Origin of the sequence: Labrenzia sp. C1B70 (genome assembly GCF_000475395.1) — a bacterium.
GTDB classification, from domain to species: Bacteria; Pseudomonadota; Alphaproteobacteria; order Rhizobiales; family Stappiaceae; genus Roseibium; species Roseibium algicola.
In genome coordinates this window covers 225799-283469 of record NZ_AXCE01000034.1, presented here as the reverse complement: position 1 = coordinate 283469, position 57671 = coordinate 225799, and the positions used below count along the sequence as shown (strand labels likewise).

At 57.2% G+C, this 57671-nt stretch carries 51 protein-coding genes and 1 pseudogene (1 of these 52 running past the window's edge); 14 read left to right on the top strand and 38 right to left on the bottom strand.

Going from position 1 to position 57671, the window contains the following annotated elements; translation table 11 throughout:
- The first annotated feature begins 41 nt into the window (after positions 1-41).
- The 4 genes from Q666_RS55910 (at position 42) to Q666_RS55895 (ending at position 2642) form a co-directional block, all read left to right on the top strand.
- Positions 42-299 (top strand): hypothetical protein, encoded by a 258-nt coding sequence (locus Q666_RS55910; protein WP_022998483.1) that lies wholly within the window; start codon positions 42-44, stop codon positions 297-299.
- Between the two features lie 10 nt (positions 300-309).
- Positions 310-1263, top strand: a complete 954-nt coding sequence (locus Q666_RS55905) for an IS1595 family transposase (RefSeq protein ID WP_022998482.1) — start codon at positions 310-312, stop codon at positions 1261-1263.
- A 231-nt stretch (positions 1264-1494) separates the two neighbouring features.
- The gene (locus Q666_RS55900) at positions 1495-1773 is read left to right on the top strand and encodes a hypothetical protein (protein ID WP_152533422.1); all 279 of its coding nucleotides are present in this window, start codon (positions 1495-1497) and stop codon (positions 1771-1773) included.
- 107 nt (positions 1774-1880) lie between these two features.
- A complete protein-coding gene (locus Q666_RS55895; protein WP_022998480.1) occupies positions 1881-2642 on the top strand; it encodes a DUF3800 domain-containing protein in 762 nt (253 codons plus the stop codon).
- Positions 2643-2716: 74 nt separating this feature from the next.
- Here the strand turns inward: Q666_RS55895 and Q666_RS66275 are convergent, their stop codons facing one another.
- Positions 2717-3001, bottom strand: coding sequence for a hypothetical protein (locus Q666_RS66275; RefSeq protein WP_161633202.1), 285 nt, complete (start codon positions 2999-3001; stop codon positions 2717-2719).
- Between the two features lie 422 nt (positions 3002-3423).
- On the opposite strand from Q666_RS66275, the gene gltX reads away from it, so the two are divergent.
- From gltX to Q666_RS55860, 7 genes are all read left to right on the top strand, one after another.
- Positions 3424-4848, top strand: coding sequence for a glutamate--tRNA ligase (gene gltX, locus Q666_RS55885; protein WP_022998478.1), 1425 nt, complete (start codon positions 3424-3426; stop codon positions 4846-4848).
- Positions 4849-5084: 236 nt separating this feature from the next.
- Positions 5085-6377, top strand: a complete 1293-nt coding sequence (gene gltA, locus Q666_RS55880) for a citrate synthase (RefSeq protein ID WP_022998477.1) — start codon at positions 5085-5087, stop codon at positions 6375-6377.
- A gap of 436 nt (positions 6378-6813) precedes the next feature.
- A complete protein-coding gene (locus Q666_RS65695; protein WP_022998475.1) occupies positions 6814-9240 on the top strand; it encodes a methyl-accepting chemotaxis protein in 2427 nt (808 codons plus the stop codon).
- A 400-nt stretch (positions 9241-9640) separates the two neighbouring features.
- Positions 9641-10057, top strand: coding sequence for a hypothetical protein (locus Q666_RS65145; RefSeq protein WP_152533420.1), 417 nt, complete (start codon positions 9641-9643; stop codon positions 10055-10057).
- Positions 10058-10125: 68 nt separating this feature from the next.
- The gene (locus Q666_RS66270; protein WP_022998473.1) at positions 10126-10287 is read left to right on the top strand and encodes a hypothetical protein; all 162 of its coding nucleotides are present in this window, start codon (positions 10126-10128) and stop codon (positions 10285-10287) included.
- Positions 10288-10373: 86 nt separating this feature from the next.
- On the top strand, positions 10374-10706 hold the full coding sequence (locus Q666_RS55865) for a hypothetical protein (RefSeq protein ID WP_139314080.1): 333 nt from the start codon (positions 10374-10376) through the stop codon (positions 10704-10706).
- A complete protein-coding gene (locus Q666_RS55860) occupies positions 10681-11730 on the top strand; it encodes an aminotransferase class I/II-fold pyridoxal phosphate-dependent enzyme (RefSeq protein ID WP_022998471.1) in 1050 nt (349 codons plus the stop codon). Before Q666_RS55865 ends, Q666_RS55860 begins: the two co-directional genes overlap by 26 nt.
- Here the strand turns inward: Q666_RS55860 and lpxB are convergent.
- From lpxB to rpsB, 14 genes are all read right to left on the bottom strand, one after another.
- Positions 11711-12883 carry a lipid-A-disaccharide synthase gene (lpxB, locus tag Q666_RS55855; RefSeq protein ID WP_286133740.1) on the bottom strand — a complete coding sequence of 391 codons (1173 nt, stop codon included), beginning with the start codon at positions 12881-12883 and terminating at the stop codon, positions 11711-11713. The two genes, Q666_RS55860 and lpxB, sit on opposite strands and share 20 nt — an antisense overlap.
- Before the next feature lie 11 nt (positions 12884-12894).
- Positions 12895-13800 carry a UDP-2,3-diacylglucosamine diphosphatase LpxI gene (gene lpxI, locus Q666_RS55850; RefSeq protein WP_022998469.1) on the bottom strand — a complete coding sequence of 302 codons (906 nt, stop codon included), beginning with the start codon at positions 13798-13800 and terminating at the stop codon, positions 12895-12897.
- 3 nt (positions 13801-13803) lie between these two features.
- Positions 13804-14601 carry an acyl-ACP--UDP-N-acetylglucosamine O-acyltransferase gene (gene lpxA / locus Q666_RS55845; RefSeq protein WP_031268426.1) on the bottom strand — a complete coding sequence of 266 codons (798 nt, stop codon included), beginning with the start codon at positions 14599-14601 and terminating at the stop codon, positions 13804-13806.
- A gap of 6 nt (positions 14602-14607) precedes the next feature.
- Entirely contained in the window at positions 14608-15072 is a 465-nt protein-coding gene (gene fabZ, locus Q666_RS55840; protein WP_022998467.1) for a 3-hydroxyacyl-ACP dehydratase FabZ, read from the bottom strand.
- Between the two features lie 49 nt (positions 15073-15121).
- Positions 15122-16159 carry a UDP-3-O-(3-hydroxymyristoyl)glucosamine N-acyltransferase gene (gene lpxD, locus Q666_RS55835; RefSeq protein WP_031268424.1) on the bottom strand — a complete coding sequence of 346 codons (1038 nt, stop codon included), beginning with the start codon at positions 16157-16159 and terminating at the stop codon, positions 15122-15124.
- A 79-nt stretch (positions 16160-16238) separates the two neighbouring features.
- Positions 16239-18620: an outer membrane protein assembly factor BamA gene (bamA, locus tag Q666_RS55830; RefSeq protein ID WP_031268423.1), complete on the bottom strand. Its 2382-nt coding sequence runs from the start codon at positions 18618-18620 to the stop codon at positions 16239-16241.
- 164 nt (positions 18621-18784) lie between these two features.
- Positions 18785-19927 (bottom strand): RIP metalloprotease RseP, encoded by a 1143-nt coding sequence (gene rseP / locus Q666_RS55825; protein ID WP_022998464.1) that lies wholly within the window; start codon positions 19925-19927, stop codon positions 18785-18787.
- 112 nt (positions 19928-20039) lie between these two features.
- Positions 20040-21239, bottom strand: coding sequence for a 1-deoxy-D-xylulose-5-phosphate reductoisomerase (locus Q666_RS55820; RefSeq protein ID WP_022998463.1), 1200 nt, complete (start codon positions 21237-21239; stop codon positions 20040-20042).
- A 16-nt stretch (positions 21240-21255) separates the two neighbouring features.
- A complete protein-coding gene (locus Q666_RS55815; RefSeq protein ID WP_022998462.1) occupies positions 21256-22098 on the bottom strand; it encodes a phosphatidate cytidylyltransferase in 843 nt (280 codons plus the stop codon).
- Positions 22099-22113: 15 nt separating this feature from the next.
- Positions 22114-22881 (bottom strand): isoprenyl transferase, encoded by a 768-nt coding sequence (locus Q666_RS55810; protein WP_022998461.1) that lies wholly within the window; start codon positions 22879-22881, stop codon positions 22114-22116.
- Positions 22882-22912: 31 nt separating this feature from the next.
- A complete protein-coding gene (gene frr, locus Q666_RS55805) occupies positions 22913-23476 on the bottom strand; it encodes a ribosome recycling factor (RefSeq protein WP_022998460.1) in 564 nt (187 codons plus the stop codon).
- 111 nt (positions 23477-23587) lie between these two features.
- Positions 23588-24307 carry a UMP kinase gene (pyrH, locus tag Q666_RS55800; RefSeq protein ID WP_022998459.1) on the bottom strand — a complete coding sequence of 240 codons (720 nt, stop codon included), beginning with the start codon at positions 24305-24307 and terminating at the stop codon, positions 23588-23590.
- Between the two features lie 69 nt (positions 24308-24376).
- On the bottom strand, positions 24377-25294 hold the full coding sequence (gene tsf, locus Q666_RS55795) for a translation elongation factor Ts (RefSeq protein WP_022998458.1): 918 nt from the start codon (positions 25292-25294) through the stop codon (positions 24377-24379).
- A gap of 144 nt (positions 25295-25438) precedes the next feature.
- On the bottom strand, positions 25439-26239 hold the full coding sequence (gene rpsB, locus Q666_RS55790; RefSeq protein WP_031268422.1) for a 30S ribosomal protein S2: 801 nt from the start codon (positions 26237-26239) through the stop codon (positions 25439-25441).
- Positions 26240-26560: 321 nt separating this feature from the next.
- Here rpsB and Q666_RS55785 point away from each other — a divergent pair, with 321 nt between their 5' ends.
- Positions 26561-26962, top strand: a complete 402-nt coding sequence (locus tag Q666_RS55785) for a VOC family protein (RefSeq protein WP_022998455.1) — start codon at positions 26561-26563, stop codon at positions 26960-26962.
- Positions 26963-27029: 67 nt separating this feature from the next.
- Here the strand turns inward: Q666_RS55785 and Q666_RS55780 are convergent.
- Positions 27030-27392, bottom strand: a pseudogene (locus Q666_RS55780) (cupin domain-containing protein).
- 105 nt (positions 27393-27497) lie between these two features.
- Here Q666_RS55780 and Q666_RS55775 point away from each other — a divergent pair.
- The gene (locus Q666_RS55775) at positions 27498-28967 is read left to right on the top strand and encodes a PLP-dependent aminotransferase family protein (protein WP_022998452.1); all 1470 of its coding nucleotides are present in this window, start codon (positions 27498-27500) and stop codon (positions 28965-28967) included.
- Between the two features lie 19 nt (positions 28968-28986).
- Here Q666_RS55775 and atzF read toward each other — a convergent pair whose 3' ends face one another.
- From atzF to Q666_RS55750, 5 genes are read right to left on the bottom strand one after another with little or no spacing between them, the layout of a single operon-like run.
- Positions 28987-30825 (bottom strand): allophanate hydrolase, encoded by a 1839-nt coding sequence (atzF, locus tag Q666_RS55770; protein WP_022998451.1) that lies wholly within the window; start codon positions 30823-30825, stop codon positions 28987-28989.
- Positions 30826-30846: 21 nt separating this feature from the next.
- Positions 30847-32478, bottom strand: coding sequence for an ABC transporter ATP-binding protein (locus tag Q666_RS55765; protein WP_022998450.1), 1632 nt, complete (start codon positions 32476-32478; stop codon positions 30847-30849).
- A gap of 11 nt (positions 32479-32489) precedes the next feature.
- Positions 32490-33380 (bottom strand): ABC transporter permease, encoded by an 891-nt coding sequence (locus Q666_RS55760; RefSeq protein ID WP_022998449.1) that lies wholly within the window; start codon positions 33378-33380, stop codon positions 32490-32492.
- On the bottom strand, positions 33377-34402 hold the full coding sequence (locus Q666_RS55755) for an ABC transporter permease (protein ID WP_022998448.1): 1026 nt from the start codon (positions 34400-34402) through the stop codon (positions 33377-33379). The genes Q666_RS55760 and Q666_RS55755 overlap by 4 nt, the downstream gene beginning before the upstream one ends.
- Before the next feature lie 3 nt (positions 34403-34405).
- Complete coding sequence (locus tag Q666_RS55750) at positions 34406-36010, bottom strand: ABC transporter substrate-binding protein (protein ID WP_022998447.1); 1605 nt, start codon at positions 36008-36010, stop codon at positions 34406-34408.
- Between the two features lie 123 nt (positions 36011-36133).
- Between Q666_RS55750 and Q666_RS55745 the strand changes: the two genes are divergently transcribed.
- Positions 36134-37048 (top strand): LysR family transcriptional regulator, encoded by a 915-nt coding sequence (locus Q666_RS55745; protein ID WP_022998446.1) that lies wholly within the window; start codon positions 36134-36136, stop codon positions 37046-37048.
- Positions 37049-37132: 84 nt separating this feature from the next.
- Here the strand turns inward: Q666_RS55745 and dnaE are convergent, their stop codons facing one another.
- From dnaE to nuoG, 17 genes are all read right to left on the bottom strand, one after another.
- Positions 37133-40609 carry a DNA polymerase III subunit alpha gene (gene dnaE / locus Q666_RS55740; protein ID WP_031268418.1) on the bottom strand — a complete coding sequence of 1159 codons (3477 nt, stop codon included), beginning with the start codon at positions 40607-40609 and terminating at the stop codon, positions 37133-37135.
- 536 nt (positions 40610-41145) lie between these two features.
- The gene (locus tag Q666_RS55735) at positions 41146-41862 is read right to left on the bottom strand and encodes an ABC transporter ATP-binding protein (RefSeq protein ID WP_022998443.1); all 717 of its coding nucleotides are present in this window, start codon (positions 41860-41862) and stop codon (positions 41146-41148) included.
- An 11-nt stretch (positions 41863-41873) separates the two neighbouring features.
- The gene (locus Q666_RS55730) at positions 41874-43178 is read right to left on the bottom strand and encodes a lipoprotein-releasing ABC transporter permease subunit (protein WP_022998442.1); all 1305 of its coding nucleotides are present in this window, start codon (positions 43176-43178) and stop codon (positions 41874-41876) included.
- A gap of 124 nt (positions 43179-43302) precedes the next feature.
- The gene (gene proS / locus Q666_RS55725) at positions 43303-44631 is read right to left on the bottom strand and encodes a proline--tRNA ligase (protein WP_031268416.1); all 1329 of its coding nucleotides are present in this window, start codon (positions 44629-44631) and stop codon (positions 43303-43305) included.
- Between the two features lie 561 nt (positions 44632-45192).
- The gene (locus Q666_RS55720) at positions 45193-45483 is read right to left on the bottom strand and encodes a DUF1467 family protein (protein ID WP_022998440.1); all 291 of its coding nucleotides are present in this window, start codon (positions 45481-45483) and stop codon (positions 45193-45195) included.
- A 3-nt stretch (positions 45484-45486) separates the two neighbouring features.
- Positions 45487-45891: a methylmalonyl-CoA epimerase gene (mce, locus tag Q666_RS55715; protein WP_006934701.1), complete on the bottom strand. Its 405-nt coding sequence runs from the start codon at positions 45889-45891 to the stop codon at positions 45487-45489.
- A gap of 44 nt (positions 45892-45935) precedes the next feature.
- Positions 45936-47621, bottom strand: a complete 1686-nt coding sequence (locus tag Q666_RS55710) for a ribonuclease J (RefSeq protein ID WP_022998439.1) — start codon at positions 47619-47621, stop codon at positions 45936-45938.
- Between the two features lie 42 nt (positions 47622-47663).
- Positions 47664-48437: a biotin--[acetyl-CoA-carboxylase] ligase gene (locus tag Q666_RS55705; RefSeq protein ID WP_022998438.1), complete on the bottom strand. Its 774-nt coding sequence runs from the start codon at positions 48435-48437 to the stop codon at positions 47664-47666.
- Between the two features lie 8 nt (positions 48438-48445).
- Positions 48446-49885: an NADH-quinone oxidoreductase subunit NuoN gene (gene nuoN / locus Q666_RS55700; RefSeq protein ID WP_022998437.1), complete on the bottom strand. Its 1440-nt coding sequence runs from the start codon at positions 49883-49885 to the stop codon at positions 48446-48448.
- 22 nt (positions 49886-49907) lie between these two features.
- Entirely contained in the window at positions 49908-51434 is a 1527-nt protein-coding gene (locus Q666_RS55695) for an NADH-quinone oxidoreductase subunit M (protein ID WP_022998436.1), read from the bottom strand.
- A complete protein-coding gene (gene nuoL, locus Q666_RS55690; RefSeq protein WP_022998435.1) occupies positions 51434-53437 on the bottom strand; it encodes an NADH-quinone oxidoreductase subunit L in 2004 nt (667 codons plus the stop codon). The genes Q666_RS55695 and nuoL overlap by 1 nt, the downstream gene beginning before the upstream one ends.
- 6 nt (positions 53438-53443) lie before the next feature.
- Complete coding sequence (gene nuoK, locus Q666_RS55685) at positions 53444-53752, bottom strand: NADH-quinone oxidoreductase subunit NuoK (protein WP_006934707.1); 309 nt, start codon at positions 53750-53752, stop codon at positions 53444-53446.
- 97 nt (positions 53753-53849) lie between these two features.
- On the bottom strand, positions 53850-54464 hold the full coding sequence (locus Q666_RS55680; protein WP_031268414.1) for an NADH-quinone oxidoreductase subunit J: 615 nt from the start codon (positions 54462-54464) through the stop codon (positions 53850-53852).
- 89 nt (positions 54465-54553) lie between these two features.
- Positions 54554-55042, bottom strand: a complete 489-nt coding sequence (gene nuoI, locus Q666_RS55675) for an NADH-quinone oxidoreductase subunit NuoI (RefSeq protein WP_006934709.1) — start codon at positions 55040-55042, stop codon at positions 54554-54556.
- A gap of 20 nt (positions 55043-55062) precedes the next feature.
- On the bottom strand, positions 55063-55299 hold the full coding sequence (locus Q666_RS55670) for a hypothetical protein (RefSeq protein WP_006934710.1): 237 nt from the start codon (positions 55297-55299) through the stop codon (positions 55063-55065).
- Positions 55296-56354: an NADH-quinone oxidoreductase subunit NuoH gene (gene nuoH / locus Q666_RS55665; protein WP_031268412.1), complete on the bottom strand. Its 1059-nt coding sequence runs from the start codon at positions 56352-56354 to the stop codon at positions 55296-55298. The genes Q666_RS55670 and nuoH overlap by 4 nt, the downstream gene beginning before the upstream one ends.
- A gap of 16 nt (positions 56355-56370) precedes the next feature.
- Positions 56371-57671 carry the 3' portion of an NADH-quinone oxidoreductase subunit NuoG gene (nuoG, locus tag Q666_RS55660; RefSeq protein WP_022998432.1) on the bottom strand. It continues 763 nt past the right edge of the window, so the window shows 1301 of its 2064 coding nt (coding positions 764-2064); its start codon lies off the right edge, out of view; its stop codon occupies positions 56371-56373.

Genomic DNA, 57671 nt, shown 5'->3' with positions numbered 1-57671 from the left:
CTAAACTTGATTTCCTATATTGGAATCAAGGAGATACCGTCATGGATGAGAATACTGCAAATGCACTAGCCCAAGCACGCGGAGCCCAAGCCGTCCTGATGGGGCTTCTTCACGTCCTCAAGGCGAATGGTCAGATTGAACTCATCGAAAAAACTTTTGAGATCGCTGGGGAAACTTTCGTCGTTGCAAGCATGAGCAAAGACGAAGCCCTCCGCGCTCAGGCAACCGCAGTCCTTCAGGTGATTGACCACATGCGGCAAACGCTGGTCGGCCATCAATCGCCTAAACAGGACATCTAAGGTTTCAGCCATGTTTGATCTCACAAACCCTATTTACCACGACGCCGACAAGGCCCGCGAACATCTGGAAGCCATCCATTGGCCCGATGGTCCGACCTGTCCGCACTGCGGTAACTTCGACCAGAAGCGCATCAAAAAGCTTCAGGGCAAGTCAACGCGCCCTGGCGTCTTCAAGTGCAACGAATGCCGCAAGCCCTTCTCCGTGACCGTTGGCACCGTCTTCGAACGCTCCAAGATCCCGCTCAACAAGTGGGTTCTGGCAACGCATCTGATGGCAGCATCCAAGAAGGGCATGTCAGCCCACCAGCTGCATCGCATGCTTGGCGTGACCTACAAAACTGCTTGGTTCATGGCCCATCGCATCCGTGAGGCAATGGCACCGTCACCCAAGGACAAAGGCCCACTCGGCGGCGAAGGCAAGACCGTTGAAGCCGACACCACCTATGTCGGAGGCAAGGAGTACAACAAGCACAATTCCAAGCGTAACCCGAAGAACCTTGGCGGTCTGGGCAAGCAGATCGTCCATGTCCTCGTTGAACGTGGTGGCCGTGCCAAGTCCGACCACATCGCTTCAGTATCCGGCAAGACCCTGCGTCCGATCTTGGTCAAACAGGTAGACCGCAAGTCCGCGCTGATGACCGATACCGGCGGCGGCTACCATCGAGTAGGCAAGGAGTTTGCCCGTCACGAAATGGTTGACCACGGCGCTAAGGAATACGTGCGCGGCGATGCCTATTCCAATACCGCAGAAGGCTACTTCGCCATTCTCAAGCGCGGCATTATTGGTGTTTACCACCACGTTTCGGAAGCTCACCTGAAGCGCTATCTGGCGGAGTTTGATTTCCGTTACAACTACCGTGCTTCGCTCAAGATTTCCGACAAGGAACGCGCCGATAAGCTTTTAGAAGGTGCACGCGGCAAACGTCTTACCTATCGGCGGATTGACGAAAGCGCGCACGCTTAAGCAGAAATCGCGCAAATTATTCCGAAAACGAGCGAAAACAACGGGGACAACCTGCCGGCTAGGTTGTCCTAACGTAAAGAATCGTCTGAACGTGAAAAAGGTGAGCGTGGACTAGACGCTCACCTTTACTTGAAACCAAGCCTTGGAGGGCTTGTTGTGATCACGATCAGACAGTTCCATTTTACGCGATTCACGTCAAGTCTCCTGTGGCAAATATACAGGAAACATAAAATGTCGAATTATATCCTCAGCTACGATCTGAACGGGGACAACCCGTCTCATGAACAGATGGATGAGCATCTTCAGAAATTGGGCGTGGCGGTAGGACGTGTTCTCGAGACCGTCTGGTATGTCGGATATTCCGGCACTCTTGCCCAGCTTCGCGATTATGTGAAGAAAATCCTTTCTTCGGATGATCTTCTGCTTGTTGTGGAGGCTGACGAGGCGACATGGACTAAGCTCCTAGTGTCTTCTGACTCGTTGAAGACTGCTTGGTCCGGGAATCGCTAACATCCTCGGAGGCACGCCTCCCGGCCTTTGGATCGGGAGGCGTGTTGAGCATCCGTTTTAGGATCTCGTCGCCCTTTTCTTGATCTGGTTTCTTATCGGTGTCTGACATGGCAGTACTTTACGTTGACGAATGCGGAGAGGAAGGGTTTAGCGATACTAGCACCGAATGGCTAATCATCGGCGGTGCACTTCATCCTAATTCAGACGGCTGCGTTCAAAAGGTCATATCTGAGTACGACCAATTCAAATCAAAACACTACGCCGAAAATTGGTACTTCCATTTCAGAAATCGAAAACATGACGAACGCTTAGGCTTCATCAACGCCATTCGAAATACCGGCATTCGCGCAATGTGTGTAGCGATCCACAAGCCTTCTCTGCAAAAGCCGGAGAACTTCAAAAAGAAGTACTACCTCTACTTTTATGCCCTGCGCTTTCTGCTCGAAAGGGCGACGATTTGGTCCCGCGACCACCATCAGCAACAACTGCGCGTAATCCTATCAACCAGGAAAGGGCTCAAACTCGAAAATTTGACCGAGTACCTGGGACGCATCATCAACAGCCCGTTTGTCACCAATGACCGTATGGTTTGGGACTTCCTCAACCCAAACGATATTGAACTCGCACCTAATCAAGAATTTCGCGGGCTACAAATCGCCGATTGCATCGCAAGCGCTCTTGGAAAGGTGCTTGAGCTTTCCAAGTACGGCACAACAGAGCCGCGCTACCTTGCTGATCTATACCCATGCTTCCACGCGGACAGCCTTGAGTACAGCAAGGCTATAAAAGTTTGGCCGTCCATGCCGAATAACCAATGGCATGAAAGGCTCTTTCCCGCGTACAAAATGGGCCGAGCAAGCAATAGCTGAATTTGCACCCATAGGGCTCAGTCCATCACCGCTCGGCCACAACCCTAGCATCGGCCTGTCACGCTAAGGAATCGTTAACTTCTCGATCTTGGTACGTCAAGTATATAACTCCCCTCGACAGGACGCCCATTGACCGAGGATACGGCCAGTACGATCCGGTGACCGGCTGCCCCGCTGTCAATCTCTTCTATGTAGCCAGCCAGATCCGCGTTCATCTGTTCGGCAAGGCGCGGCGCCGAAACATATGCCGTGCGAAGACTGGAGGCTGCCAGTCCGGCAAAGAATGCCAGGAAGAGAACGACGGAAACCGCCACAGTGCCGCGCTGCTTCACACGCCAGAGAACCGCGCTTACCAGCACGACCAGAACTCCCAACAGAACCCAGGAAGGTTCTTCGGGCAACCAAACGTAGACACCAATTCCCCCGGCAAACGCGAAGGCACACCACAACAGCCCTTGCGAATCCCAAAGACGATCTGCTGACGCATTGTGAGCAAAATAAGTGTGACCAGCGCCCGCTAGCCTTGAACGCCGTTTCTCACGTACTTTAGGCTTGAGCACGGCAGGTGATAAATCCTCGCGCTCAACGTCAAGGGTTGCCGTTTGCGACCGGCCGGCAGAAATATCGAGCGGACCGGACCGTGACGTCACTTCAGCTCCTCGTTTTGGTCCAAGAAATGGCCGGAGCCCCTATTTAGCCTCGCCAAAGCCTGTGCTAAGACCGCGCCACCAATCCGGCGCGCTCCGCGCCGTCATACTGACAGAGACTTTCATAAAGCACCATGGCACAGAACATCGTCACGCGCTTCGCCCCGTCCCCGACCGGGTTCCTGCATATCGGCGGCGCCCGCACCGCGCTCTTCAACTGGCTCTTCGCGCGTCATCACGGCGGCAAGATGCTGCTGCGGATCGAAGATACGGACCGGGCTCGCTCCACGCAGGAAGCGGTGGACGCATTGATTGACGGCCTGTCCTGGCTTGGGCTCGATTGGGACGGAGATCCGATCTCCCAGTTTTCCCGTGTTGAGCGCCACAAGGAAGTGGTCGAGGAAATGCTGGCCAACGGCACGGCCTATCGCTGCTACTGCACCCCGGAAGAGCTTGACGCCATGCGCGAGAAAGCCCGCGCCGAGGGCAAGCCACCCCGCTATGACGGGACATGGCGCGAGCGAGACGCCTCCGAAGTCCCGGCCGGCGTTGACCCAGTCATCCGCATCAAGGCCCCTCAGGAAGGCGAGACGGTGGTCGACGATCTCGTTCAGGGTCGCGTTGTGATCCCGAACAAGGACCTTGATGACTTCGTACTGATGCGCTCCGACGGGACGCCGACTTATATGCACGCTGTTGTGGTGGACGATCACGACATGGGCATCACACACATCATCCGCGGCGTCGATCACTTGACGAATGCGGCCCGCCAGACGCTCATCTTCAAGGCTCTGGGATGGGATGTACCGGCAATGGCGCATATTCCGCTCATTCACGGGCCGGACGGCGCAAAACTTTCCAAACGTCACGGTGCGACCGGCGCCGAAGCCTATCGCGAGATGGGCTATCTGCCGCAGGCCATGCGGAATTATCTGGCACGTCTCGGCTGGAGCCATGGTGATGAGGAGATCATTTCGCTCGAAGACATGATCAAGTGGTTCGGTTTCGACGCTGTCGGTCAGTCGGCTGCGCGTTTCGATTTCAAGAAACTTGAGAACCTCAACGGTCATTACATGCGCGCGACCGATGACGGCGAATTGCTGGGCCATTGGAAGGTCTATCTCGCACATGCCGAAGGCGGCGACCAGATTCTCGCCTGGCTTGCCGATGGTGACAACGAGAACACCGCACTTGCAGCACTTCCCGGACTGAAGGAACGGGCCAAGACCCTGGTCGAACTGACGGAAAGCGCCTCCTATCTGTGGCGTCAGCGCCCGCTCGACACCGACGAAAAGGCCCAGAAGATCCTGGACGACGACGCCCGGGCGATCCTGAAGGATCTTCACGAAGTTCTTTCCAGCGCTTCTGACTGGAGCGCGGACCCGCTGGAAACTGCTGTAAAGGCCTACGCGGAAGACAAGGAATTGAAACTGGGCAAGGTGGCGCAACCGCTACGGGCCGCGCTGACGGGCCGAGGCACGTCACCCGGCATTTATGACGTCCTGATCGCTCTTGGCCGGGAAGAATCCCTTGCCAGAATTCAGGATCAGGCAACCTGAGACAAAGCACTGCCGGATGCATTTTTAGGCAAAAGCCAAGCTTCCGGCAGTCGCTCTGGTTGGCGAAATCCGTCTTTGACCAAAGCGTTATATCGGCCAGCTTGCGGCAGTGCAGTAAATGGGCTACGCAAGACGCGAAAAAGTCTCCAGTGCTGGTCCGGCAACCGGAAACGGGACCCATCGCCTGAAGGGTCAAACCAGGACAGCACATCCGTTTAACGTAAAGGGGTTTCTGAATGGCCGACAACAACGCCAAGCTCAATGTCGGTGGTAACGACCACGCATTCGACGTTCTTGACGGATCCATCGGACCGTCGGTTGTGAACATCTCGTCCTTGTACAAGGACACCGGCATGTTCACCTACGACCCGGGCTTCACCTCCACCGCCTCCTGCGAGTCCAAGATCACCTATATTGATGGTGACGAAGGCACCCTGCTCTACCGCGGGTACCCGATCGAGCAACTCGCCGATCACGGCGACTTCCTGGAGTCCTGCTATCTTCTGCTCTACGGCGAACTGCCGACAAAGACCCAGAAGGACGACTTCGTCAATCGTGTGACCTACCACACGATGATCCACGAACAGATGAACCGTTTCTTCTCCGGTTTCCGTCGCGACGCCCACCCGATGGCAGTCATGGTCGGAACGGTTGGGGCGCTGTCCGCCTTCTATCACGACTCGACCGACATCACCGATCCGCACCAACGCATGGTTGCCTCCCTGCGCATGATCGCGAAGATGCCGACCATCGCTGCAATGGCTTACAAGTACCACGTTGGTCAGCCATTCGTTTATCCGCGCAACGACCTGAGCTATGCGGCAAACTTCCTGCATATGTGCTTTGCGGTCCCTTGCGAGGAATACAAGGTGAACCCGGTTCTGGCCCGCGCCATGGATCGCATCTTCATTCTTCACGCCGACCATGAGCAGAATGCATCGACCTCCACGGTTCGTCTGGCAGGTTCTTCCGGTGCAAATCCGTTTGCCTGTATCGCAGCCGGTATCGCTTGCCTCTGGGGGCCGGCACATGGCGGCGCCAACGAAGCAGCGCTCAACATGCTGTCGGAAATCGGCTCCGTAGACCGCATTCCGGAATATGTCGCTCGTGCCAAGGACAAGAACGACCCATTCCGTCTGATGGGCTTTGGTCACCGCGTCTACAAGAACTACGACCCGCGTGCGCGCATCATGCAGAAGACCACGCACGAAGTTCTCGGCGAGCTTGGCATCAAGGACGATCCGCTGCTGGACGTTGCCATGGAGCTGGAAAAAATCGCGCTCAACGACGAATATTTCGTCGAGAAGAAGCTGTACCCGAATATCGACTTCTATTCCGGTATCACGCTTCGCGCGCTTGGCTTCCCGACCACGATGTTTACCGTTCTGTTCGCTCTGGCCCGTACCGTCGGCTGGATCGCCCAGTGGAAGGAAATGGTGGAAGATCCGTCCCAGCGCATCGGCCGTCCGCGTCAGCTCTACACTGGTGAGAAACTGCGCGACTACACGCCGATCGACCAGCGCCGCTAAGGCCGCACACAGACAAGCACCTGAAATTTGCAGCAGCATTTCAGCTGAATGCATATCAAAACGGAAGACGCTCGGCTTTATTGCCGGGCGTCTTCTTTATTTTATTACCCAGCGGAAACAAAACAAATTCAAGAAATATTTTTCCTTCTCAATCGAGGTAAGAAAAAAAGCATTCACCTGCCATTACTCAAGAGAATAGAAAATGTCGAATATTTTCCGAAAAATAAAATGAAACAAAAAAATAGAAAGCACGCCTTTAAAAATCGAAATGATATTTCTCTAATTTTCCTCATTTACATATGAGATAAAGAATTAATCGTTGTAATTACACCATAAATTCCCGTAATAGAGAATTTTCACGAATAATAAGGAATCTTTGCTTACCCTTTCAAACAAATAGCGCGCATTGAACACGCTGGGGTTTCGAGGGGTTAACATGAGTTTCCTGAAGTTCGCTTCTGACTTGAAGTTTGGGGTAAAAGTCGGCGGTAGTTTTGCTGCCGTTGTTGCCCTTACGGGCATTGTGGGTGGTGTTGGCGCATACAGCGTCTTGACCCTCTCGGAGCGCATGGAGGTTGCCAAACAGTCAACTTCCGCCATTGCACAGTTGCAAAACCTGGCAAGCAAGAAGGAAAGCTTCCTGTCCTCACAGGACCTTCAGACAGCTGAGGCAACAATCTCCGACATCGGTGTGTTGAGTGCCGAACTTGAAACGCTCCAGAACCAGCTCAAGACTGATCCCGAAGCTCAGGTTCCCGTCGCTGAAGCAGCTACCGCTGTAAAGCAATTCCGTGAGGCTTTCGAAGAGGTCGTCGGCCTGACGCAGACACAGACCGCAAAGCAACAGCAACTTGATGGCGCTGTGCAAAATCTTGAGAAGATCTCTTCGGAGATCCTCGGCAAGGCCCTGATGGCGCGAGACGGCGTCAGTCAGGACGAGACAAACGCACGCAAGACGCTGGTGCTCGCCAACAAGGTCGGCCAGGCTGCCGCCGGTTTCCAGGAAGAGGCGCTTACCCTTCAAAATCTTTTCAACGCTGCAGCCAACAACGCCAAGCAGCTTTCGGATATCAAGGATCGGGTTGCCCTGCTTGTTCCTTCTGCCAAGCAGATGGCAGCAAACAGTTTTGACGGCGTCGACCCGGGCAAGTTCCAGCAGCTTGCTGCCAAAACGGCCGAACTGGAGCAGACACTCGGCAAACTGACCGAGACGAAGGACTACATCGCGATCTTCGACCTGACTGATGCCGCAAAGGCGGGGTTCGAGCAGCTTGTTTCCGATGTGAAGGAAATCCGTTCACAGGCAAATGTGGCCATCGACAATGTCTATGCACAGGCTGACCAGATCAACCAGCGTTTCTATGTCGTCGACAGTGTCGCGGACACGGTTATGCAGATCGAGGCAGACGCAAACGCAGTAAAGGCCGCCGCGTTCTACTTCATGCTGTCGCCGAGCGACACGTCTCAGCAGACCGTGACGACCGGTATCGAGGGCCTCGACAAACTGGCGTCCCGGCTCGAATCGAGCGCCAAGGACTTCCCGGCGATCTCCGACATCGTCCCGGCTGTGAAGAGCTCTATCGACAGCTTCGCTGCGAGTTTTTCCGAACTGGCTTCAAACCAGCTCCAACTTGCTGAACAGATCGACACCATGACGGAACTGTCTCAGACAGTGCAGACGCAAATCACCACCATCTCCACCAATCAGAGCGCTGCTGCACAAGCCTCCAGCACCAGCGCACTTGGCGTTATCAGCCTCGCCCTTCTGACAGCCATCCTGGCGGGCGTTGGGATGGCTATCGCACTCAACTTCGCGGTAACACGCCCTCTCCGCCGGACCACCGAAACCATGTCCCGCCTGGCGGAAGGTGACACGGATGTCGAGATCGACGGTATCGGGCGTGGTGACGAGATTGGCGACATGAGCCGAACCATGCAGGTCTTCCGCGACAACGCTGTTGAGCGACTGCGCCTGCAGTCGGAAACAGAGCAAGACCAGCACCTGCGTGCAGAGCGGCAAGCCCGCATTGAGGCTCTGATTTCCGGTTTCCGTGAGAAGGCGACAGAAGTCCTGGGCTCCGTTGCAGAAACAGCACAGACACTTGATGGCACCGCTCAGGATCTCAGCGCTATCGCCAGCCAGAACTCCAGCCTTGCCGATAGCACCTATGGTGTAACCGACGAAGCGACACAGAACGTTCAGACGGTTGCAAGCGCCGCAGAGGAGCTTGCCGCTTCTATTCAGGAAATCTCCCGTCAGGTGAACCAGACCACGCAGGTTGTCGATCGGGCAACCGAAGGCACACAGGTCACCAACGAAAAGGTTCAAAGCCTTTCGACAGCAGCCACCAAGATCGGCGAAGTCGTCAACCTGATCCAGGCGATCGCAGAGCAGACCAATCTCCTGGCCCTCAATGCAACGATCGAAGCCGCACGCGCCGGCGAGGCCGGCAAGGGTTTTGCAGTCGTTGCCGCCGAAGTGAAGGAACTGGCAACCCAGACGTCCAAGGCCACCGAGGAAATCAGCTCGCAGATCTCCGAAATCCAGAATGCAACCAAGGACGCCGTTGTCGCAATTGAGGCGATCACACAGACTATGGAAGAGGTCAACGAATACACCTCAACCATTGCAGCGGCAGTCGAACAGCAAGGTGCTGCAACGAGCGAAATCTCGGTCAACGTTCAGCGGGCTGCCGAGGGCACAGGTTCCGTAAAGACCAACATGTCGGATCTATCGCAGGCAGTCGCCCAGACCAGTCAGAACGCCAATCTGGTTCTCGGCGCTTCAAGCGAATTGTCGCAGAAAACCGATATTCTGAAGAATGAAGTCGGGCATTTCCTGGACAACGTAGCCAACGCCTGAACGAAGCAACCTGATCCCACGAGACTTGGAAAAACCGGGGGCGAACTGCACCCGGTTTTTTTGTCTGTCTGGCCTGCACCGGTTCATCGGAGCTTCCAAAAGCGTGCCCCAAACAGGGGCGCGATTGCTTCATGTCTTAATTTTCAGCATGAAAATGTCGTCGCGACAGAGTTGCCATTTCAGCGAAAGCTGAGTTTTTCTCGCGTAAAAACAATCACTTGAAGAAGACAAGAATATTCACAATATTCCAATCAATATTCGTTAAAATACCATCGATTAAGCAGAAATTCACCTAAAGTTAGTTTGTATAACTTCATCAACCTTATTCGGTTAGCACTTAAAAAATTTGCTGATACGCTCCTCTAGTCATTTCGTTTCTTTAAAATGAAGGGAGAAGTTGATGAGTGCTCGTAGTATTAAATCACTTACAGTTGCGGCAACAATTAGCCTCTTCGGGTTGCCAGCAATCGCAGCCGACGTAAGTCTTTCCTTTGACAAGATAACAACTGTCGATGCTGACGGTGACATGTCGGTGTGCACCAAAAGGTATGGATCCGGTTACAAGACAAGCGCATCTGACAAAGGCGCCGAGCACCGTGTGACGGACAACGGACACTCCTTCAAAGTAGTCAGCAACGATGTTTCTCAGAACATGGGGGTCGTTTCGTTTCACAATACCTACCTGATGTCCTTTGATGGTGAAACGGACCCTGTTTCAGCTGAGCTGTGGGCGACAGGTCTGGTCGGCGAACCGGTGTTCCGTGGAACTTTCTCGGATGGCACCTGCCGCGGCCACGTTGATATGTCAGCGTCCTGAACCGGCGAAGCCGCAACTTCCATAATTTCCTTCTTGTTTCCGCTTTCATTGAATTGGGAGAAAATCACATGAAAAATCTCTTGAAACTCTACCAGCAAGCAAATCGTTTTCCGCACGACATCAACCAGGCCGACAGCAAGGCTCTCTGCTACGGCGGTCATTGCGTTGTACACATTGATCCCTCTGCCGAGCTCGAAACGGCCGCCCGTAAAACGTCAGAAAAGAAGTAACCCTTCCAACATTAAACCGTTTCCCGGGCGAAAAGGTGAGCCTTCGTTCGCCCCGGGAATCGGTCATCAAGGAGAAAGGGAATGCGATGCCGTCAGCTGAATTTGCCTTGCCCTTCGATACTGTCGATGAGCTTGATCTGGAATGCATCATCACCAAGTTGACTGCCTCGGATACCGCCGGCGGATACAACTGGCCTGTCTCCTCGGCCCGCAAGGTTGAAGAGGCCTACAGGTCGTTCCTCAAATCTGCAAGAGACCAGATGCAATGTGGCGCCGACACGAGTGTGCACCTGCAGCCAACCCACGTCGTCGATATCTTCTGGCACACCCACATCCTCTTCACGCGAAAATACTTCAAGGACTGCGAAGCGGTCTTCGGACAATATCTGCACCATGAACCAGTTTTGCCCGGCCAGTAACCGTCTCAAACACCCGAGAACTGCTGCTCCCTTCAGGCTGGATCATCTTCTGAAGGAGCGCCAGGACCTTTTCAGGTGGCCCAAAACCTTCGAAGCTGACATTCATGCAATAACTGCCCACATTGGCGAAGCTGCCAGCGCGGGCGTACTGGCCGGGATTGAAACGGACCTTCAGGAAAAAGCCGAGAGAGCAGCGCGCACTGCCTTGGGACTTTCGGATGGTGTCTCGGCTGTCTTCGGCCACAGTATTATCCAGCTCCTGGAGCAGGTTCTGATCACCCGATCCGAGAACCATCCAGTGTCGACCTTGAACAGGGATTTCTTCTTGTTCGACAAGACCTTGATGAAACTCGGTATCGCACAGGAGAAGTTCCCGACACTGGACGAGCTGATCAGGAAATCTCCTTCGCATCACACTGTCCTGCTAAGTGCCCCAAACAATCCGACCACGCAGGATCTTTCACCCTGTGAACTGGAGAGCCTGGTGAGTGCCAGAGAAGGACTGGTGCTCCTGGACGAGGCTTACGTGCTTTTCTCAAAAGCCCCAGAACACCGCCTCGCCTTTTTGAAGAAGCATCCCAACCTGGTTCTTTTGCGCGGCACCTCAAAGAGCGGTCTCGCGGGCATAGGACTTGGCTACATGCTTTGTTGCGAGACAACTGCGATGGAGTTCCTCCAGTCGCGTGTGAGCAGTATGATAAGTGCCATTCAAGCCGCCATGGCGATACGCTTGTTCGGCAAATACGATGAGCTCCGGCGCATGGCAGCCCGTCTCGCAGGCATGCGCGACGACACTGGACGCAGGATCGCGCAGGAGACCCGATGCCATCCGGTTTCTGGCAGTTGTGACTTTCTTCTGATACGCACCGGACGCAGCGATTGCAGCGAAATCGTCAGCACGATGAATGACAGTGGAATACCCGCACTCGCCTATCAACGGCTGCCCGGCTATGAAGACGCGGTGAAACTGTTCCCCGCCGCTTTTGAGCGAGGCGACGACATCGTCAGGATTCTGTCTTCATAGCAGCAAGCACGACATCGGCCGCAGCCCCGCGCTGGCTATGCCCATCCGGCAAGCGCATAACATCATCAAGCTTTTGCAGATGCTCGATCTGTTTCTGGCGTTCAGGACCGCTATTCAGAAGCTCAACGAGATGGTTCGCCAGCACCTTTGGCTGCACTTCCTCATCAAGGAACTCCGGGATGGCTTTTGTTCCCAGGATGATGTTTGGCAGGACAAAAGAATCAACGCTCGAGAATTTGAAGACCCGATTGAGTTCCTTCATCCGTCTGAAAAACCAGTCGACCTTGTAGGCAACGACCATCGGAACGCCTGATAGAGCTAACTCAAGTGAAACAGTGCCGGACGCGGCCAAGGCTGCGTGCGCCTTTCGGAAGGCCGCCCGCTTGGCGTCCAGGCCGGTCACAATCTCGACCGGAACAGGCCAATGGGCCGTATCCTGCCGGATCTTGTCTTCAAGGTGCGCGACTGCCGGCAGAATAACCTTGAGCCCGGGCAACTTTTCTTTGACGATCGCAACAGTCTTAGCGAAGTCGCCTAGCAACCTGTCAATTTCGCTTCGCCGGCTCCCCGGCAGCACAAGCAGGATCTTCTCGTTTGCCTCTACAGGTGCTCTTTCGCCAACCGAGGGGCGCAGTTCGGATGCGATTTCACTCAAGGGATGGCCAACGTAATGGGTGCGTGGGCCACCGAGCTTGCGGTGCACATCAGGTTCAAACGGCAACAAGGCCAGAAGGTCGTCGACGTAGACGCTCATCTTGCGGGCCCGGCCTGGACGCCAAGCCCAGACAGAAGGCGAAACATAACCGACGATGGGTATGTGCGGCGCGCGCTTGCGCACGCGCTTGGCAACGTTATGCGTGAAGTCCGGACTGTCGACGATAACCAGAATATCCGGATTGGCCGCAACCACGGCATCCACGGTCTGGTAGACCCGCTTGATGATCAACGGCAATCTGGCGAGGACTGCCGTCAATCCCATGACGGAAACATCAGACATGTCAAAGAAGCTTTTGAGGCCCAGAGACATCATCCGTTCGCCGCCGACACCGCAGTAACGAACACCTACGCCCAACCGTTCGTTGAGCGCCTTCATCAATTCCGACCCGAGCTGGTCACCAGATTCTTCGCCTGCAACCAGGCAAATCGTGGGCATTTTTCCTGTCATCACGAACGCTCGTCCGATTGTCCCTTTGAGGTGACCCCGAAACTGGTGCCGTGCTCTATACCGATGACAAAAAGGCCGGCATTATCCGCCTTCTTGAGCGTCTCTTCCTTTTCCGCGATCAGTGCGCCACTCGCCTCAACTGCAATGCCGGCAAGGCCTGCTGCAGCTGCGAGGTCAATAGTCATGGGGCCGACGGTTGGAAGATCCACCCGCAAATCCTGGTTCGGCTTTGCTGTCTTAACCAAGACACCCGCGCGGCCTTTGGAACGGATCCTGCCAATGCGCTTGAGCTCCGCGCAGCGCTGAAGCATGGCGTCGGTCCCTTCTGCCCCCTCAAGCGCAACGACCCGCCCACCAACAGCAATCGCCGCCTGACCGATATCGAGTTCACCGAGCTTTTCCGTCGCCCGCAAGGCCAGCTCAGCGTCCCGCCAGTCTCCCTGGTTCGGCTGAATTTTGCCAAGCACACCACTTGAGGCAAGCAGTTGCGGCGCCACATCCTTGATCCCCACAACGCGATACCCCTCAACTTCAAACAGCCGGATCACCTTGGTCAACAGACTGTCATCACCGCCGGCCAGTGCCCGGATAATCGTCGGCAATCGCTTCAAGGTACCCAAATCGCCAAGTATGGACGTGAAATCAGGGCGCTTGGAGACACCTCCGATCAGAAGCACGTCCCGGCACCCGGTCTTTTTCAGAAATTTGTAAAGCCGGCCGATTTCACCCCAGCCAAGTTCAGTATCGGCCTGCGCCCGCGTGCGTTCATCAGCCTCGCCCTTGATGGCGATAATCCTGAATTCACGTCCGGCGCTGTTGAGCGCTTCAGCGATCTGACAGGGCAGACTGCCATTGCCCGCGATCAGGGCAAGGCGTGGCTTCAGTCCCGTATCTGCCCCGTTCATCCGTCAGTCTTCGCTGCGCGGTGTGCAGAACCGGCGGTCTTCCTTTTCAAGGATGAAGTCGGTAACCGTCTTGACCAGGGGCTGATCGGCACCTTCTGCAGCAACAGCTTCCGCCCGGCTGCGCAAGGTTCCTTCGGTGCTCTCAAACAGCGCGCGATAAGCTGCCCGCAAAGCGTGGATCTGCTCCCGAGGCAAGCCCTTGCGCTTGAGACCGACCAGATTGAGACCGGCAAGACGTGCGCGGTCACCAATCACGGAACCATAGGGAATGACGTCGAATTCGACCCCGGTCATTCCGCCGACGATCGCACCGGTACCAACGCGAGACCATTGCCGGACCGCACTCAAGCCGCCCAGAATGACGAAGTCGTCAAGCTCGACGTGACCTGCAAGCGTGGCGTTGTTCGCCAGAATTGCGTGATTGCCGACCTGACAATCGTGGCCGACATGCGAGCTCATCATGAACAGGCAATTGTCACCGACCCTAGTATAGCCACCGCCACCTTCCGTACCGGGGCTCATGGTGACATGTTCACGAATCTGATTGTTGGCGCCGATTTCCAGAAAGCTCACTTCACCCGCGAACTTGAGATCTTGTGGCTTGTGACCAATGCTGGCGAAGGGAAAGATATGCGTTTTGGCACCCACACTCGTGTGGCCCGTGACGACGACATGCGACTCCAGGATAACTCCGTCAGCAAGTTTCACGTTCGGGCCAACTGTAGAATAAGGCCCGATTCGAACGCCCTCGCCGATTACGGCCCCGTCTTCGACTATGGCCGTTGGATGTATGTCAGTCATATTTCCTCACGCATCTACCAGCATGGCGCTGACTTCAGCTTCTGCGACCTTGTTGCCATCTACCTTGGCAACGGCGTCGAACTTCCAGATGTTGGAGCGTTGCTTGATCTTCTTGACGTGGAAATGAACCTGATCACCAGGCTCAACAGGCCGGCGGAACTTCGCCTTGTCGATGGTCATGAAATAGACAAGCTGCGGCGGCGCATCGTCACCACGGGCATGAACGCAAAGGGCCCCGGCGGTCTGTGCCATGGCTTCGATCAGCAGAACACCCGGGAAAACGGGCCGCTCCGGAAAATGTCCGGTGAAGTGCGGTTCGTTGATGGTGACGTTCTTGATGCCGATGCAGCTGTTGTCGCCATCCATCTCGATGATTTTGTCGATCAGAAGAAAAGGATACCTGTGCGGCAGCAGCTTCATGATCCGCATGATGTCTGCGCTGGCAAGTGTTTTGTTTTCTGCGTCTTCCATATAATACCCCTTGGCGAATTACCGCCGCAAAGTCCTGTTTGTATTCCGTTTACGATCCGCCGCCACGCTCTGCAAGCTTTCTGACGGCAGCGACTTCACGGAACCACTGTTTGACCGGCTTTGCGGGCGTGCCGCCGTAGCGTCCCCCGGCAGGCAAATCATCGTTGACTACGCTTACCGCGGCCACCTGCGACCCCATGCCGATCGTTACGTGACCGCGCACACCGGTTTGCCCGCCAATGGCGACGAAATCCTCGAGCGTGCAGCTTCCGGAAAGACCGACCTGAGAAACGATCACGCAGTGACGTCCGACCACGACATTGTGGCCAATCTGAACCTGGTTATCGATCTTCGTGCCTTCGCCGATGATGGTATCCCGGTTTGCGCCACGATCGATGGTCGTGTTGGCGCCGATTTCAACGTCATCCTGAATGATCACGCGGCCAACCTGGGGCACCTTGAGATGACCCATCGGCCCCATCGCATAGCCAAAGCCATCCTGACCGCAGCAAACGCCAGGATGCATATAGACGCGGTTGCCAAGCACGGTGTGCTGAACCGTGCAATTCGAACCGATCACACAGTCCCGGCCAATCTTGACGCCTTGTCCGATGACAGCGTTGGCCCGGATCACAGTGCCCGCACCGATCTCCGCCCCCGCACCGATCACGACACCAGGTTCGACCGTGACATTGTCTTCCAGCGACGCAGCCGAATCGATTACAGCCCGTTCTGAAATGACTGCGGCGCCAGGTTCTACCGGCACCATAGCTGCAGGATAAAGTTTGGCGAGAACCTTCGCCCAGGAGCGATAGGCATCTGAACATACAAGAACAGCAACGCCCTCCGGCACCTTGTCCTTGTGTTTCCGGTTGACCAGGCATGCAGCTGCCGTGGTCCCGTCCAGTTGCTTCAGGTAAGCGGTGTTGTCGAAGAACACCAGAGCACCGGGCGTGGCATCTTCCAATGGCGCTACACCTGTTATTTCCAGGGTAGGTTCGCCGCGAGCGATCTCAGCTTCCGCCCACGTTGCGATGTCTGAAAGAGAGACCGGAGCCGGAGACTCAAAAAATTTTGGCTCGGACATGATGTTATCCTTCTTGCCAGCCAACAAAAACGGCCGCCGAACGTGTCGGCGGCCGTTTTTTATCCTATGTGACCGCAGTTTAGAAGCGCGTACCGCCGCTCAACCGGAAAATCTGCGTTTTGTCGGAGTCGTCTTTGACGATCGGGTAAGCAAAGTCTGCCCGCAGAGGTCCGAACGGAGAGTTCCAGCGGATACCTGCACCAACCGACGCACGAACGTTGAAGTCGTTCGAGTCGATCTGGCCACCGTTGGTTTCCACCAGGTTCACCAGGCTGCTGTCTGCATCCCACAGCGAACCGGCATCGGCAAACACTGCACCACTCAGGCCGAATTCCTTCGGGATGACCGGGAACGGGAACCGGGTTTCGGCAGTTGCCGCGAAGTAGAACCGACCACCGATAGCGTCTTCGGTCGTTGCGTCACGCGGGCCGATACCCTGGTTCTCAAAGCCACGAACGAGAGTGCCACCAAGCATGAACTGTTCGGACACACGCAGACGCTCATCACCAAGGGCCATGATGTTACCACCACGCACCGACAGGCTACCGATCAGACCGTAGTCAGCCAGGATTTCCTTGTAGGCGCGAGCCTGAGCTTCGGTCTTGATGTAGAAGCTGTCGCCACCCAGACCAGCAATTTCCTGACCGAAGGAAGCATAGATGCCGTCGGAGGGATCCAGGATCCGGTCGAGCGTATTGTAACGCAGCTCGTAGCCAACCAGAGACGTCAGGTAGGTGCCGAGGGAGTCACAGACCGCCAGGGAAAGGCTTGCGGTGTCACAGTTGTTGATGTTGGTCGAGTTGTTGTCCGGATCGGAGTTCTTCTCCTGGAAGATGTTGTAGAACAGACGGACAGTCAGCTCATCTTCCCGAAGCGGCAGAGTGAAACCGAACCCGCCACCGGTCTTCTTCTGATCGAAGGAACGGTAGTCGTTGGCATCATCCACCTTGCGATAGAGGTCCAGATCAAGGGCAACACGGCGTCCCATGAAGAACGGTTCAACGAAACGGAACTCGTAGGACTGGGTGTCCGTACCGCCGCCAACAGCGAGCTTCACGAACTGGCCACGGCCAAGGAAGTTCTTCTCGGTCAGCGAAATGTCACCAATGACACCGTCAACCGTCGAATAACCGACACCGAAGGAGATTTCACCAGTCGGCTTTTCTTCGACGCGAACGTTCACGACCACGCGATCAGGTGCACTGCCCTGCTGCGTCGTGATGGAAACCTTCTCGAAGAAACCGAGATTGCGCAGACGGCGTTCCGCCTTGTCGACAAGCGCACGGTTGAACGCATCGCCTTCAGCAATGTCGAACTCGCGGCGAATGACATACTCACGGGTACGGTCGTTGCCGATCACGTTGATCCGCTCGATGTAGGCGCGAGGACCTTCTTCGATGTAGTAGATCAGGGAGATCGTGTTGTTGTCGTAGTCACGAGCACCACGCGGACGGACACGAGCAAAGGCATAACCCTCTTCCGACACGCGAAGCGTGATGTCTTCGACAGACTGTTCGACGCGCAGCGAGTTGAAGGTCTGACCACTCTTGGTACGGATCAGGCGGCGAAGATCTTCCGGATCAACGTCGGCAATCGTGGAAACGATCTCAACATCGCCAATCTCGTACTTTTCACCCTCTTCCACCGTGAAGGTCACGTAGAAGATGTTCTGCTCGCGATCGAGGTCTGCGCTGGTTGAGACGATACGGAAGTCCGCATAGCCCTTCTTGTTGTAGTACTGACGCAGCAACTCCTCGTCCGCAGCCAAACGGTCCGGATCGTAGGTGTCGGTGCTGCGCAGCCAGCTCAGAAGGCCGCTTTCGCGTGTACGGATGACATCGCGCAGGCGGCCGTCGCTGAATGCGGAGTTGCCGATGAAGCTGATCCGCTCGACGCCGGTCTTCGCACCTTCGTTGATCTCGAAAACGAGATCGACACGGTTCTGACCACGATCGATGATCTGCGGCTCGACGGACGCGCCATAGCGACCGGAGCGACGATAAGCTTCAAGAATATTCTGGACGTCAGCCTGAACCTTGGCACGGGACAGCATCGAGCGCGGCTGAGACCGTACGGCGGTTTCCAGCGCGCTGTCCTTGATCTTGCGGTTACCTTCGAAAGAGACCCTGTTGATGATCGGGTTCTCGGTAACCGTCACAACGACAACGCTGCCACGCGGGGTGATGTCGACCGTTGCAAAAAGGCCGGTTGCGTAGAGCGCCTTCAGTGACTCGTCGACATCGAACGCGCTGTAGGAGCGTCCGGGAACGATGGTCATGTAACTGACAACGGTTTCATCCTCGACACGGGTATTGCCACGCACGTCAATGCTTCTGGCCACCGCTGCCTGTGCCTGTGAAACCAGGGACACCGGCCCGAAAGCTTTCGGCAAAACCGTCCCGATCGAAAATACGGCAACCGCCAACAGTACGGCCCGTGTAAGTCTCTGCAATCGCTGCATTATTGCGCTATGCCTTTGTTTTTAATACCCCTCCCGAGAATCCGCACTCACCCCAGCAGATTCTCGGAACCGACGAGTGTTTTATAGGTTTTTACCGATAACGCAACCGCCCTTCCGGGCGGAAAGCGATTTAGTCTGAAGACGTTGCGTCAATGTCACGGGTGTCATGAATTGGTTCCCACGAGCCGCATGATATCCTTCCATGTGACGAACACCATCAGCATGAGAACAAGTCCCAGACCGATCCGGAAACCAACGTCCTGCACCCTTTCGCTGAGCGGTTTGCCACGCAGGGCTTCTGCAGCGAAGTAAACGAGGTGTCCACCATCGAGAATCGGCACCGGCGCCAGGTTGATCAGACCGATGCTGACAGAAAGTACGGCCGCCAGAGAAATGAGTGGAAGGAACCCGAGATCTGCGACCTGCCCGGAGATCTGGGCCACGCGGATCGGACCACCAAGCTGGTCCGCCGACTGCCGCTGGGAAATGATGCCCCAGATATAGCTGACCGTGCTTTCGATGATGCGCCAGGTTTCCGCAGTCCCTTCAAGAGCCGCTTCGCCAAGCCCGTATTTGATGTGAATGAGATGAGACGGATCCGACACGCCGCGAAGACTGATATCGCCGGCCACCTGCCTCTCACCGAAAAAGACTTCTTTCTCCTTCGCGTCGGGCGTAACGGTCAAAGTGACGTCTTGCCCGCCCCGTTCGACTTCGAAAACGAGAGGCGTGTTGGCGTTCATCAGGACGATCTGACGCATCTCGCCGAACGTCTGGATAGGCCTGCCGTCAATTTCCCTTACGATATCGCCAGCCAGAAGCCCGTCGCGCTCAGCTGCACCGCCCGCAAAAACCTGTTCGACGACAGGCTCGAAACCCTGTTTGCCGGAGGTTACGAAGAGAGCGGTAAAGATCACGATCGCGAGAAGGAAGTTGGCGATTGGCCCCGCGGCCACAACGGCCATGCGTTGCCAGACCGGTTTGGCGATAAAAGCCGTTTTCCGGTCCTCTTCGCTCATCTGCGCAATCGCCTCACGGCTTGGTACGCTTGCCGCATTTTCATCGCCGGCGAACTTGACGTAGCCACCAAGCGGAATCCAGCAGAGTTTCCAACGAGTTCCCTTCCGGTCATTAAAACCGAGAAGCTCACGCCCGAAGCCGACGGAAAAAGCATCCACCTTTACGTTGCACCAACGAGCCACAGCGAAATGGCCGAGCTCATGGAAGAAGACGACGATTGTAAGCACAAAAAGAAAGGGAATGATTGTGCCGACTATCAGGGAATAGGCGGAAACGAGAAGGTCCATGAACTGTGTCCGATCCTGCGCAGCTAGGATTGTTTTGAAGGATTGTACTAAAAAGAAAATTACGGCGTGTTAATGGTGGGAGACCAAAAATTCAGGGCCTTCAACACCCCGATTACCGTGTTCTTATCCATTCACCAGTCTTCTGCCGTGCTTCTGCGTCGATGGCAAGAACATCCTCGACGCCGGCAGCGTCCGTCAGCTTGCCGCCTGCCCCCATCGCATCCAGCACCTCTTCAATGGCAGCCGGAATGTCCATGAAGCCGATCCGGCCCTTCAGAAAAGCGTCCACGGCAACCTCATCTGCAGCGTTAAGCACAGCCGGTGCCATTCCCCCTGCCCGCATGGCTTCCAGTGCAAGACGGAGCGCCGGGAACCGGTCGAGATCCGGGGCTTCAAAAGTGAGTGTGCCGAGTTCGGCCAGATCCAGACGTTTCACCGGAACGTTCATCCGGCGGGGAAAGGCAAGGCAGTGGGCGATTGGTGTGCGCATGTCCGGACTGCCGAGTTGAGCCAGCAGAGATCCGTCCTTGTATTGCACAAGTCCGTGAACCGTCGATTGCGGATGGACCAGCACGCCAAGCTGATCGTGGGCAACCGGAAAAAGATGAGACGCTTCGATAACCTCGAAGCCCTTGTTCATCATCGTTGCGCTGTCGATCGTAATGCGTGCGCCCATGTCCCAGTTGGGATGCTTGAGCGCCTGCTGTGGTGTTACCCGTGCCATGTCGGCTTTCGAGACACTCCTGAACGGTCCGCCTGACGCCGTCAGAATAACCTTCTCGACCATGTCGGCCTTGTCGGTTTCAAAGACCTGAAAGATGGCATTGTGCTCGCTGTCGACGGGCAGGAGTTCCGCCCCGGTCGCGCGGATCTTGGCCATGAACAGATCACCTGCACAAACCAGGCATTCCTTGTTGGCAAGTGCAATGCGGCGTCCTGGCCGGATCGCGGCCATGGTCGGCTTCAATCCCGCTGACCCTACAATGGCACCGACGACGATATCCGTATCCTGCGTGACTGCTTCCAGAACGGCAGACTCACCGGCTCCCGTTGCAATGCCGCTGCCGGCAAGCCGCTCCTTGAGCTCCGGATAACAGGTTGCCTCGGCAAGGATAGCGGAACCGGTCTTTAGCGCTTTTGCCATGTCGGCGAGGCCCGCGGCGTTCCGGTTCGCAACCAGCGCGACGACTTCATAGCTGTCCGGATTTCTTTGAATGAGATCCGCCAAGCTCTGGCCGATGGACCCAGTGGCCCCTAGAACGGTTATCCGGGTTTTCGCGCCAGGGTCGCGGGCTGCAGAGGCAGCTGCCATGCCTGTTACTCCAAATTCAAATCAGACCGAGGCCGGCAATAGGGTCTGCAAGGCTGCCGCCAGCGACTAGGCCAATCAGCACGGCGAAAATGGCTGCGGCCACCAGACCGTCGATCCGGTCCATGATGCCACCATGCCCGGGGATCAGCTTGCTGGAATCCTTGACGTCAAACCGCCGCTTGATGGCAGACTCCAGAAGGTCCCCTGCCTGAGAGACGACCGAGAGCCCGGCCGCCAGCAAAGCCCAAAGCATCAGGTCCTGCGCATTTGCGACAAAAGCAACGCCAGCGCCGAAAACCGTGGCGAGCACCAGCCCGCCAATGGCACCAGACCAGGTCTTTTTAGGTGATACACGTGGCCAGAGCTTGGGCCCACCCAATGCACGGCCGGTAAAATAGGCGAAAATGTCGGTTGCCCAGACAACAAACAGCAGGAAAAACGCGACCAGAAGCCCGTTGCTTCCTTCACGAAGTACAAGCAGCGAGAACAGTGCAAGCCCGCTGTAGAGGATCCCTTCGATGGCCCATCGTCCAGCCTTGGAGAAACCACCAAGCGCATAGGCGATGAAAGCACCAGCAACCATAGCCCCGAGACCAAGGTCAGGATGTCCGGCTACGGTCAGCACCCCGATGGCCAACAGCGTTGCAAACCCGGTGAGTGAACTGGGTGACTTTGCCTGTGTCCCGGTGATCGTGAACCACTCCCACAGGAACAGTCCGGACGCGACCAGCGTCAGCGCAGCAAAGGGCAGATTGCCCAGATAGGTGATCAGAAGAACAAGAGGCCCCAGAACGAGTGCCGAAATGAACCTGAGGCGAAGGTCGGACAGTTTTTTCGGGTTCTGGTGTGGTTCTGCCATTGCTCAAGCCGAAGGTCAGTTGGCCTTGGCGTCAAGGCCGCCGTACCGGCGCTCACGGCTGCAGAAACAGCTCAAAGCCTTGTCGAAGGCCGCCTCATCGAAGTCCGGCCAGTAAAGATCGCAGAAATAGAACTCGGAATAGGCGGCCTGCCACAGCAGGAAATTGGAAAGACGCATTTCTCCGCTGGTGCGGATGATGAGATCGGGATCCGGCAAACCGGAGGTATCCAGCGCCGCCGTGATCGCGTCTTCGGTTATCTCGGCCGGCTGCATTTCCCCAGCCTGAACCTTTGCTGCCAGCTCCTGTGCCGCCCGCACGATTTCCGACCGTGCACCATAATTGAACGCAACAACCAGGTTAAGGCCGGTGTTGTGACGGGTCAGGTCTTCAGCTTCTTTCAGAAGCGCCAAAATCCCCGGTTCCAGATCACTGCGCCCGCCGATGATGCGGATACGAACATTGGCTTCGTGAAGCTCGCTCAGATCGCGCTGCACGAAACGGCGCAGCAGCCCCATCAGGAAAGAAACTTCAGCCTGTGGCCGGTTCCAGTTTTCGGATGAGAAGCTGTAGATCGTGATGGTTTCGATGCCGACACGGCCAGCGTGGCGGATCACCTTGCGCAGCGCGGCAAGCCCCTGTCGATGTCCCTCTGTCCGTGGCAAACCGCGCGCAGTTGCCCATCGCCCGTTGCCATCCATAATGAAGGCAACGTGACGGGGCATTTTCGCACCGGTTTCATCCGCAGCAGGTGCATGCAGGTTGCGGTCCGGGCTGACGCTCATGTGCTCCCCCAACTCACACTCCCCAGGTCGATCAGACCTGGGAAATTTCCTGCTCTTTTTTCTCCAGCATGCCGTCGACCTCAGCAATCATCTGGTCGGTCAGCTTCTGCACTTCATCGGATGCGACACGGCTGTCGTCCTGGGAAATGTCACCGTCTTTTTCGGCCTTCTTGGCGGCGTCCATGCCATCGCGGCGGACGTGACGGATCGCAACTTTTGCCTGTTCGGCGTATTTGTGAGCCACCTTGATGAGTTCCTGGCGGCGTTCCTGGTTGAGCTCGGGAATCGGCAGCCGCAAAAGCATGCCGTCTACAACCGGGTTCAAACCAAGGTTGGATTCTCGAATCGCCTTTTCAACGGCCGACACCATGCTCTTGTCCCAGACCTGAACAGCCAGCATGCGAGGTTCGGGAACGGAGACGGTGGCTACCTGGTTGATCGGCATGGACTGGCCATAGGCATCAACAGTAATCGGATCCATCATGGAAGAAGAGGCGCGGCCGGTACGCAGTCCGGCAAATTCCGTTTTCAGAACCGACAAGGCTCCCTGCATGCGGCGCTTCAGATCATCAAGGTCCACACCTTCTACCGACATTTTATCCTCACTGTTGTTTTGTGCTTGGCTTAATAGAGTCTCGGCGCGCGCCAACATGGCATAAACGCACCGAAACACAAGAGCTTGAACCGGGATTGGTTCTTAAAACTTTCAGTCACCCACGACAGTGTAGGTGCCGGTTTCCTGAAGCACACTGACGAGGGCGCCGGGTGAGTGAATGGAAAACACAATGACGGGAATGGAATTGTCACGGGCCAGGGCAATGGCCGTCGTGTCCATGACTTTCAGGTTGCGGGTTATGATTTCGTCATAACCAAGGGTGTCATAGCGCTCCGCGTTCGGGTTGACCTTGGGGTCTTCGGAGTAGACGCCATCCACCTGCGTCCCCTTCAGGAAGGCGTCGCACTTCATTTCGGCAGCCCGCAGAGCCGCACCGCTGTCCGTGGTGAAGAACGGGTTGCCGGTGCCCCCTGCGAAGACGATCACATCGCCGTCTTCCATATAGCGGTCAGCGACACGCTGCGAAAAGGTTTCACAAATCGAGGGAACGGATACGGCGGACAGAACACGGGCATTGACCTTCAGGCGGCGCAGGGCATCCGCCAGCGTCAAGCTGTTCATGATGGTGGCCAGCATGCCCATGTGGTCGCCCGTGACGCGGTTGCCACCCTTGGCGGCGACTGCAACACCGCGGAAGATGTTCCCTCCCCCGACGACAACGCCGACCTGAGCTCCAAGAGCCACTGCGTCGGCGATTTCCTTGGCGATCCTTTGCACGATGGCCGGGTCAATTCCAAAAGCCTGCGATCCCATCAGGGCCTCGCCGGAGAGTTTCAGAAGGATCCGTTTCCAGCGCAAGGAATTCGTCATGGGTGCACCCTTTTTGAAATTGTCTTTCTAAAAAAAAAGCGCCGGACTTGCCGGCGCTTTTCCTTGAGCTTACTGCCCGGTGGCTGCTGCCACCTCTGCGGCGAAGTCTTGCTCTTCCTTCTCGATCCCTTCGCCGATTGCGAAGCGGACAAAGCCGGTAAGTTTGACTTCAGCGCCGATTTCTTTAGCGAGCGCCTCTATGGCCTGCTCAACCGTCTGATCCGGGTTGATCACGAAGGCCTGCTTCACGAGGGTAACTTCCTCGTAGAATTTGCGCAAACGGCCTTCCACCATTTTTTCAATGATGTTTTCCGGCTTGCCGGATTCGCGTGCCTGTTCGGAGAAGACAGACTTCTCACGTTCGACAACGGTCGGATCCAGTTCTTCGGTGTTCAGCGACAGCGGGCTGGTTGCAGCAACGTGCATGGCAATCTGACGGCCAAGGCCATTCAGCTTGTCCTTGTCACCAGCGGATTCCAGAGCCACCAGAACGCCGATCTTGCCGAGACCGTCGGAAACAGCACTGTGAACGTAGGTCGCGACAACGCCTTCGTTTACGGCCAGAACCGCAGTACGGCGCAGGGTCATGTTTTCGCCGATCGTGGCGATCGCATCGGTGATCGCTTCTGCAACCGGCTTGCCGCCAAGGTTTGCAGCGGAAACGGCTTCAACGGAACCATCGGTGCCGACGGCTACCTTGGCCACATTGGAGACCAGCTCCTGGAACCCTTCGTTGCGTGCAACGAAGTCGGTTTCGGAGTTCAGCTCGATCACGGCAGCCTTGTTGCCATCAGCGGCAACGCCGACCAGACCTTCAGCAGCCACACGGCCTGCCTTCTTGGCAGCCTTGGCCAGACCTTTGGTGCGCAGCCAGTCAACAGCTGCTTCCATATCACCGCCTGCTTCAGTCAGGGCGGTCTTGCAGTCCATCATGCCAGCGCCGGATTTCTCGCGGAGCTCTTTTACCATCGCAGCGGTAATGCTCATCGATTGCCTCGTGCATGGGGGTTTCAGATGAGACACGGTTTAGCCCATGGCCTTCCGCGCCTTTATGACGGGGCTGCAACAAAATGCAGCCCGCCTTGCGAATTTCAACAGTATTCTGCCGCGGCAGACCGCGGCAGGAGAGGCTTAAGCCTCGGCAGCTGCTGCTTCAGCCGGAGCTTCTTCAGAAGCCTCAGCAAGAACTTCTTCAACCGGAGCTTCTTCGGAAGCGCCGATGTCCATGCCGGAAGCACCCTGTGCACGGGAAATACCGTCGATGGCGGCACGAGCGATCAGGTCGCAGTACAGCGAAAGAGCGCGGCCGGCATCGTCGTTACCCGGCACCGGATAGGTGATGCCTTCCGGATTGGAGTTGGAATCGAGGATCGCGGCAACCGGAATACCCAGACGACGGGCTTCCTGGATGGCAATGGCTTCGCGGTTGGTGTCGATCACGAAGATCAGGTCCGGAATGCCGCCCATGTCCTTGATACCGCCAAGGTTCCGCTCGAGCTTTTCACGCTCGCGGTCCATGAACAGACGCTCTTTCTTGGTCAGAGCGTTGGCAGCGTCGGAAGACAGGGTTTCTTCCAGCTTGCGCAGGCGCTGGATGGACTGGGAGATGGTCTTCCAGTTCGTCAGCATGCCGCCGAGCCAACGTGCGTTGACATAATACTGAGCGGAGTTGCGCGCTGCAGATGCGACAGATTCCTGTGCCTGGCGCTTGGTACCTACGATCAGAACGCGGCCACCGCCGGCAACCGTGTCGGACACGGCCTTCAGAGCCTGGTGCAGAAGCGGAACGGTCTGGGACAGGTCCATGATGTGAACATCGTTGCGTACACCAAAGATGTACTGACCCATGCGCGGGTTCCAACGGTGTTTCTGGTGACCAAAGTGAACGCCAGCTTCCAGCAGCTGACGCATGGTGAAATCGGGCAAAGACATGGCCCTTATCTCCTGAGTTTTTCCGGTTTGACCTCCGCAAGAGGATGTGGACCGGAGAGATTTCCCTTCGGCCACCGGAAGGACCCCGATAAGCTCGGTTTCCGCCCCTTGCGTGTGGAATGCGCGCCTTATAGTTGGGAAGAAATTTTATTTCAAGGCCCAAGGGCCGGTTTTCTTCAGCCCAATCGCTGTTTGAAAATCGAATTTTCCCGCCCTGGCGCAAGCTCACGTTTCGATACCTTGATAAGCAGCGACGTGTGTTGACGAACAATCATGTCATTTATACCTATTTTGAACTCGCCACAGCAAGGACACTCCACCGTGACCACCAAAGGCATCAACCACCTGGGCCTCACAGTCCGAGATCTGGACCAGACCACCGCCTTTTTCACCGAGCTGCTCGGCTGGCAACTGCTGGCACGTGATGACAACTACCCGCGAACAACCGTTTCCGACGGTACAGCCCGCCTGACGCTCTGGCAGGCAGACCGCACAAGGCCTGTGACGGGCTTCGACAGGAAAACCAATATCGGCCTCCACCATCTGGCCCTTGAAGTCTCAAGCGAAGAAAAGCTGCTGGAAATTGCCGAAAAGGTGAAGGCCTGGCCGGGAGTCGAGATCGAATTTCTGCCGGAGCCTCTCGGCGGAGGCCCACGCAAGCACATGATGCTGGCTGAACCCGGTGGTATCCGCATCGAATTTATCTGGCCCGCAGGGCAGTAACAGCGCGCCGAGAACTGCCTCGTTGGCCAGGCCGGAACGCACAAAAGTCCCGGCCCAAACAACCTTGTCAGATCCAGAGATCGTTTTCCTGGGTCCTGTCTCCGCCCGCATGGCCGGTATTGAGAATACCCTTCGGTTCGATCAGCAGCAGCTCGGCTTCCGAGTCCGCATAAGGCTTGTGCTCGACGCCCTTCGGCACGACGTACATTTCCCCCTCGCCCAGTACAATGGCTCGATCGCGAAAATCGATGCGGATTTCGCCCTTGAGAACGATGAAGGTCTCATCCGTTTCAGGATGATCATGTCAGACGAAGTCTCCTTGAATGCGGACGATCTTGAACTGGTAATCGTTCATTTCCGCAACGACGCGCGGCGACCATAACCTTTCGAGCCTTGCAAGTTTTTCCGTGAAACGGATCGGATGTTCCATTGCCATGTCCGGCACTCCTGACTGATGAAATGTCCGGCCCGGTTTGACATCTCTCCTAAAATCAAAACAGATACAAAAACTCGAAAATGAACAGATACAGTTGAAATGGTTTCGTTCAAATACCAGTCTGTTGCCCAGTCCCTGGCTCAGCTGATCGACAATGGCACCTTGAAGCCCGGGGAGAGGTTCCCTTCCCTCCGGCGCACCATGCGCAGTTATTCCGTTAGCCTGTCGACAGCCAACCAGGCCTATGCCCATCTTGAGGACAAAGGCTATATCCGTGCACAGGCAAAGTCCGGCTATTTCGTCACCCGCCCAGCAAGCCACAGGCTCATCGAGCCCAGTAAAACAACGCCACCGGAGACCAGCCGCAGTGTCGTGTTTCAGGCTCCTTACCTGGAGATGCTCGAACATGCGTCAAACCCGGCATATGTGCCGCTTGGCTGCGCCATTCCCGCCCCGTCTCTGCTGGCCGCAGAGCCGCTGAACGCCTTGCAGGCACGCATCCTCCGCTCGAAAGGACAGCAACTCAACGCCTATGGGTCTGCTCAGGGGTTACCGGAACTCAGGAGAGAAATCGCAAAGCTTATGTGCCTGCATGGCAGCACAGTTTCCCAGGAAGAAATTGTCATTACGAGTGGCTGCACCGAAGCTCTAGGGCTCGCACTTCAAACGCTCACACAGCCGGGCGATACGATTGCCGTCGAATCGCCCGCCTATTTCGGACTGCTGCAGGTTCTCGAACGCCTGAAACTGAAGGCCTGGGAGTTGCCAACCTCGCGGGACGGCATCGATCCGTCCGCACTCGAGCTGGCTCTGAAATCGGGAACCGTAACTGCCGTTGCCTTGTCGTCCAGCTTCACCAACCCACTTGGCACCATGATGCCGGAGCCTGTGAAACGTTCTGTCCTGAAGCTGCTGGACCGTTACAAGACACCCTTGATCGAAGATGATACCTACGGCGGCCTCGGGTTTGGCGGATGCCGTCCGGCACCGTTTTTCAGTCTGCCGCACGAGACCGAGATCTTCTATTGCAGCTCTTTCTCGAAAACCCTCGCCCCAGGCTACCGAACCGGCTGGATCCGCGCTCCCGGCCGCATTGCCCAAATCACCAAGGCCAAATTCTCCGCCTCAATCTGCAACCCGTTGGCACCTCAACTGGCTTTGGCTGAATTTCTGTCATCCCGGGACTTCGAGCGCCATGTGTCTCGCATGGCCCGGACAATGGAAACCAATGTCGCGCGCGCACGCCGGGCCATTGCACAGTCCTTTCCGGCGGGTACCAGGGTCACACATCCGGACGGCGGTTTCGTCTTGTGGGTAGAAATGGACAAAAACATCGACACAGCAATGCTTTATTACAAGGCCTTAAATCAAAATATCTGCTTTGCTCCTGGCAGTCTTTTTACCGCATCAGGCCTTTATGCACATTGCCTTCGCATCAGTTGCGGCGACGTTTGGTCGGACGCACTTGAATCCGCTATTCACCGCCTGGGGACGCTGGCCTGCGAAGAGCTTGGCAATCAGCAATCAGAAGAAACATTCCGCCTACCCTCAATTTCCCGCACTGACTGAACCCTCGTATGTCAGAAGTTCAGCTTGCATGCGCGGTCAGCTTCTCGTCAGAGACATCCGGCTGGGGAACGGAAGCAGCCACTGACGAAAGATAGGTTCGCCAGGAACTCAGTTCGGTGATTTCAACAGCCCCTTCAACTGCATGTCCTTCACACAAAAATCCCTTTACGTCGGTTCCATCTTCCAGCTTGACCGTGCCGATGCACAGCGGTGCCGGAATACCCGTCATGAAACTGCCGAAGGTCTCAAGCGGCATTGCCCAGACCTCCACATTGATTGAGCCGCCCGCGCCGACCCCAACCTGCACAAGGCCCGGCCGCTTCGGAGGCCCGCCTGCAAGCGCAAAGAAACGGTATTCCGGTGCTGTCTTGCTGGATTTTACAAAGCGTGCGCCGTGAGAAATCAGCTCCTTGTTTAGCGGCAGTCCCGACATGTGGGCGCCGCAGACCGCAACAGCTATTTCACCGGCAGCGATCTCGCTTGTGGTCAGCGCAGGTTTCTGCCGAGCCCAGGTCGTTGCTCCAAGCGGCCCCGCTTCCACTGTAGCGGCAAGCGCGGCGGCGGCTGCATCCTGACCGCAGCGGGCCAGAACGGTCAGGCTTCCAGGCCGGCCGTCCTGTCGCAAACCTGTTGGCACGGCAATACCGCAAAGATCGAGAAGGTTTACGAAATTCGTGTAGGTGCCAAGGCCTGAATTCGGGCCAATGGGGTCAACGGTAATTTCTTCTACCGAGACGAATGTCGGTATCGTCGGAACGCAGAGGAAGTCGGTCTCTGCCAAAAGCTCATCACATATCCGGCGCAGGTCCTGCAGCTTGTAAAGTCCACGGAATGCGTCGACAGCGGTCAAAGAAAGACCCGGTTCGATAATTGCGCGCGTCGTCGGATGAAGCGTCTGCGGCGCATCAATCAGACGATTACCGACAGCAGCTGTACGTTCCGCGACCCAGGCCCCCTCGTAAAGCAGGCTAGCGACATCGTAAAACGGCTGAAAATCGATTTCCTGCACAACGGCCCCCTGCGTACGCAGCGATGCGATCGTTGCCCTGAAATGGTCCGCCTGAGCCATGTCACCGAAGGTTTTCAGTGAAGCATCGTCAGGGACCGCGATCCGTACAGTTCCCTGACTGGCAGACAATTGCTGGACCGGCAGCTGCCTGGAATAGGCATCTGCCGGGTCGTAGCCTGCAGCAGTCTCGAATACGGCCCATGCGTCCGCAACAGTCATGGCAAAAATCGAGATCGTATCGAGGGTCCGGCATGCAGGGACCAGACCTGAGCCGGACAGAACGCCCAGGCTTGGCTTGAGCCCCACAATGCCGTTGAGGGCTGCCGGCACACGCCCGGACCCGGCCGTGTCGGTTCCCAGCGAGAAACACGCGAACCCGTGGGCAACAGCAACGGCCGAGCCTGAGGAAGAGCCACCGGGAACGATTTCCGGATCCACCGCGTTCAGTGGCACGGGGTATGGCGTTCTCACTCCGACGAGGCCAGTCGCGAATTGATCGAGATTGGTCTTGCCAAGACAAATTGCGCCCGCTTGCCGAAGACGTCCAACGACAAAAGCATCGCAATCGGCGAAATACTCGAAATCCGGGCACGCTGCAGTCGTCGGCATGCCAGCCACGTCGATATTGTCCTTGGCCACATAGGGAATTCCCCAAAGAGGCCGGCTATCGGGATTGCCTAGACTACGGGCCTCAGCAAGTGCCGTTTCTCGTGCCTGGTGAATGAAGATTCCCGGGTCGCCGATGGCATCAAGCCGCCTGAAGGCTTCTTCGATCACGGCCTCAACAGACAAGCCTTCGGCGTAGGCCTGCCGGAGCCCAGCGAGCGTGAAGGGAAGTTCGCGGATCATGTCTAGTCCTTCCAAAATATCTTAGGCGGCGGTTTTGCGCGTCGGTGCCTGGGGCGCAGCCGTAAGCAATTCGCGAGTGTACGGGTTCTGGGGCGTATCCATGACCGTCTCGACGGCTCCCGCCTCAACAACTTTGCCGCCCTTCATGACGACGACATGGTCGCACAGCAGACGCACGACATTGAGATCATGGCTGACGAAAAGGTAACTCATGCCAAGCCGGGCCCGCAGGTCTGCAAGCAGGTTCAGGACAACGGCCTGAATGGAAACATCCAGAGCGGCAGTCGGCTCATCAAGGATCAGGAGATCGGGATCCGGGGCGATTGCCCTGGCTATGCCGACGCGCGCCTTCTGCCCCCCTGACAGCTGGTGCGGAAACCGATCAAGAAGATGGCTCGGCAAGCCTGTCAATGCGGCCAGCTCTTCCACCCGTTCGCCCAAGTGGGCGCCTTTCAATCCTGTCAAACGCTTCAAGGGTTCGGCTATCGACTGACGGGCGGTATGTCTGGGATTGAGACTGTCCGTCGCATCCTGGAAGACCATCTGGATTTTCTGCCGCAGTGGATGCCGGGAGAAGTTCTCCGACGGGAGCTTGGCAATATCCTCGCCCCTGAAAAGCAGGTGGCCCGACGTCGGATCAAGCAGTCGCACGATCATGGAAGACGTGGTGGATTTTCCGCAGCCGGATTCGCCGACCAGTCCCACGCTTTCGCCTTCGCGAATGGTGAAGCTGATGCCCTTGACGGCGTACACCGGACCGGATTTGCCCTGGTAGGTCTTGGTCAGGTTGACGACTTCCATCATCGGAGAATTGCCGATTGTCCGTGCGGCCAGCGGCGCGCGTTGATCTTCCGGCAGCAATGAACGAATGCTGACTCCGCGCCGCGGCGTCGCGTCCACCAGTTTTCTGGTATAGGCATGTCGAGGGTTTGAAAACAGGTCCGCCGGCCTGCCCTCCTCCACAATGACACCGTCCTTCATCACGACGATGCGGTCGCAATATTCGGACGCCAGGCCGAGATCGTGCGTAATCAGGATCGACGACATTTCGCGTGCCCGAACAAGATCATCGACAAGGTCCATGACGGCCTTTTGGGTAGTGATATCGAGGCCGGTGGTCGGCTCGTCCGCGATGAGAAGCTTGGGGTCACAGGCAAGCGCAATGGCAATCACGACGCGCTGGCACATGCCCCCCGAAAGCTCGAAGGGATAGGCTTCGTAACGCTCAGCAGCCTCGTTGATCTTCACCGCCTCCAGTGCCTCGATTGCCTTTGCTTTCGCATTTTGCCTGGTCGCCCGGCCATGCTGGCGAAGGACGTCCTCAAGCTGGTGCCCAACCTTGCGAATGGGATTGAGTGCGGCACGCGGGTTCTGAAAGATCATCGAGATCTCCCGACCGCGGATTTCACGCATGTCGCGCTCCGCCGCCTGTTTGAGATCGATACCGTCATATACCGCCTCACCGGATTTGATCCGGCCACCGGCGTCCAGAATGCGCATCAGGGCATAGGATGTAACGGATTTTCCCGATCCACTTTCCCCGACTATGCCCAGACGTTCGCCCTTGGCCAGGTCGAAGCTGATACCCTTGACGGCCTGAACGTCTCCGCGGCGCGTCTTGAAGGCAACTTTGAGATCCTTGATGGTCAGCATGGCAAAGCTCCTCAGGTCCGGCGACGCGGGTCGACGATGTCGCGTAGACCGTCTCCCATCAGGTTGAAGGTAAAGACTGCCAGCATCAGCCAGAGCCCCGGAAACAACGCCAGCCACCACTCGCCGGACACGATGAAATTCGCGCCTTCAGCAACCATGATGCCCCACTCCGGTGTGGGCGGACGAACACCAAGGCCGATAAAGGACAATCCGGCCGCGTTCAAAATGGCCCACCCCAGATTGAGCGAGACCTGCACCATCATCGGCGGCAGGGCATTCGGAAATATGTGAAACGCAAGCACCCTGGTGTCCGAATTGCCGGCAAGCTTTGCGGCAAGCGTGAAGCCGGCTTCCCGCCGGATGTTGACCTCCGCACGAACAAGACGGGCATAGAACGGAATGTTGATGATCGCAGTGGCCAGAATGATGTTGGAAATCGAATTCCCGAGCGCCGCCACAATGCCCATGGCCAGCACGAACAATGGAAATGCCATGATGGTGTCGAGAAACCGGTTGAGCACCACATCCAGCCAGCCTCCACGGTAACCGGCCACGGCACCAAGGACCGAACCGATGACGAAGGAAAGCGCGACAGCGGACACCGAGATGATCAGATCAAGGCGCGTTGCAACGATCACTCTTGAAAAGACATCGCGGCCCAGATTGTCGGTTCCGAACCAATGAGACCAGCTGGGGGCCTGCAATGCATTTGCCGCATTCGTCTGTAGCGGATCGTAGGGAACCAGTGCAGGTCCGAGCACTGCTGATCCGATGAAAAAAGCGAACATGGCGAAAGACAGTGCCGTGACCGGATTTTCCCGAAGGACATAGATCGTGTGGGCCAGCGCACCGGAGCCGGTCTTCCGCTCCGCGACGGTTGGAGGCAACGTCGTATCACTCATTTCGAAGATGTCCCGAAACGTGGATCAATCAGCGAATAGGACAGATCGATCAACAGGTTGAGAATGACGAACAGCAATGCCATCGCCAGAACGAACCCCTGAACCGCGGCGTAATCGGAAACCACAAGCGCCTCGACCGCATAGGATCCGATGCCTGGCCAGGCGAAGACCTTCTCGACCAGCACATTCGCCCCAAGCACAAAGGAAAACACCATACCCAGCGTGGTCACGACCGGAAGCAGAGCGTTGCGGAAAGCGTAGCCGTAGAGGACCATCCCTGGCCCGAGACCTGCTGCCCGTGCGGTTCTGACATAGTCGGCCGCCAATGCAGACAGCATCGCCGCTCGCGTCATGCGCGCGATCGGGGCAAGGGTGAAGAGGGCTAGCGTCGTTGCTGGCAAGACCAGCTGCTTCAGCGCCCCGAACCAGGTTTCCCAATCTCCGGCAATTGCAGCGTCGATCAGGAAAAAACCGGTTATCCTGGGCGGATCAAGATAGATGAAATCGAGCCTGCCGAGGGGCGACGGAGCGATGCCCAGGAGGTAATAGAAAACGTAGATCAGAACGATGCCGGTGAAGAAGGTCGGCAGAGATACGCCGGCGGTGACAAGGATCCGGCATAGCTGGTCAATCCAGGTTCCTGGCCGTGTCGCTGCCAAAACGCCGAGTGGAACGGCTATCAGGCAGGACAGGATCAGGGCGGACAGTGTCAATTCGAGCGAGGCCGGCAATCGGGACGCAAGTTCCGTCGCAACCGGCCGGCCGGTGGAAACCGACTGACCCAGATCACCCTGCAGCAGATCTCCTACATAGATCAGGAACTGCTCCGGCAACGGTTTGTCGAGGCCCAGAGACCGTCGAACCTCTTCGATGGATTCAGGCGTTGCCGCAGCTCCGGCAAATTGCACTGCTGGGTCACCGGGCAAGGCACGTGTGAGGATGAAGCTGATCACCACAACGCCTATCAGAACCGGTATCGCCTGCAGAATGCGGTTAAGCGTAGCTGAGCTGCGACGCGCCATGACCTAGCTCTCCACGTTCGTCAGAGAGCGGACATCGAGCTGGCGGTGGAACCAGAACTCGTAACCGTCGGCACTGTTGACCGCGACGTTGAGCGCCGGCTGATAAAGCGGAATCCTCGGCAGGTCTTCCATCGCGATCTCGAACATCCGCTTGATCTTCGGCGCGTACTCAGGATCGTCCTGCGCCATGTGAAGCGTTTCCGAGGTCAGGGTCTCGATTTCCTCGTTTCGATAATTCGAGGAATTGAAAAGGTTGCCTTCCTGATACGCCCAGAAGAAGTAGTAGTCGGGTGTGTCCAGCCAGCCGCCGAAGTTTTCCAGATGTAGTGGCAAGCGCTTTTCCACGAGCACCGCCGTGCGCCAGTTTGCCCCGGGGATCTTCTCGATTTCCGTCTTGATGCCGAGTTTGCCGAGACTTTCCTGGATCAGCAGTGCAGTTGGCTCCATCCAGGATGCAAGGTCTGTGCTGATCGACAGAGGGACTTCGAAGCCATCAGGATAGGCGGATGCTGCAAGCAACTCCTTGGCTTTCTCCATGTCATGGCTATAGGGCGACTTGCGTGGCCAGGAGGTGTCTTCAATGGTCTCGCTACCGCCCCACAACGGTGCGCCGCGGCCGTAAGCTGCGGTATCGAAGATGTCCTTGTAGGGAATCGCGTAGGCGATAGCTTTGCGCACATTCGGATCCTGGAAAGGCTCGAAAGTGTAATTCAGGCCAACCACATGCATGGTGTTGGCAATCGGTGTGGAATACACTTTCACCTTTTCAGCGAGCTCAGCAGCATCCTTATCAGGTATGTCGAAGGACACCTGCACATCACCACGTTCGATCAGGGCGCGGCGGGTTGCCGGACTCGGCACTTCTCGAACAATGATTCTGCGAACCTTTGGCAAAGGTCCACCAGCCCATTCGTCAAAGCGTTCGTAAACGATCTGCTGGCCGGAATCCCAACGGGCAACCTTGTAGGCCCCGGACCCGGCAGGTGTCGTGTGAAGATACTCAGTCGCCCAGGGATCATCGGCTGTCGCATGTTCCTTGGCGACTTTCGAATTGATGACGAACGGCACAGGAACTGCCAGATCCGGCAAGGATAGCTTTGATGGCTTGTCGAGCTTGACGACAAAGGTTTCCTCATCGACGGCTTCAAACTGATCCGGCCGCACAAGGCCGCCAGCTTTCATCTGCGTGCTCGGGAACCCGCCAACTGACACTGCCCTGTCGAAAGACCATTTTACATCCTCAGCGGTCACCTTGCTGCCGTCCCAGAAAACGGCGTTCGGCTTCAGCTTGAAGGTAATGGTCAAACCGTCGTCGGAAATTGTCCAGCTTTCCGCGAGTTCCGGTTCCAGCTTCGAATAGTCGAAGGAAACGCTGCCATCGTCCAGGGTCTTGCTGCCGAACGTAATCAACCGGTCATAACTGTTGATGGCAACCTGATAGCTGGCCCTGTTGGTACCGGTACGGTGAAGATCCAGACTGTTGATGGTCTGACCGGTCACCGCCACCAGAGTATCGCTTGCGGCGAAGGCAGACAGGGACCGGGAAAACGGGAGGGCGCCGACGACGGCAGCTCCGGCTTTGAGGAATTCGCGTCTGTGTAGGGACATGTTCGGAAACTCCGCTGTGCGATTGGCTTTCCGAAGCTTGCAGGTGTTTTCTGTTTCCGAAAAATGCTATAAATTCACAGATGCGATGAAAAAAATGCAACGCTATAAACAAAGCCTATTGAAATGAGACACTTATACACGTTTCAGCTCATTGAGGCTGTCGCCCGAGCGGGTTCCATCAGAAAAGCGGCGGAAGACATGAACCTGACCGCCTCGGCGCTCACGCGCCGGGTGCAAAGGTTCGAGCAGGAGTTTGGCGCACAGCTCTTTGAGCGCCTACCGAAGGGCGTACGTCTCAACCCTGCCGGAGAGCTTCTTCTCCACCACTACCGCGCAAGCCTTTCAGACCTTGCTCGTGTGCAGAGCCAGGTCGCGGATCTTGCAGGAGAACGCAGAGGGCACGTTTCCATCGCCTGCTCGCAGGCTATGGTTCCTTATTTCCTGCCCGAGCAGATCGCCCGGTACCGGCGTGATCATCCGGGCGTCACGTTTTCGGTCAACGTCAGGGACAGAACCCAGGCCGAGCAGGAACTCGTGTCCTATTCCAGCGACCTGGCACTGGTGTTCGAGCCAGTCTATCTGGTGGATTTCGAGGTGCTTCATGTCATCCCGCAGGAGGTTTATGCGGTCATGGCGAGCGACCACCCACTGGCAAAAAAAGCGGAAGTGCGCCTGCGGGATTGTCTCGACGTGCCCCACGTCGCCCCGACAACCAAATATGGCGTCAGGCATCTGCTGGACTTTGCTGCCCGGCGCGGCAGTCGCCGCGTTTCTCCCGCTGTCGAAACCGAAAGCTTCGACCTGATCCGGCACTACGTTCTTTGTGAGAAACTGATCGGCTTCCAGATCCCTCTGGGGCTCAGAGAGCAGGATGACGGCTCGCTGGTTTTCAAACCGATCTCGAGCAAGGACCTGCCACCCGGGAACCTAATTCTGGGTCAGATGCGCGGGCGTACACTTCCCGTGGCTTCAGCGCGCTTTGCGTTGCAGCTGGCCACAGCGCTCAAGGACTATCACAGCGCCCGAATCGGCAACTGACTGAGCGAGCATTTTCAGGACCATAGAAACCCTGGCGCACCAGCGCTCCCGTAGTGAAATCGCATTGTTGGCGCCTCTGGACGCTCACGCCACCTGTACGTCCGTTACACCTGGCACTGCCTTGAGCGCGCCCGCAATTTCCGGTGACAGGCGGAACCGGCCAGGGAGCTTGACCTCCACTTCCCGTGCGCCGTTTTCCAGAAGCACAATCACCGTCACGTCACCTTCACCCCTCACCTGCAACTGCTTTGCAAGGCTCGGGATCGGACGTTCATCGCGAACAAAGACACGCATGCTTTTCTGCAGGCGGGCTGCGACCTGATCGATCGGATCAACCTGTTCGATTCGAAGGGAGGGCTCGTCGTCGCGCATGTCGGCCCCGACGAGCACGACAACGGAACGTCCAGCCTGCAAGGCATCCCGGAACTGTTCGAGTTTCTCACGGAAGAGCAACGCCTCATACTGGCCCGTAGCATCGGACAGGCGAACGATACCCATGCGATTGCCGGTCTTGGTCTTGCGTTCCTGCATGGACACGACGGTGCCGGCAAGCCGGCCGTGAGACGCCCCCTTCTTGACTGCTTCCGAAAACTGGCTCCACGGCTGTGCCCGCATCTTTTCAAGCACGGAGGCGTATTCGTCGATCGGATGCGCTGACAGATAAAACCCGATCGCCGAGTGTTCCCGCTGCAGCTTCTCTTCGTTTGTCCAGCCATGGACATCATCCAGCTGCAAGGGTTCTTCGCTGTCGCTGCCGCCAAAAAGCTCGTCCTGGCCGAGCGTCTTGTTTTCCTCGGTGCGTTGAGCCAGGCCCATGATCCGGTCGAGACCTTCAAAAACCCGTGCCCGGTTGGGCTCAAGCTCATCGAATGCACCGGCGGCCACCAGGTTTTCAAGCGTTCGCTTGTTGAGGGCCTTGGGTGAAATCCGACGCGCAAAATCGCCAAGGCTCTTGAAAGGCTTGTCGCCCCGAACCTCAACAATGTGTTCAACCGCCTGCTCGCCAACACCCTTGATCGCGCCCATCGCGTAAAGGATCTTGCCGTCGGCAACGTTAAAATAAACCTGCCCGCGGTTGATTGACGGCGGCTCGATCTCGATCTTCATGCGCCGACATTCCTGACGGTAGTCGCCCAGTTTTTCCGTATTGCCCAGATCCAGTGTCATGGAAGCGGCCATGAACTCGACCGGGTGGTTCGCCTTAAGCCAGGCCGTATGATAGGAGACCAGTGCATACGCCGCAGCGTGCGACTTGTTGAAGCCGTAGTTGGCGAACTTCGCCACAAGATCGAAGATTGTTCCGGCGTGGCTCTTGTTGATCCCACGCTCCACCGCGCCGTCGACAAAACGCGCCCGCTGGACTTCCATTTCCGCGGCAATCTTCTTACCCATGGCGCGGCGCAGAAGGTCAGCTTCACCGAGAGAGTAGCCGGACAGAACCTGCGCAATCTGCATCACCTGTTCCTGGTAGACGATAATGCCGTTCGTCTCCATCAGGATGGGTTCAAGCAGGGGATGCAGGCAGTCCGGGTCCTGTTCGCCGTGCTTCACCGCGTTGTAGACCGGGATGTTCTCCATCGGTCCGGGTCGATACAAAGCCACAAGGGCAATGATGTCTTCGAACCGGTCGGGTTTCATGCCTGCAATCGCGCGGCGCATGCCCTGACTTTCCAGCTGGAACACGCCAAACGTTTCGCCGCGCGCCAGCAGCTTGTAGGTCTTCTCGTCGTCGATCGGCAGGGCTGCCACGTCGACATCGATACCACGCCGTTCAATCAGCTTCACCGCCGTATCGATAACCGTCAGCGTCTTAAGGCCAAGGAAGTCGAACTTAACAAGTCCGGCGTCTTCCACCATCTTCATGTTGAACTGGGCGACCGGCATGTCGGAACGCGGGTCTCGGTAGAGCGGCACCAGCTGTTCCAGGGGCCTGTCACCGATGACAACGCCCGCAGCGTGCGTGGAAGCGTGCCGGTAAAGGCCTTCGAGCTTCTGAGCCATGCCCAGCAGCCGCTCGACGATTTCCTCTTCCTTGGCTGCCTCGCGCAGGCGTGGCTCTTCCTCGATCGCCTGACCAAGCGTTACAGGATTTGCCGGGTTGGCAGGAACAAGTTTGCAGAGCCGGTCGACCTGGCCATAAGGCATTTGCAGCACGCGGCCGACATCGCGCAGCACGGCGCGGGCCTGAAGCGATCCGAAGGTGATGATCTGCGCGACCTGCTGCCGGCCGTATTTTTCCTGAACATAACGGATCACTTCTTCACGTCGGGTCTGGCAGAAGTCGATATCAAAGTCAGGCATCGAAACGCGTTCAGGATTGAGGAAGCGTTCAAACAGCAGCGAAAACCGCATGGGATCGAGGTCGGTAATGGTCAGGGACCAGGCAACCAGGGACCCCGCACCGGACCCGCGACCCGGGCCGACCGGAATATCCTGCCCTTTTGCCCATTTGATGAAGTCGGCAACGATCAGGAAGTACCCGGGAAATTTCATGCGCTCGATGATGCCGGTCTCGTAGTCGAGACGGTCCCAGTAGTCCTTCTCCTCAAGACCCGGCGCCAGTCCATGCGCATCAAGGCGCGCCTGCAATCCTTCGCGTGCCTGGCGGATCAACTCTTCCGCCTCTGCCTTCTCCGCTTCTTCCGGATCCGCATCCGCACCGGCAAACCGGGGCAGGATCGGCGCGCGCTTCAACGGGCGGAAGCTGCAGCGCCGGGCAATTTCTACCGTTGAAACAAGCGCCTCTGGCAAATCCGCAAAGAGCGCGCACATTTCCGCGCGGCTTTTGAAGTAGTGCTCCGGTGTCAGCCGTCTGCGGTCGTCCTCGATCAGCACCCTGCCCTCGGAAATGCAGATTAGGGCGTCATGAGCTTCATAGTCTTCGCGCTTGGGAAAGAAGGCTTCGTTGGTGGCGACCAGTGGCAGCCCGTATTCGTAGGCCAGATCGAGAAACGCGTCTTCGGTCTTGCGCTCGGCTTCCATGCCATGGCGCTGGATTTCCACGTAGCAACGACCGGGAAAACGGTCCGCCAATGTTTCCAACCGGCTTTTTGCGAGGTCCTTGCGGCCGGCAAGGAGCGCTGCCCCGATCGGCCCGCCAACACCACCAGTCAGAATGATAACGCCTTCGGACTTTGATAGAAGATACCCGGAGGAAACATGTGGCCTCAGACCGGTTTCCGTATCGAGGAAGGCCCGAGAACTCAGCTCCATCAGATTGCCGTAACCGGCTTCTGTCATGGCGAGAAGAACAACGTCCGAAAGCGCAGGTTCCCCTCTCCGACCGCTTTCAAGTCCATCGTCGAAAAAGACGGAAAGCTGACACGCCGCAATCGGCTGAATTCCGGATCCCCACGCTTTGGTTGCAAATTCCTGCGCGCCAAACAGATTGTTGGTATCGGCAATCGCCAGCGCCGGCTGGTCATCGGCCTTGGCGAGGTCGAGAAGCTTCTTGATCGGCAACGCACCTTCCAGAAGCGACAACGCCGAATGGACCCGGAGGTGAACATAGCCGGGACCGCTTGCCTCACTGCCGGCATTTTCTGACGAACCGGAAGACAGAGAATTATTGGGATCTGTAGCAGACATGGCGGCTCTCATAACATCTTCCAGAATCAGCGCTCAAGTGAAGCGTGTTCGGAATAGCGTGTCGAGACGCCGAAGGAGTTGTTACCGCTGTTCTTTGTAATCCTGACTTCGCATCACACCGCAGTGGACTGAGTCCAGGAACTCAAAAAACGCACTGGCACCATTTGCCGAAACAACGACCGTTCAGCAGAGATTGATCAGCCGACGGACAGAAGCACGTCGCCCCAGACAGCGAGCGTCGTGCAGAAGCAAACCATTGCACCGAAAGCGGCAAAATCACGAGCGATATGGATCATCACATCCTCCAACCGTTGCTAATTGCGTAACTGGATGATGTTCCATTTTTGTTCCTATTGCAAGCCCTTTTTGTTCCCCTTGTCATCAAGCAAATCAAATTTGCTGAAAACTTAGGGTTTTTGCTTTGTTCTTCTGGAGAACGGTAGCCCTGAGGAGCCCGCTCACATGGGGTAGAAACAATTTTTTGGCTTGGCTTGTCTGACTGGAAAAACCTAGAGGTCCCTGACCAGGCCTTCGGACAGCGTTATTGCCCTGTCCATACGGCCCGCCAGTTCCAGGTTGTGAGTTGCGAACAGCGTCGCAACACCGGACGCCCGCACCAATGCCTGCAAGGCGTCGAATACATAGCCTGCAGTGTTGGGGTCCAGATTTCCCGTCGGTTCATCCAGAAGAAGGATACGAGGCGCATTCGCAACTGCACGGGCAACGGCAACGCGCTGCTGCTCCCCGCCGGAAAGCTCCGAAGGGCGATGGCTGCCACGCTCACCGAGACGCATGTATTTCAAAAGTTCGTCTGCTCTCTCCGCTGCCATCTTTCGCGGCAAGCCACGGATCATCTGTGGCATCATCACGTTTTCCTGCGCGGTAAACTCCGGCAGCAGGTGATGAAACTGATAGACGAACCCGATGTCGTTACGCCGGATGGCCGTGCGCTCATCATCAGACAGATCCGAACAGTTGACCGGTCCCAGGAAGACATCGCCCTCGTCCGGGCGCTCCAGCAAACCTGCAATATGCAAGAGGGTCGATTTGCCGGTTCCGGAAGGCGCCACCAGGGCAACCATCTCACCGGCCTCGATGCGCAGATCGGCGCCGTTCAGGATATGAAGTTCGCGATTACCCTCGTCGAAACTGCGGGTAATGCCAGACAATTGCAGGGCGGCGGGCGCCAGTCCCGGTGCCTGGTTGGGGTCAACGGCCATGTTCATCTCCCGTCTCCCTATTCATATCTGAGGGCTTCAACGGGATCGAGCCGCGCAGCCCGCCACGCAGGATAGACCGTCGCCAGCAGTGACAACGCAAGCGCCATGACAAGCACTGTTATCGTCTCTCCGGAGTCAATCTCCGCGGGCAGCTGTGACAAGAAGTAGAGCGTCGGATCGAACAGTTCCGTCCTGGTAAGCCAGGAAACGAATTGACGGATGCTCTCGATGTTCAGGCAGACCAAAAGTCCGAGGAAGAAGCCGGCGAAAGTACCCACGAAGCCGATGCTGGCGCCTGTTATCAGGAAGATCCGCATAATCGACCCACGCGTCGCGCCCATGGTCCTCAAAATCGCGATGTCCTTGCCCTTGTCCTTTACCAGCATGATCATGCCGGAAACGATATTGAGCGCCGCAACCAGGACGATCAGCGTCAGGATGATGAACATCACGTTCCGCTCCACCTCAAGGGCTGCAAAGAAGGTGACATTGCGCTGGCGCCAGTCGGTTACGAAAGCCGGCCGATCCGCAGCCTCCTCGATCGTGTCCTTCATGATACCGACCCTGTCGGGGTCAGCGACATAAACTTCGATACCGGTCGCCTTGGTATCCATGTTGAAATAGGCCTGCGCCTCTTCCAGTGGCATGAACAGGAAGGTCGCGTCGTATTCACTCATGCCGATTTCGAAAATGGCGGTAACCGGATAGGCCTTCAACCGCGGCGTAACGCCCATGGGGGTCACACTACCGCGCGGTGAGATAATGGTGACATTGTCACCAAGGGTGATGCCGAGCTGTTGCGCCATGCGCGAACCAATGGCAACCCCCTCGCCCTCGTCGAACCCGTCAAGGGTTCCGGCCCGCACATTGTTCGCGATAAGCGGCACACGGCGCAGATCGCTTTCGTAAAGGCCACGAACGAGCGCTCCGAAATTCCCTGCAGGCCCGGAAACCAACGCCTGGCCTTCCACAAAGGGCATCGCACTGACCACATCCGGCACACCCTGCAACCGGGCAGAAACCGCATCATAGTCCGTCAGCGGCTGGTCGATCGGTTGAACCAGCATATGACCGTTGATACCCAGGATCTTGCCGAGAAGCTCCGTCCGGAACCCGTTCATCACCGCCATCACGATGATCAGCGTTGCCACGCCAAGCATGATGCCAGCAAAGGAAAAGCCTGCAATGACGGATATGAAGGTTTCGCGGCGCCTAGATCGCAGGTAGCGCCCTGCAATCATCCATTCAAATGCGGAAAAGGCGCGTGTCGGGGCTGCCGGTTTGCGACCGTCGTCAATGTCCGCCGTATCTACCGCTGTCATTGTCCATCCAGTTCAGCACAGCCCCAAATTCAGCACAGCCTACCTACCGAAATATTTCCGGCAGGCCGGCTGGCCGCAGCAGACGCCGCGACCGAATCCCCACACAGAGGATCACCGGACTTGGTTAGTCCGTCAATGCCGCCGTCAGCTTGTTCAAGGTGGCTTCCGGAGAAAGCATTTCCTTTTCCCCAGTTGCCCGGTCCTTGACTTCCAGCAAGCCGTCTTTCAGTCCACGCGGCCCGGCAACGACCTGGAACGGCAAGCCAATCAGATCCATCGTCGCAAACTTGGCACCGGCCCGGGTGTCCGTATCGTCGTAAAGAACCTCGATGCCGGCAGCTTCAAACTTGGCATAGAGATCTTCACACACCGGATCCGTCAGCTCGTCACCCGGCTTCAGATTGACCAGCCCGACATGGAACGGCGCGACGGATTTCGGCCAGACGATTCCATTTTCATCATGATTGGCTTCGATCAAGGCGCCAAGAAGGCGTGAAACGCCGACACCGTAGGAGCCCATGTGGACCGGCACTTCCGTGCCTTCTGCAGTCGCAACCTTGGCCCCCATCGCATCGGAGTACTTGGTACCGAAATAGAAGATATGACCGACTTCGATACCACGCGCCGAAACGCGGGTGTCTTCAGCCAGTGCACCGAAGGCTGCTTCGTCGTGCATTTCGTCCGTTGCCGCGTAGGGCGTCGTCCATTCGGTCACGATCGGCGTCAGGTCGGAGGAGAAGTCCGTATCTTCCGCAGGCGTCGGCAGCTCCAACAACGACTTGTCGCAGAAGACTTCGCTTTCGCCGGTGTCGGCAAGAATAATGAACTCGTGGCTCATGTCGCCGCCGATCGGGCCGGTGTCGGCTTTCATCGGGATCGCCTTCAGCCCCATGCGGGCAAATGTGCGCAGGTAGGCGACAAACATCCGGTTATAGGCGTGGCGGGCCGATTCCTTGTCCAGATCGAAGGAATAGGCATCCTTCATCAGGAACTCCCGGCCGCGCATGACACCAAAGCGCGGGCGCACCTCGTCACGGAACTTCCACTGGATGTGATAGAGGTTCAGCGGCAGGTCCTTGTAGGATCGCACGTAGCCGCGGAAGATGTCGGTGATCATCTCCTCGTTTGTCGGCCCAAACAGCATGTCCCGCTCATGACGGTCGGTGATGCGCAGCATCTCCTTGCCATAGGCATCATACCGGCCACTCTCGCGCCAGAGATCGGCTGACTGGATCGTCGGCATCAGCAACTGAATCGCGCCTGCCCTGGCCTGTTCTTCTTCCACGATCCGTTCGATCTTGCGCAGGACCTTCAACCCAAGTGGCAACCAGGAATAGATTCCGGCGGACTGCTGACGAATCATGCCGGCACGCAGCATCAGCCGGTGGGACACGATTTCCGCTTCCTTGGGTGTTTCTTTCAGTATGGGCAGAAAGTAACGGGAAAGACGCATGAATGTTCTCTCAATCTTGGGCATCGCCTGTTTTGTGCGCAGTCAAAGCGCAAGCTGCCACCAAATACAAGCCCTTTGCGCTGGCATGCCTGCCTTATACAGAAATGACGGCAAAATAGCGCGCAAATGCGGGCATTTGCTGAAGTTTGCCGCCTAATTTTTTGCCGGCTTCAGCACTAAGACCTTAGTACCAATTGCCGCCAAGGAAATAGGCAAGCAAAAAAAATAGCCTGTGCACGACAAATAGGTGACAAGGCTGAATCAATCCGCTAGTTTCCATCTTCATAACAAAAAGATGCCTTGGCAGAAATGCCAAGAGGCTCAAGGACATCGCGGTCTGAGTCTTGGGAGGAAGGACCCTCAGGCGCACCTTTTGGTTTGCAGCCGCCCAGCTGTACGGGAATACCGGACAGTAAGGGTACAGGGTCGAATTTAGACGCGGAACTTTACAAAGGCAGAGCTTGGCTCTGCCTTTTTTCTTTGCGGAAAAGCATCAGATTTCTTGCAACCTGGCGAACTTGCCGTGGGATCCGAACAAATATGCCCCGGAAGGCGCACCCGTCAGTTGGACGGGTGACTGTAGCTGCCGGTTGGCGGGTTGAGGAACGGAATGTCGTCCAACCCGAATCCCGAGTTGCGCATACCGAGGTATCCGGCAAAAACCACAGTTGTCACGATGGTGGTCAGGATGATTACCCGACGGAATCGCGGCTGCTCGGGAGCGCTTGGCTCGGTTCCTGGTACAACCTCGCCTGCTTCTTCCTGCGTCCGGCGCATGCCGAACGGCAGGATGGCAAACAGAATGATCCACCAGAGCATGAAATAGATGGCCATGCCAAACGCGATGGACATGAATTAAGCCTCTTCAAGTTCGGTCAAGGTACCGAGAAAGTCCTTGGGATGCAGGAACAGCACAGGTTTGCCATGCGCCCCTATCTTCGGTTCACCGTCGCCAAGTACCCGGGCACCATCTGCCAGCAGCTTGTCGCGCGCGGCAATGATGTCATCAACCTCGTAGCAAACGTGGTGAATGCCACCTGAGGGGTTCTTTTCCAGGAACTTTGCAATGGGAGAATTCTCGCCAAGCGGCTCAAGCAGCTCGATCTTGGTGTTCGGCAAGTTGATGAACACCGTGCTGACGCCGTGGTCCGGCTGCTCTTCCCTGGCTGAAACCTCTGCACCGAGAGTGTCCCGGTAGACTGCCGTTGCTGCCTCGATATCCGAAACCGCAATGGCGACGTGATTGAGCCGTCCGATCATTTGCAAACCTCCGCTGTCGGCGGCCACTCAGGCCGCCGTGATGACTATAGTTGGGTCACCATCACCTTGCAGAGCGTCTTTTTGCCCCAGACGTTCAGGATCTCGGACCGGGCTGCACGCCGCGCAGCCTCTGCAACCAGATCCTTGTCCTTGCGCCGGTTCTTCGGGATGCTTGTTACAGCGCCCCTGACAGCCTTGATGACGATATCCTCCATCGGATCACCTTCATCATCCGTGTCCGGCAAGCCCAACAGGACAACATTGGGGTCGTCCAGCAGCTCCCCGGATCGGTTGACCACCAGCGCGATCACCGCGGCGCCCGCAAACGAAAGCTTGCGCCGTTCCTTGACGCCGGTGACTTCCGGATCGTCCAGGATATCGCCGTCTTTCACCAGAATGCCTGACGGCGCCTCGTCGATGATACCGGCACGTCCCGCACTCAGGCGGATGATGTCCCCGTTCTTGCCGCGCACCACTTCAGGCACCCCGAGGTCCTTTGCGAACGCGGCGTGGGCGGCAAGATGCAACGGTTCCCCGTGGACGGGAAGCACGACTTTCGGCTGGACCAGTTTGTAAAGCTGCTCCAGTTCGCCCCTGCGCGGGTGACCTGACACGTGCACAAGGGCGTCACGGTCGGTGATGATGTCGACATCCTTGTCGGCAAGGTTGTTCAGCACCTCACCAACGGCTTTCTCGTTGCCGGGGATCGTGCGCGAAGAAAAGATGACCATATCGCCCTTTGACAGCGCGATGTTGCGATGGTCGCCGGCTGCGATCCTGGCGAGGGCAGCGCGGGCTTCGCCTTGCGATCCCGTGCACAAAAGCACGGTCTTTTCCCGCGGCAGATAGCCATAGGCCTCTTCATCGTGAAACGGCTTCAGTCCATCCAGATAGCCAAGCTCTCCGGCAACCTCGATCACCCGGTGCATAGAGCGGCCGACAATCACCATGTCGCGGTCGTTCGCGGCGGCAGCTTCCGCAATCGCCCGAATGCGGGCGACGTTGGATGCAAAGGTGGTGACCGCAATTCGCTTGCTGGCCTTTGCCATCACTTTTTTCAGCTCGACAGCAACATCTGCCTCGCTGGGGCTGACACCGTCACGGATTGCGTTGGTACTGTCACAGACAAGCGCCATCACCCCTTCCCGGCCGAGCTCGGAAAGCCGGTCCAGATCAATGGGAAGGCCGACGCCAGGCGTCCTGTCGATCTTCCAGTCGCCGGTATGCAGCACCATGCCGGCAGGCGTGCGGATCGCCAGCGCACAGGGCTCCGGAATGGAGTGCGCCATCGCAACAAATTCGACATCAAACGGACCAATCTTGTGGCGCTCACCCTGCTTCACCACCGTCACCGGAACCTCTTCTGCTCCCGGCTCGCTTTCCGTTTTGGCTGCGAGCAGACCGGCAGTGAAGGCCGTTGCATAGACCGGTACCTTCAGGAAGGGCCACAGATGCAGGATCCCGCCGTAATGGTCTTCATGTGCGTGGGTAATCACCATACCGGCGATATTGTCGACTTCATCTTCCAGGAACTTGATGTCCGGAACGACTACGTCGATGCCCGGAAGCTCCGGTCCGGCGAAACTCACACCACAGTCGACGATCAGCCATGTCCGGTCATCTTCCGGACCATAGCCGTACAAACCGAGGTTCATGCCGATTTCGCCGACCCCGCCCAGGGGCAGAAACACGATGTCGTTGTTGTTGTTGTTTTTCTTGGCCGAAGCCATGGATTGCTCCTTTAAACGTCAGATCGGGCAACGGCCCGGCGCTCAAGCGCCAGGCAAAAACACATCACCCGCATAAATCGTTCGCTCACCGCCACCATCCTGTTGCAGGACCAGGTGGCCGCGCGCGTCCAAATCGGCAAAAGTGCCGGTAATTTCTTCCTGGGCAGTCCGAACCGTTATGGTCTTGCCCAGATGCGCCGCCCGTTTCAGCCAGGCTCGGCGAATTCCTTCAAAGCCGCCCGGTTGCTGCCAGCGAGACAGGTTGTCCGCCAGCGTCTCCGCAAGACATTCGAACAACCGTTCAGCTGTTACCTGATAGCCCAGGCTCCTGAGATCCGTCGCCTGATACAAGGACAACGGCGGGTGGGAAACACAATTGACACCGAAACCAAGGACAACTGCCTGCCGGCCATCGTTAAGCGTTTCAGCCTCCAGCAGGATGCCGGACAGTTTCGAGCCCTCTACAAGCAGGTCGTTTGGCCATTTCAGGCTTACCAGTTGCAGTGTACCTGCGGCTTTGTCAACGGCTTCCGCCAATGCAACGGCAGCGGCAAGCGGCAATTCGCCGATCCGTTCAGCCGGTTTTGGGTCGATCAGAAGCAGGCTGGCGAACATGTTGCCTATCGGTGAGGACCAGTCACGCCCGCGGCGCCCACGACCTGTGGTCTGCTCGTCTGCCCTGATCCACAGATGACCGGCGTCCCCTTGCCGTGCCTTGTCGAAACACAGCGAATTCGTGGAGCCGACAGTTTCCAGCTCCACAAAGCGAAAGTCCGGCGCACCTGGCGCCGGACGTTCATGTCCATAACTTGTCATGCGATCGATCAGAACAGCGACTGGGCAGCAGAGCTGGCCGCGCTGACGATCTGTCCCGGTGCCAGCCAGAAGAAGATCACGAAAACACTCGACAGGCCCAGAACCACGCGCAGTTCCATCGGCATGGCCTCGAAACCTTCAACAGGTTCGTCGAAGAACATGACCTTGACGATCCGCAGGTAGTAATAGGCACCTACCACCGACGCGACCACGCCGATCACGGCCAGCGGGAAGAGACCAGCCTCGACGGCCGCGCTGAACACGTACCACTTGCCGAAGAAACCGACCAGCGGCGGAATACCGGCGAGCGAGAACATCAGCAGACCCAGCAGGATTGCCATCGGCAGGTTTGTCTGGGACAGCCCGGCCAGATCACCGATCTCCTCGACCATGCCATCCTTGCGGCGCATGGACAGGATGCAGGCGAAGACACCAAGCGTCATGCCCATGTAGGCGATCATGTAGAAAATGACGCCTTCGACACCTGTCTGGGTGCCGGCAGCAAGACCCACCAGCGCGTAGCCCATGTGACCGATGGACGAATAGGCCATCAGTCGTTTCAGGTTGTGCTGACCGATAGCCGCGAAGGCTCCGAGTGCCATCGATGCGATCGACACGAACACGATGATCTGCTGCCAGTCGTTGGTAACCGGCTGGAAGGCCTCGATCACGATCCGGACCAGCATGCCCATAGCAGCAACTTTCGGTGCAGCGGCGAGGAATGCGGTAACCGGGGTTGGCGCCCCTTCATAGACATCCGGCGTCCACATGTGGAACGGAACCGCGGAAATCTTGAAGGCAAGACCGGCAAGAATGAAGGTCAGGCCGATCACCAGTCCGATGGAAGCGCCATCGTGGGACAGCGATTCCGCGATACCCTCGAAGGCCACCTGCCCGGTGAAGCCGTAAACCAGCGACATACCATAGAGCAGCATGCCCGACGACAGCGCGCCCAGCACGAAGTATTTCAGGCCGGCTTCGGTCGAGCGCACGCTGTCCCGGTTGATGGCGGCAACGACGTAGAGCGAAAGGCTCTGCAGTTCCAGGCCGAGATAAAGTGCGATCATGTCATTCGCCGACAGCATCAGCATCATGCCGAGTGTCGCCAGAACGATCAGGATCGGATACTCGAAATGGTCGAAGGACTGGCTCTTGGCATAGGCCCAGGACATGGCGATGGCAAAGAACGAACCTGCCAGTACCAGCAGTTTGAGCAAGTAGGCGAAATCGTCCAGAACGAACGAACCGCCGAACGTTTCACCAAAGGCCGGCACGAACAGAAGCACCAGGAAGGTACCGCCGAGCAGGCCCATTGCTCCACCGAAGACGGCGTAGCTGACGCGCTTGCCGCCAAAGGCGCCGATCATCAGCAGCACCATGGCTCCGAGGGCCAGGATGATCTCCGGCAGAACCGGCTTGAGATCTGGCAATAGGGTCAATTCAGACATAGCTCTGTCTCGTCCTCGAAACCTAGTGGGCCGCCGCGGCAGACGCTGCGTGCTGGACAACGCCAGCCGCGTCGAGCGCCGCGGTGTATTGATTGATGAGATTGTCGACCGCACCCTGGGTCACATCCAGGATCGCCATCGGATAGAAGCCGAAGAAGATCGTCAGGATGATCATGGGGATCAGGATAACCTTTTCCCTGAGGTTCAGGTCGAGGATCGACTTGAGGCTTTCCTTCTCCAGCGCGCCGAAGACGACGCGGCGATAGAGATAGAGCGCGTAGGCAGCTGACAGGATCACACCGGTGGTAGCAAAGAACGCCACCCACGAATTGACCTGGAACGCCCCCATCAGCGTCAGGATTTCCCCAACGAACCCGGAAGTACCTGGCAGGCCGACGTTGGCCATGGTGAAAATCAGGAACGCAACCGCATACTTCGGCATCCGGTTGACCAGACCGCCATAGGCAGCGATCTCGCGGGTATGCATCCGGTCGTAGATAACGCCGACACAAAGGAAAAGCGCACCGGAGACAATTCCGTGGGAAAGCATCTGGAAGATACCACCCTGCACGCCCTGCTCCGTCATCGTGAAGATGCCCATGGTCACGTAGCCCATGTGTGCGACCGATGAATAGGCGATCAGCTTCTTGATGTCTTCCTGAGCAAGCGCCACCAGAGACGTGTAGATGATCGCAACCACAGACAATGTGAACACGAAGGGTGCGAACATGTCGGAGGCAAGCGGGAACATCGGCAGGGAGAAGCGCAGGAAGCCGTAGCCGCCGAGCTTCAGGAGCACGCCCGCCAGAATGACGGAACCGGCAGTCGGTGCTTCCACGTGTGCGTCCGGCAACCAGGTATGCACCGGCCACATTGGCATCTTCACGGCAAAGCTCGCGAAGAAGGCCAGCCACAGCCATGTTTGCATCCCGCCCGGGAACTGATGCGCCAGGAGCGCTTCAATGTTGGTGGTGCCTGCGTTCCAGTACATCGCCATGATCGCGATCAGCATCAGCACCGAGCCGAGCAGCGTGTACAGGAAGAACTTGTAGGATGCATAGACCCTGCGCGCACCGCCCCACACACCGATGATCAGGAACATCGGAATGAGGCCAGCTTCGAAGAACACGTAGAACACGACCAGGTCCAGCGCGCAGAAGACGCCGATCATCAGCGTTTCCAGAACGAGGAAGGCAATCATGTATTCCTTTACCCGCTTCTGCACGCTGTCCCAGGAGGCCAGGATGCAGAACGGCATCAGGAAGGTCGTAAGGATCACGAAGAGGACGGAAATACCGTCAACGCCCATGCGGTAGCTGATGTTGCTTCCAAGCCATTCCCGGTGTTCCACGAACTGGAAGCCGGAGTTGGCGTAGTCGAAATTGCCCCAGATGAACAGCGACAGAAGGAAGGTCACCGAGGTGGTCACAAGAGCGACCATCCGGATGTTCTTCTTGCTGCCCTCGTCATTCCCCGGAACCAGGAGAATGAAGAGCACGCCCAGCAGCGGCAAGAACGTCGTGAGTGACAGAATTGGCCAGTCAATCATTAGTGTGCACCCCCGCCGGTGCCTGCACCGGTGAACATCGACCAGGTGATAAGCGCAGCCACACCGATCAGCATCGCAAATGCATAGTGATAGAGATATCCGGTCTGCAGGCGGACAACCCAGGCGGTCACATTCTGAACACGGGAAGCAACACCGTTCGGGCCATACCCGTCGATCACGGTGCCATCGCCCTTCTTCCAGAGGACCCGGCCGAGCCACATGGCAGGACGGATAAAGATGAAGTTATAAAGCTCGTCGAAGTACCACTTGTTGAGCAGGAACTGATAGAGGCCGGAATGGCGCTCCGCCAGCTGCTTCGGCATTTCCGGAGAGCGGATGTAGAACTGGTACGCAACCAGGAAGCCGAGCACCATCATGACGAACGGGGACACCTTCACCCAGCCAGGAACTTCGTGCATGGCATGCAGGATGTGGTTGGTTTCACTGTTGAACAGTGCGCCCTTCCAGAACTCTGCATAACCTTCGCCGTAGAACGAACCGTAGAAGACCATGCCCGCCAGCACAGCGCCGATGGACAGGATGAACAGCGGCACGGTCATCACCAGTGGCGATTCATGTACGTGTTTCATCACATCGACAGGCGCACGCGGCTTGCCGTGGAAGGTCATGAACGTCAGGCGCCAAGAATAGAACGACGTCAGCGCAGCAGCGATAACAGTCATCCAGAAGCCGTAGAGGGCCATCGGATTGGCGTGTTCACCCACGGAGCCCGCAAAGGCTGCCTCAATGATCGCATCCTTGGAAATGAAGCCGGCGAAACCGATATGAGTGAATGGAATACCCACACCTGTCAGGGCCAGCGTTCCGATCATCATCGTCCAGTAGGTAATCGGAATATGCTTCCGAAGACCACCCATCTTGCGCATGTCCTGCTCGTCGGAAACGGCGTGGATCACCGAACCGGCGCATAGGAACAGCAGCGCCTTGAAGAAGGCGTGGGTGAACAGGTGGAAGATGCCGATCGAATAGGCGCCGACGCCAAGTGCAACGAACATGTACCCGAGCTGCGAACAGGTCGAATAGGCGATCACGCGCTTGATGTCGTTCTGCACCAGACCGACAGTTGCGGCGAAGAAGGCCGTCGTTGCACCAAAGAACACGATGACCGTCAGCGCGGTGTGCGAAAGTTCCATCAGCGGTGACAGACGTGCCACCATGAAGACACCGGCGGTCACCATCGTCGCGGCATGGATAAGCGCGGACACGGGTGTCGGGCCTTCCATGGCGTCCGGCAGCCAGGTGTGCAGCAGGAACTGCGCCGACTTGCCCATAGCCCCCATGAACAGCAGCAGGCAGACAACCGTCATCGCTGCATGCGGATCAAGATGGTAGCCGAGGAAGGTCATCACCTCGCCGTGCTCCTGGATGAAGGACGGCGCGTCGTTGAAGATGGTGGTGAACTCGATGCTCTGGAACAGATAGAAGACGCCGAAGATGCCGAGCGCAAATCCGAAGTCACCAACGCGGTTGACGACGAATGCCTTGATGGCGGCCGCATTTGCGGACGGTTTCTGATACCAGAAGCCGATCAGAAGATAGGAGGCAAGGCCCACACCTTCCCAGCCGAAGAACATCTGCAGAAGGTTGTCTGCCGTCACCAGCGACAGCATCGCGAAGGTGAAAAGCGACAGATAGGCGAAGAAACGCGGCCGATGCGGGTCATGGTGCATGTACCCGATGGAATAGACATGTACGAGCGCGGACACAGTGGTCACAACGATCAGCATCACGGCGGTCAGCGTGTCGACCCTGATGGACCAGGACACCTTCAGATCACCGGTATCCATCCAGCGGAACAGATCGACGATCTGCATTTCCGAGCCGCCGAGCCAGAACCCGAAGAAAGTGATCCAGGACAGCAGCGCAGCGAGGATCAGGAGACCACTGGTAATATACTCACTGGCCTTGGCGCCGATGGCGCGGCCGAAAAGACCGGCGATCAGGAAGCCGATCAGCGGCAGGAACAGGATTGCGGAATACATCAGCTCCTACCCTTTCATCACGTTGACGTCTTCCACGGCGATGGAGCCGCGGTTCCGGTGGAAGACCACCAGGATCGCAAGGCCGATGGCGGCCTCTGCGGCAGCCACGGTGAGAACCAGCATGGTGAAGATCTGGCCCATCATGTCGCCGAGGAACGACGAAAAGGCGACAAAGTTGATGTTCACCGACAGCAGCAGCAGTTCGATAGACATCAAGATAACAATCACGTTTTTCCTGTTCAGGAAGATCCCGAAGATCCCGATTGTGAACAGGATCGCCGCGACCGACAGATAGTGCGACAGACCGATTTCCATGGGCGCCTCGCCGTGCTCCCCTCGTTTACCCCAACCGGAAACAGCACGGAGGAGCGTGCCGGTTCCCGGACTTTCTCGAAAACGCAACCAGGTTGCGTCAGATACCCTTGCCCGTTTCCACCTTGCGGACCTCAACTGAGGCTTCGCGGTTTCGCGCAACCTGGTCCGGAATGCTTTGACGTTTGACATTCGGCTTGTGGCGCAGGGTCAGGACGATTGCCCCGATCATGGCCACCAGAAGAACCAGGCCAGCGACCTGGAAGAAGTAGATGTATTTGGTGTAGAGCACAGACCCGATCGCCTGGATGTTGCTCACGTCGCTAAGTGCCGGCATCGGCTCTGCGCCGTGCCCGAGAACACCCGGTGCAATGATCCAGGCACCCAGCCCCATCAGCAGCTCGACCATCAGGATCACGCCGACCAGCGCGCCGACCGGCAGATACTGCAGGAAGCCCTGTCGCAGTTCGACGAAATCCACATCAAGCATCATGACGACGAACAGGAACAGCACCGCCACCGCGCCGACATAGACGACCACCAGAAGCAGGGCCAGGTATTCGGCGCCCAGCAGAATGAAAAGACCAGCGGAATTCACAAACGCCAGGATCAGGAACAGAACCGACGTCACCGGATTGCGCGACGCGATCACCATGAATGCTGACGCCAGGGTGACGCCGGCAAACAGGTAGAAAAAGAGGGCTTTCAGGATCATTTCGAAGACCTGCCTGTCGTGTGGCCTTGCGGCCGGAAGTGCGGTGCCCGGCCGGATTGCCGGGCTGGAAACCATTGTTGGGTATGCTCCTAACGGTAAGGAGCATCCATTTCAATGTTACGGGCAATTTCGCGTTCCCAACGGTCGCCGTTCGCAAGCAGCTTTTCCTTGTCGTAGTAAAGCTCTTCGCGGGTTTCCGTGGCGAATTCGAAATTGGGGCCCTCGACAATTGCATCCACAGGGCAAGCTTCCTGACAGAAGCCGCAATATATGCATTTGACCATGTCGATGTCGTAGCGCGTGGTACGGCGCGTGCCGTCGTTGCGCCGCGGTCCGGCCTCGATGGTGATTGCCTGTGCCGGGCAGATGGCTTCGCACAGCTTGCAGGCAATGCAGCGTTCTTCGCCGTTCGGATAACGGCGCAGGGCATGCTCACCCCGGAAACGCGGGCTCACCGGGCCCTTCTCGAACGGATAATTGACCGTTGGTTTCGGCTTGAAGAAGTAACGCATCGCCAGAACGAAGGCCGACACGAACTCCTGCAGAAACAGCGATTTGACGGCTTGACTAAGTCCCATCGCTTTTAGCCTCTCTTTCCTCAACCAGCCAGCTGACTGGCGGCCCAATAGCCGATGATCGGGAAGCCGAACACCGGAACTCCAAAAACCAGTGCGCCCAGGAGCGCCTTGTGTCTGGCCGCGACACCACCGTCGCCGCCAGCTTGTCTGTTCTTCGTCTCCGCCGCCTGAAGCATACCCTTCAGGATCTTCCAATCGAGCCAGCCGACATAAAGACCGACGGCGGCACCGATTGCACCGGCGAGCGAGATCGTCACGCTGCGCCCGGTGCCCAGCCCATGATCATCAGGACTGCGGCGACGACCACGACCATGGCCAGCGACAGCGGCAGGAACACTTTCCAGCCCAGGCGCATCAGTTGGTCATAGCGGTAACGCGGAACCATTGCCTTCACCATGGCGAACATGAAGAAGCCAAGGAAACACTTCAGCAGGAACCAGACGATGCCCGGCACCCAGGTGAACGGTGCAAAATCGAACGGCGGCAGCCATCCCCCCATGAAGAAGATGCTCATAAGCGCGCACATCAGGCAGATGGCGACATATTCACCGAGCATGAACATCATGTACGGGGTTGAGCCGTATTCCACCATGAAGCCGGCAACCAGTTCCGATTCCGCTTCCGCAAGATCGAACGGTGGACGGTTGGTTTCAGCCAGAGCAGAGATGAAGAACACCACGAACATCGGGAACAGCGGCAGCCAGTACCAGTTCAGGAACGACAGCCACGGCACACCCAGCATGTTGGCAAGACCGGTTTCCTGTGCCTGCACGATACCGGTCAGGTTCAAGGTGCCGGCACACAGCAGCACTGTCACGATGACGAAACCGATGGAAACCTCATAGGAGACCATCTGAGCAGCCGAGCGCAGCGCTGACAGGAACGGGTACTTGGAGTTGGAAGCCCAACCACCGATAATCACACCGTAGACTTCCAGCGACGACACTGCGAAGACGAAGAGCACACCGAGATTGATGTTGGCAATCACCCAGCCGTCGGCAACCGGAATAACAGCCCAGGCCGCCAGCGCCAGAAGCACGGATACCAGTGGAGCCAGCAGGAACAGAACCTTGTTGGATCCAGACGGGATCACCGGTTCTTTCAGAACGAACTTCAATAGATCGGCAAAACTTTGCAGCAAGCCCCAGGGACCAACCACGTTCGGGCCGCGGCGAATCTGCACGGCAGCCCAGATCTTGCGATCTGCGTAAAGCACGTAGGCGACAATCACAAGAAGCACGACCATCAGCAGAATGCTCTGGAATGCCATCCAGAGGAACGGCCAACCGTAGGTCGTCATGAACTCAGCCATATCGGTCCCCTACCCCTTATTCTGCTGCTTCTGCCGCTCGCGTCTTGGCGAGCGCCGAGCACTCGGCCATCGTCTTGGACGCGCGAGCGATCGGGTTGGTCAGGTAAAAGTCGCGGATCACGTTGGCGAAGCCTGCACTATCCATCTTGGCCTTGGCGTTGCCAAGCTTGGCGATATCACCAGCATCACCTGCCTCGATCGCATCGATGCCCGTCATGTGCGGAACAGCTTCGAACAACTTTGAGCGCAATTCGGCAAGAGAGTTGAACTCAAGCGTCTGGCCAAGCACCGCGGACAATGCGCGAAGGATCGCCCAGTCTTCGCGGGCATCTCCCGGAGGGAACGCAGCCCGGTCGGCCATCTGGACGCGACCTTCGGTGTTGACGTAGATCGCGGATTTCTCCGTATAGGCAGCGCCTGGCAGGATAACGTCGGCGCGGTGTGCACCGCGGTCACCATGCGTTCCCTGGTAGACAACAAAAGCGCCTTCCGGAACTTCAACTTCGTCGACACCCAGCAGGAACAGCACGTCAAGTGCACCCGGCTCCAGCATGGACCCTGTGTCCTTGCCGCCCTCGCCCGGTACGAAACCGAGATCGAGAGCACCAACCTGGGACGCTTCGGTGTGCAGGATGTTGAAACCGTTCCAGCCGTCCTTAACGACACCAAGCGCCTTTGCGGCTGCAGCAAGCGTCGCGAGCACTTCAGCCCCATCCGGACGGTTCAGCGCGCCCTGGCCGATGATGAACATCGGGCGTTCGGCCTTTGCCGGAGCGTGGTTCACGAATTCCTTCAGGCTGTCCGGACCGGCACCCAGATATGTTACCGGATAGGTCAGGTCGGCATTTTCACCAATCAGGCCAATGGTCACGTCGCCTTGGACCCAACGCTTGCGGATGCGAGCGTTCAGAACCGGAGCTTCCTGACGCGGATTTGTGCCGATCAGCATGATCGCGTCAGCATCTTCAATGCCCTGGATCGTGCTGTTGAAGAGATAGCTTGCGCGGCCGTTCTTCGGATGCAGCGGAGACCCCGGGAAACGGCTGTCGATGTTGGCAACGCCGAGTTTGTCCATCAGCGCCTTCAGCGCGAACATGTCCTCAACGCCTGCCATCTGTCCAGCCAGAGCACCGATTTTGTCGGCGCTCGCGCCTTTTACCTTTTCGGCGATGATCTGGAACGCTTCACCCCAGGTAACGGGCTGCAGCTTACCGTCCTTCTTGGCATACGGCCGGTCGAGGCGCTGGGTCTTCAGACCGTCCCAGATGTAACGGGACTTGTCGGAGATCCACTCCTCGTTGACCTCTTCGTTGAGCC

Coding starts and splice junctions, on each gene's coding strand:
- nuoL (WP_022998435.1), bottom strand. CDS start 53,437: ATGTATTCCGCAATCCTGTTCCTGCCGCTGATCGGCTTCCTGATCGCC.
- fabZ (WP_022998467.1), bottom strand. CDS start 15,072: ATGGAAGACGCAGAAAACAAAACACTTGCCAGCGCAGACATCATGCGG.
- Q666_RS55720 (WP_022998440.1), bottom strand. CDS start 45,483: ATGTCCATCGCGTTTGGCATGGCCATCTATTTCATGCTCTGGTGGATC.
- Q666_RS55750 (WP_022998447.1), bottom strand. CDS start 36,010: ATGTCCCTACACAGACGCGAATTCCTCAAAGCCGGAGCTGCCGTCGTC.
- Q666_RS55755 (WP_022998448.1), bottom strand. CDS start 34,402: ATGGCGCGTCGCAGCTCAGCTACGCTTAACCGCATTCTGCAGGCGATA.
- lpxB (WP_286133740.1), bottom strand. CDS start 12,883: ATGCCCACGATTTGCCTGGTTGCAGGCGAAGAATCTGGTGACCAGCTC.
- lpxD (WP_031268424.1), bottom strand. CDS start 16,159: ATGTCCGAGCCAAAATTTTTTGAGTCTCCGGCTCCGGTCTCTCTTTCA.
- Q666_RS55810 (WP_022998461.1), bottom strand. CDS start 22,881: ATGAGCGTCAGCCCGGACCGCAACCTGCATGCACCTGCTGCGGATGAA.
- Q666_RS65145 (WP_152533420.1), top strand. CDS start 9,641: ATGAGTGCTCGTAGTATTAAATCACTTACAGTTGCGGCAACAATTAGC.
- Q666_RS55865 (WP_139314080.1), top strand. CDS start 10,374: ATGCCGTCAGCTGAATTTGCCTTGCCCTTCGATACTGTCGATGAGCTT.
- proS (WP_031268416.1), bottom strand. CDS start 44,631: ATGCGTCTTTCCCGTTACTTTCTGCCCATACTGAAAGAAACACCCAAG.
- Q666_RS55900 (WP_152533422.1), top strand. CDS start 1,495: ATGTCGAATTATATCCTCAGCTACGATCTGAACGGGGACAACCCGTCT.
- Q666_RS55705 (WP_022998438.1), bottom strand. CDS start 48,437: ATGACAAGTTATGGACATGAACGTCCGGCGCCAGGTGCGCCGGACTTT.
- tsf (WP_022998458.1), bottom strand. CDS start 25,294: ATGAGCATTACCGCTGCGATGGTAAAAGAGCTCCGCGAGAAATCCGGC.
- nuoN (WP_022998437.1), bottom strand. CDS start 49,885: ATGTCTGAATTGACCCTATTGCCAGATCTCAAGCCGGTTCTGCCGGAG.
- nuoH (WP_031268412.1), bottom strand. CDS start 56,354: ATGGCTGAGTTCATGACGACCTACGGTTGGCCGTTCCTCTGGATGGCA.
- bamA (WP_031268423.1), bottom strand. CDS start 18,620: ATGCAGCGATTGCAGAGACTTACACGGGCCGTACTGTTGGCGGTTGCC.
- Q666_RS55710 (WP_022998439.1), bottom strand. CDS start 47,621: ATGGCTTCGGCCAAGAAAAACAACAACAACAACGACATCGTGTTTCTG.
- rseP (WP_022998464.1), bottom strand. CDS start 19,927: ATGGACCTTCTCGTTTCCGCCTATTCCCTGATAGTCGGCACAATCATT.
- atzF (WP_022998451.1), bottom strand. CDS start 30,825: ATGATCCGCGAACTTCCCTTCACGCTCGCTGGGCTCCGGCAGGCCTAC.
- Q666_RS55910 (WP_022998483.1), top strand. CDS start 42: ATGGATGAGAATACTGCAAATGCACTAGCCCAAGCACGCGGAGCCCAA.
- Q666_RS66270 (WP_022998473.1), top strand. CDS start 10,126: ATGAAAAATCTCTTGAAACTCTACCAGCAAGCAAATCGTTTTCCGCAC.
- Q666_RS55730 (WP_022998442.1), bottom strand. CDS start 43,178: ATGACAGCGGTAGATACGGCGGACATTGACGACGGTCGCAAACCGGCA.
- Q666_RS55860 (WP_022998471.1), top strand. CDS start 10,681: ATGAACCAGTTTTGCCCGGCCAGTAACCGTCTCAAACACCCGAGAACT.
- Q666_RS55735 (WP_022998443.1), bottom strand. CDS start 41,862: ATGAACATGGCCGTTGACCCCAACCAGGCACCGGGACTGGCGCCCGCC.
- Q666_RS55895 (WP_022998480.1), top strand. CDS start 1,881: ATGGCAGTACTTTACGTTGACGAATGCGGAGAGGAAGGGTTTAGCGAT.
- Q666_RS55815 (WP_022998462.1), bottom strand. CDS start 22,098: ATGGCAGAACCACACCAGAACCCGAAAAAACTGTCCGACCTTCGCCTC.
- pyrH (WP_022998459.1), bottom strand. CDS start 24,307: ATGACGAATTCCTTGCGCTGGAAACGGATCCTTCTGAAACTCTCCGGC.
- Q666_RS55680 (WP_031268414.1), bottom strand. CDS start 54,464: ATGATCCTGAAAGCCCTCTTTTTCTACCTGTTTGCCGGCGTCACCCTG.
- lpxA (WP_031268426.1), bottom strand. CDS start 14,601: ATGACTGACATACATCCAACGGCCATAGTCGAAGACGGGGCCGTAATC.
- lpxI (WP_022998469.1), bottom strand. CDS start 13,800: ATGAACGGGGCAGATACGGGACTGAAGCCACGCCTTGCCCTGATCGCG.
- Q666_RS55765 (WP_022998450.1), bottom strand. CDS start 32,478: ATGCTGACCATCAAGGATCTCAAAGTTGCCTTCAAGACGCGCCGCGGA.
- nuoI (WP_006934709.1), bottom strand. CDS start 55,042: ATGGGACTTAGTCAAGCCGTCAAATCGCTGTTTCTGCAGGAGTTCGTG.
- Q666_RS55760 (WP_022998449.1), bottom strand. CDS start 33,380: ATGAGTGATACGACGTTGCCTCCAACCGTCGCGGAGCGGAAGACCGGC.
- Q666_RS55820 (WP_022998463.1), bottom strand. CDS start 21,239: ATGGCAGCTGCCTCTGCAGCCCGCGACCCTGGCGCGAAAACCCGGATA.
- nuoK (WP_006934707.1), bottom strand. CDS start 53,752: ATGGAAATCGGTCTGTCGCACTATCTGTCGGTCGCGGCGATCCTGTTC.
- Q666_RS55745 (WP_022998446.1), top strand. CDS start 36,134: ATGAGACACTTATACACGTTTCAGCTCATTGAGGCTGTCGCCCGAGCG.
- gltA (WP_022998477.1), top strand. CDS start 5,085: ATGGCCGACAACAACGCCAAGCTCAATGTCGGTGGTAACGACCACGCA.
- gltX (WP_022998478.1), top strand. CDS start 3,424: ATGGCACAGAACATCGTCACGCGCTTCGCCCCGTCCCCGACCGGGTTC.
- Q666_RS55775 (WP_022998452.1), top strand. CDS start 27,498: ATGGTTTCGTTCAAATACCAGTCTGTTGCCCAGTCCCTGGCTCAGCTG.
- Q666_RS55905 (WP_022998482.1), top strand. CDS start 310: ATGTTTGATCTCACAAACCCTATTTACCACGACGCCGACAAGGCCCGC.
- frr (WP_022998460.1), bottom strand. CDS start 23,476: ATGTCGGTAGAAGGTGTGGACCTTGATGATCTGAAGCGCCGCATGCAG.
- mce (WP_006934701.1), bottom strand. CDS start 45,891: ATGATCGGACGGCTCAATCACGTCGCCATTGCGGTTTCGGATATCGAG.
- Q666_RS65695 (WP_022998475.1), top strand. CDS start 6,814: ATGAGTTTCCTGAAGTTCGCTTCTGACTTGAAGTTTGGGGTAAAAGTC.
- Q666_RS55695 (WP_022998436.1), bottom strand. CDS start 51,434: ATGATTGACTGGCCAATTCTGTCACTCACGACGTTCTTGCCGCTGCTG.
- rpsB (WP_031268422.1), bottom strand. CDS start 26,239: ATGTCTTTGCCCGATTTCACCATGCGTCAGCTGCTGGAAGCTGGCGTT.